Below are 57,328 nucleotides of genomic sequence, written 5' to 3' on the forward strand. Positions count from 1 at the left end.
CGCATTATGAAATTGATTCAAGTATATGCCGTAAAGAAATAAATTATTCGTTAAAGAAGAAAGGAAATGACAGAAAGTCGTTTTTTTTATGATTCTTTTCAAAGTTTCTCTTTTGTTGTATATTGGTAAGAGAAAAGAGTGATGTTATGGGCAGTGCAGTATTTCCGGCAAAAAAGAAAAAACTAGAAGCGATGGCCAAAAAGTATGGCGAAGATATGACTTGGCATACTTTTAAAATTAATTTTAAAGAGGATTACCCAGAGGATTGGGAGCTGATCAATTCCGCTTTTGAAAGTTACCAACGGAATACCAAAAGAGGCAAAAATCATCCGATGCCCCATCCGGATAAATACCTTAAGAATATGTACACCAGCATTTCAATAAATAATTAACTGGAAGAGCGTTCAATGGGGCGCTCTTTTTCTTATGCAAAAGAAACTTATCCATGGCTTAAAACGACTAATTAAAAATGATGAAATTCCATGAAATATTTCAAAAAACCTTTAAGACAAGTTTGACTTGTTATTCGACTAGATTGCTGATTAGCGAAAGAGGAGGAATAATTATGTTCATGATCTTAAATGCAGCTGTAATTTCACTTTGGATCACGTCACTTGCCGCATTTGGAAGTAGTTATATTCGTTATCTCAAGGAGGAACGCGCTTACGAAAAAAGCCGAAGAGCCGACTCTAATTAGGTGGATTACATGAAGAGGCGCCTGAATTGGGTTGCCTATACCGGAATTGTGGGAAGAAGTATGAGTGGAAAACATCATAGCCTACTGCAACTTGCCCCAATCTGCAATTTTATGAGTCTAAAAAAACATGGACTTCTTAAGATTGCGAGATAGGGGCTTTTGAAATATGTAAGCTTATTTGAGTCTAGTTATACCAAACAGACTTAAATACTGTTGTACAATCGAATAATCGATCGTGGTATGAATGATAAAACATTCCAAATTACAGAGAATATAACTTCAAAAACGACTTGCAGACTAATATCTTTAAACATATCAGCAAAACAATTTTCTTTTTTCTTTTTCTTCTTCATAATTTATCTCCTATTCACCCTGGGCCCCTCGAAGTTTGTCGTAAGGACTCTTGCAGCAGTATTTTATCTTGTCTATTATAAATTATTATATAGAAGAACCTTACATAATTTTCTTTTTTGCAAATATTTTTATTGGCCAGCAAAAATACACATATAAATCGGTACACTATGAAATTCCACACCATCTGGGTTACACTGAAATAGATAAAAACATATATGCTAAACAAAATAAACTAAATGAAAAGAGGCAGAAGCATGAACGCATATGATGAGTACATGAAAGGCATTGTTGTGCCGATGCGCCAAGAGTTAACCGGTGCAGGATTTAAGGAATTATTGACGGCTGAAGAAGTCAATGAACATATGAGCAGCTCTGCAGGTACGAGTCTGGTTGTCATCAACTCGGTTTGCGGCTGTGCAGCAGGCTTGGCACGTCCAGCAGTTATTGAAGCACTTCAGGCAGTGGAGGCGAAACCAGAGCATTTGGTGACGGTATTTGCGGGCCAGGACAAAGAGGCAACTGCACAGATGCGCAATTATTTCGAAGAAGTTCCTCCTTCATCGCCATCGATTGCGGTATTAAAAGATGGCCAATTGGCTTATTTTATTCCGCGTGAACAAATTGAGGGATACCCGATGGAACAAATACGCGATCACTTGTCACAGGTTCTTGAACAGGTGGCAGCTCAGTGAAAACAGTAGTCACGACAGCGTACCGGCCCACTTCGTCCACATTGGAGTGGGCCGCTCGTGTTTCAGCAGATCTATCGCTTTTGCAGGTCCCGCGCAATAAACGTTCCATCGACAGAATGCATGGGGATGAAGGGGCGGATCTTCTGGTCTGTTTGAAGGAACGGCTCGAGTTTTACCCCGTGGGTAAAAAAGAGCCGTTCTTTTTTCATCCGAATTCTGCAGCATTCCGAACGAAAAGACCACTCGAGCAGGATCCAGTAATTGAAGTTTCAGGACTCCAATCCGGCGATTCTTTTTTGGATTGCACATTGGGATTGGCTTCAGACTCACTAGTGGCTTCCCAGCATGTTGGTGAAAAGGGACAGGTTCTGGGCTGCGAAAGCCATCCAGTCCTTGCTTACGTTGTTGGACAGGGGTTGCGAACGTATAAGGAGATGCCTCATTTGATAGAGGCGATGAAGCGTATCAGAGTGGTGTCATCGGATGCGGTTTCGTTTCTGAAGACGCTCGAGTCCGATTCCATCGACGTTATTTATATGGATCCGATGTTTACTGAGGAAATTACAGAGGCATCCAATTTCACGCCCCTAAGAGGACCTGCTGACCATGGACAATTGACGGAGCGGTGGGTAGCGGAGGCGAAAAGGGTGGCGCGCAAATCCATTGTCCTGAAAGCACATTTCCGTTCGCAGGATTTTGAGCGTTTCGGATTTAACCGGCGCGTGCGGCCAAATACAAAATTCCATTACGGCGTAATTTTGGTTACGCCATAAAACGAGCAAGTAAAAAACCTTCTGGCTATCCAGAAGGTTTTTTACTTGCTCGTTAGTCTGTAAAAGAAAGTGAAGTCAAGTATCCGAGCAAAAACAGGAGACCCAGTCCGATCAATAATGATGCATCCATGAAAATTCCTCCTTTTCAAAAAAAAACAAGGCGTTCTTAATGACTTTATTGTACAATGAATTTCAAGAAGATGAAACCTTTACCAATAAAATTCGTATAAATAAGCAAACGGGTTACTAAAATGTTCATAAATGAAAAGGTGATGTTGATGAAAAATTGGTGGCAAAAGTCGCTGATGATTGCAGTTGCCGCTTTGACATTGGGCGCAATCTCCCCAAACCATTTAATCTGGGAGTCGCTTCTGGACGAAAAAAGCCAACCGAAATCTCACGCTGCTGAAAGCGATAACAAACAGTATATCTATGACTGGATCGATCCAAGCGAATTTTATGATACCAGCGAATCCATTCTCGACAAGGTCCATCAGTCGGCCGAAGAGCAGTCTTATTTGAAGTTCGGCTCGCGGATCGGTCCGGTTATTCAGGATGAATTCCAGACCATGATCCTACCGAACATCCAACGGGCGATTGATGTTCACCTGGCGACTCTCGATACCGGCAAATTGAGCAAATTGGCCATCTCTGAAAAACCGTCAGGCGATTACTCAGAAAAGATCTTCCATGTCTATGACACCGAAACTAACAAAGATGAAATTCGTTTCCACGTAAGAACGGAAAAAAAGCCGCAAGTGGGCTACTCTTTTAATTTCCATTACCATTTGGCCGAGGATGATTTCCAAAAGCACATAACCGTGGGCGATATTTACTGGTCCAAAAATACACCGCCGAAATGGCTTTCCTAAACCGCCCACATTGTGGCGGTTTTTTTGTATAAATCTGCTATAAGAGTTGAACTTAAGAATCATCATTTTAGAAACCGCTTCGGCCGCTTTGGGCATGGCTCCCACAAGAAGCCGGGAAAAGCATCCGTCTTCTTGTTTCGCCTAGCCCCTGAACGCGCCTGCGCTGAACTAGCAACTTGCCGAGATAGGAGCTGATGTTTTCCACTCACTTAATTTAGTAGATATGGAGCAAAACAGCGGAGGCGCCCGCGGCAAGCGTAGCTGTTTTGCGGAATATCTGTTGTGAAAGATTAGTAATTCAACTTATAATCTATATTAATTAAGGATGAAAGTGTTGTTAATAGAGAGTTTTTGTTATGATTAAACATGACAACGGAGGCGACTTACATGAAGCAATATTTAGATTTATGCGAACACATATTACATAACGGAGCGACAAAAGAAGATCGGACCGGCACGGGAACTCTAAGTGTCTTCGGCCATCAGATGCGATTCGATTTGAGCAAAGGGTTCCCGCTGATGACTACTAAAAAAACAGCGTTCCGCCTGATTGTCTCGGAACTTCTCTGGTTTATCAAAGGTGACACTAATGTCAGGGCATTGCTCCAGGACAATAATCATATTTGGGATGAATGGGCATTTGCGCAATGGGTGGCAAGTGAAGAATATGCAGGGCCTGATATGACCGACTTTGGCCGGCGTGCACAGAAAGATCCGGATTTTGCGGAACTGTACAAGCTGGAGATGCAAAGCTTTCAACGCAAGGTCATTGAAAATCCGGAGTTTGCCGAAAAATACGGGGATCTTGGACCGGTTTACGGCAAGCAATGGCGTTCGTGGGCGACAACACAAGGCGGGACCATCGATCAACTGAAGAATGTCATCGAATCCATTAAGAAAAACCCGGATTCCCGCCGCCATCTGGTGACAGCATGGAATCCAGAATTTATTGACGACATGGCTTTGCCGCCATGCCATATCATGTTCCAGTTTTACGTAGCGGATGGCAAACTTTCCTGCCAGCTTTACCAGCGCAGCGCAGATGTCTTTTTGGGAGTGCCCTTTAATATCGCATCCTATGCGCTATTGACGCATCTCATCGCACGGGAATGCAACTTGGAAGTCGGCGATTTCGTTCTTACGACAGGCGACACGCACCTGTATTCAAATCACCTGTCACAGGTTGAAGAACAGCTGTCGAGAGAGCCGAAACCTCTGCCAACCTTAAAAATCAATGAAGACATCGACTCGATTTTTGACTTGAAATTGGAAGACATCACAATCGAAGGCTACGATCCGCACCCGCGGATTAAAGCACCAGTCGCAGTTTAACGTCTAATATTTATTGGGATTTCGATTAACCAACAATTTTTTTATGACTGCAAAAACGTAGGGGAATTCGTGGAAGTCGGCGACTGCAGCGATTTCTTTAACAACAAAAAAGCCTAATCAATTAGAGTTCAACCCCCGCCAAAAGCGGGATAGGAGGAAGATTTATGATTTCATTGATGGTAGCGCATGATCCGAACCGGGTCATCGGAATAGATAACGAATTGCCTTGGCATATTCCAGCTGATTTGGCGTATTTCAAAAAACAGACAATTGGAAAAGGCATCGTCATGGGACGCAACACGTTCGAATCCATCGGCCGCCCGCTTCCAAAGCGCCGCAACATCGTTGTGACGCGCAACGACGATTATCAGGCAGAAGGTGTGGATGTGGTCCATAATTTGCAGGATGCCGTAAAATTGGCAAAAGAATTTCATGAAGAAGTGATGATCATCGGCGGCGAGCAGATTTTCAATTCGATTTTGGATGAGGCTGACCGTCTGTACATCACCCTCGTCCATCAGGCTTTTGATGGGGACACGTACTTCCCAGAATATGGCCGTGAGTGGAAGCTTGTTTCCGAGTCAGAGCAGCAAATTTCTAATGAAGTGCCTTTTTCGTACCTGGTGTACGAGCGTCGGAAAAAGAAAAAAGATCGTGCTTAATTCAGTTCGGACATTCTCTTTTTTATTCGGTTATTTGCCAATCAGTGCCGTGAACTTGAAGAAGTTCATCAAACAGAAGCCGCAGCTAAGTGTCGAGCAATATGATCAGTTGATTCACACGGAGCCTCAAAAATGGGCGTCCGGCATCATGAAACGGACGCAAAGCAGCGTTTCCATAACGGGTTTGGAAAAGCTGCCTGATGGGCCGGTCCTGTTTGTCAGCAACCATGAAGGGAACTTTGATATTCCGGTCTTGCTGTCGGCCATTCCGAAACCCTTTGGCTTTATTTCCAAAAAAGAAGTGCAGAAAATGCCGATCATTCCGATGTATATGGAAGAGATGAATTGTGTTTTTCTGGATCGGACCGATCGCCGAAGCGCTTTAAAGTCGATCACCGATACGGTTGAGAAACTGAAGGAAGGCCATTCCATCCTGATTTTCCCTGAAGGGACGAGAAGCAAAGGCCAAGCGATGGGCGAATTCAAATCCGGATTCATGCGTATCGCGAAAGATTCAGGCGTACCGATCCTGCCGATTGCGATTTATGGAACTTCTGATATTATGGAAAAAAACAACAACAAAGTCATGCCGGCAGATGTATCAGTTCAATTGCTTGATCCCATACCGGCTGAAATAATTCAGGAATATACTACAAAAGAGGCGATAGAACTGGTTCGTTCACGAATCGAAGAAGCTGTTCTTTCACTGTCTCAAAAAACTGCCAATAGATGACTGAAGTTTTCAGTTTGCGCAGACGAGGGACGACCCTATCGGTTGTTTACTGTAATGCAATTACTTAAACTAAAGTAAAGAAGGAAGTGATTTCATGTCCAAGATTCATATTGTCACGGATTCGACCGCTGATTTGAAACCAGAGGTCATTGAAAAATACGATTTGCATGTAGTTCCCTTAACGATTCAAATCGGCGGGGAAACCTATTTGGATCGCGTTGACTTGGAGCCCGAGTCTTTTCTTGAGCTGATGAAAAACTCCAAGGAAATGCCGAAAAGTTCACAGCCGGCTCCTGGTGTATTCAAGGAGCTCTATGATGAATTAGGTAAAACCGGAGATCAAATCCTATCGATTCATATGACAGGCGGCATGAGTGGTACTGTCGAGTCGGCAAAAGCTGCAGCTCAGCTGACAGAATCCGATGTCACCGTCATAGATTCACGCTATATATCGCACGCCTTGACGTTTCAAGTGTTTGAGGCGGCAGATATGGCGAAAACCGGAAAATCGATGGATGAAATCGTTGCACGGGTGGAGCAGATTCGCCTCAACACCAAGCTTTTTGTAGTAGTGGATACGCTTGATAATTTGGTCAAGGGTGGTCGGATTGGCAAAGGCCGTGCTTTATTGGGCTCACTGATGAAGATCAAGCCGATTGCCTCTTTGGACGACGGCGAATATACACCGGTTGCCAAAGTCAGAAGCCATAAGCAAGTGGTTGAATACTTAATGAAGGATTTCATGGACCGGACAGCTGGAAAAATCGTCAAAGGTGTTGGTATTGCACATGCCAATGGGCTTGCCATGGCTGAACCATTACGTGAAAAAATCAAGGAAACGGGCTTTACGGATATTAAATTCGATTTTACAACACCAGTCATCTCTACCCACACGGGAATCGGAGCGATTGGTTTCATGTATTATACGGATTGATTGGTGCGGAAAGGCCCATCTGAAAAGGAGAGATAAACTTGAAGCGCATCCTGTTTATCATCATTTTGTCCATGGGTATAGTAGCGGGGTGCAGTCCAACTTTTAACTTTGGCAATAAAGAAGCAGAACCAAGAACCGAGCCGGCCATCACTTCATACACCGTTCCGCCGAATTTTATTCCTCAAGCAGTGATCATTACAGCGCTTGGGGATTCTTTGTCTCAAGGCATAGGAGATCAAGAGAATTTAGGGGGCTATACAGGCAGAGTGGCGGCTGAAATACGGACTTGGCAAGGGATAGAAGGGGTGGCTATCGAAAACACCGCCAAACGCGGACGCCGCAGCGACCAACTCCTGGCCATGATTCAGCAGGGCGAATTGACTGGCTCTGTTGCAGAAGCGGATTACCTGTCGCTGACGATTGGCGGAAACGATGTCATGCGGATTATCAAACGCGATTTGTTTTCACTGAACCTGGAAGCATTTGCGGATGAGCTGATCCTTTATGAAAATAGATTCGATACGATCTATACAGCCATCCGTGATATCAATCCGAATGCACCCATGATCATCATGGGCATTTATAATCCCTTCTCGCTCATCACAGATGAGGTGGAAGAGTTTGATCAGATTATTGCTTCTTATAATGAAGTGATGAAAGAACGAGCTGAGTCAGATCCTCAGGCGTGCTTCGTACCTGTCAGCGATTTGTTTGTGGGTAATAAGAATTTGGTGTATCATTCTGATTTTTTCCATCCGAACAGTAAAGGCTATGACCTGATGGCCGAGCGCATTCTGGAACGGATGGAAGAATGCGGATTAAGTTACAAAGAATAGGGGTGGTGACAAATGAAAAAATGGCGTTTAGCTTTCTTTGTCTTGTTGGCGTTCAACGCAGCGGCATTGGTGGGAATTGTGCTTTATGTAACCACTCCATCGCAGGACCATACCTCTTATCAAGCGATGAAAAATGCGCCGGCCTCTGGCAATACGGTCGTCGTCAACACCACAAAAGCTGATTTTGAGGGAATTGCCAACACCTATATACAGGATGCCATGAAAGATCAACCGATTCCTCTGGCCTTGTCGGTTAATGACGACGTCAGCATATCGACCGAGCTGACTATTTTTTCAGTGACCTTGCCGATTTTGATGAAATTTGAACCGCTTGTTCAAGAAGATGGCAATTTATTGCTGGAGCAGAAGTCGGTGGAAGTCGGTATGCTGGATATTCCGCCTGAATCTGCGTTAAAGTTGCTTAGAGACTCAGTTGAACTTCCAAAATTTATGGAAGTGATGCCTGCTGACGAAGAAGTGCTGCTGAAACTGACGGAAATTCCTTTGGATGACGGCATTTCCGTACGGGCAACATCGTTCAACTTGCAAGAAGACGATATCCAATTATTGGTGACAGTTGAACCATAAAGAACGGAGTGAGCATATGAAGACAGAAAAAGCGACATTTGCAGGAGGCTGTTTTTGGTGTATGGTCAAGCCCTTCGATTCATTGGACGGCATTGAAGAAGTGGTGAGCGGTTATACGGGCGGCGAGATGCCGAACCCGACCTATGAACAGGTCTGCTCGAACGCAACAGGTCATGTTGAAGCCGTTCAAATTACGTTCCAGCCAGAGATCTTTCCTTACGAAAAATTGCTCGATGTTTTCTGGACGCAAATAGACCCAACCGATGCCGGAGGCCAATTTTTTGACCGCGGAGAATCTTATCAGACGGCCATCTTCTATCATTCTGAAGAGCAGCGCCTCGCTGCAGAAAAGTCCAAGCAGGAACTGGACAATTCGGGCAGATTCAAAAACCCGGTAGCAACTCCTATTATCGAAGCTAAACCGTTTTACTTGGCTGAATCCTACCATCAGGATTATTATAAGAAAAACCCTGCCCATTACAACCGGTATTCAGTCGGTTCCGGGCGGACAGCGTTTATTGAAAAGAACTGGGGTGGACAATCATGAAAGACGAATTGAAAGCTAAGTTAACACCAATGCAATATCATGTAACCCAGGAAAGCGGCACTGAGCCGCCTTTCCAGGGAGAATACGACCAGCATTTTGAAGACGGCATCTATGTGGATATTGTTTCTGGCAAACCATTGTTCAGTTCCAAAGACAAATTTGATGCGCATTGCGGTTGGCCAAGCTTTGCGAAGCCGATCGAAGGATCCGAAGTGAAGGAAAACCTGGATACAAGCCATGGCATGAGAAGAACGGAAGTCCGCTCCGAGACAGCCGATTCCCATCTTGGGCATTTGTTCCCGGACGGACCATCATCTCTTGGCGGCTTGCGCTATTGCATCAATTCTGCGGCACTCCGATTCGTTCCTAAAGAGCAATTGGACACAGAAGGACTATCCGAATACAAGAAACTGTTTGAATAATAGGTTGCCCGGACAACTGTCCGGGTTTTTTTTGCCTGAAATCTGGAAGGAGCCCTTCATGGACCGATCATTTTATCAATTTGCATTAAAATACCGAGGAAAATTGCATGCCGATGATTTCTCCCACTTTGCGGACTCGATGTTTCTGGACCATTCATTTCCCAAATCGTCAGCAGACTTCGATCAGCTTTCCAAATATGTCGAAGAAAAAGCGCACCCGGTCATGAAAGCCTCTGTCTTTGATGAAATGTGGCAAGAGTACACAGGCGAATAAGGCTTGTCATTGCACTATAGGAAAAAAACCAGTATGATTAAATCGACTATATTAAAGTGAGGTTTTTTAAATGAGTGTTCATATTAATGCGAAAAAAGGCGATATTGCCGAAACGATTTTACTGCCGGGAGATCCGCTCCGTGCAAAATACATAGCGGAGACTTTTTTGGAAGATGTAACCTTGTATAACGAAGTCCGCAATATGTTCGGCTATACTGGAACATATAAAGGAAAACGCATCTCCGTCCAAGGCACAGGAATGGGAGTACCGTCAATTTCAATCTATGTCACTGAATTGATGCAGGAATATGATGTGAAAAAATTGATCCGTGTGGGTACGTGTGGTTCAATCCACAAGGATGTTAAAGTGCGCGACGTCATTTTGGCACAAAGTGCGTCAACCGACTCGAAAATGAATGAAATCATTTTCAAAGGCATCAACTATGCACCAACAGCAGATTTCGATCTATTGTTGAAAGCTTACAACGCGGGCATTGAAAAAGGGTTAAACCTGCGCGTCGGAAATGTCTTTACTGAAGACGTTTTCTACAACGAATTTGCAGAACACGAAAAATGGGCGCAGTATGGTGTGCTTGCACTTGAAATGGAATCTTCAGCTCTTTACACATTGGCTGCAAAATTCGGTTGCCAGGCGCTATCAATCCTGACTGTCAGCGATCACTTATTGACAGGCGAAGTGACAACTGCCGAAGAACGCCAAACGACGTTCAACGACATGATTGTCGTAGCTTTGGACGCAGCGATTCAAGAGTAGAAAGAAAAGCGCAAGCGCCCGTTGAATCTGGGCGCTAGAGTCTAGACAAGAAAGAAAAGCGTAAGCGCCCGTATAGATTCGACGGGCATAAGACAGACCGGCAGTGTGGCGTTTTTTGCCACATAGCTGGGTTGGCTTATGACCCTAGAATCTGGGCGCTGGAGTCTGGACAAGAAAGAAAAGTGCAGGCTGACAAAAGACTGTTTCGACAGTCTTTTCATTTCATATCCTCTGGTTCTGAAGCAATTATGAAAGTGGTGAAATAGATGGATGAGAAACGTCCGGGGGAAGAGCAGGAACAGATTCCACCAGTAGAACAATCGCCGTCGCACACTATTAAGATGAAAACATTCTCTTTTATTATGCTTGTATTCCTTTTAATAATAGCAACGGCAGGTTTGACCGTTTTCGCGTTGACTTTTGGCGAGGACAAAGCGGTAGAAGTCAATTCACCGGAACGTCGTGAATTCGAGAAGCTCTACACAGCATATGATCAAATCCAGGACCAATATTTTGAAGAAGTGGACAGAGATGTTCTGGTAAATGGTGCCATTAACGGCATGGTCGATTCGTTGGAAGATCCTTATTCCGATTACATGAATGAAGAAGAAGCGTCGCAATTTCTGGAAGGGATATCGTCCAGTTTCCAAGGAATTGGCGCAGAAGTACAGGAGCGCGGTGGGTTTGTGACGGTGGTTTCACCGATCAAGAACTCGCCAGCTGAAAAAGCGGGTGTCCTGCCGAACGATCAGATTTTAGCTGTTGATGGAGAAAGCATCCAAGGCTTCACGACAACTGAGGCAGTCATGCTGATTCGCGGTGAAAAAGGTACTGAAGTCACGTTGACCATTCAGCGCGGCGAAAATATAGATCCGATTGACATTACCATCGTCCGTGACGAAATACCGATTGAGACTGTTTACGCAGAAATGATCGGAGACAATGTTGCGCATATTCAAGTAACAAGCTTCTCTGAAAATACCTATCAGGAGCTGCTTGATGCTATTGAGGACATGGAAGCCGAAGGAATGGAATCGCTCGTCATGGACGTTCGCCAAAATCCGGGTGGCTTGCTCGATGTGGCTCTTGATATTTCCAATCTCTTTATTGAAGATGGCAAGCCATTATTCGAAGTTCAGGCAAAAGGTGTAGAACCGGAAATTTACATGTCTTCACCGGGCACGAAGATTGATGTGCCGGTTACCATGTTAATCGACGGTGGAAGTGCTTCGGCGTCCGAGATTCTGGCCGGAGCGATGAACGAATCCGCGGAGATTAAATTGGTCGGGGAGAAGACATTCGGCAAAGGAACAGTACAAACAGCCAATGACCTTCAGGACGGCTCTAATTTGAAATTCACGACGGCTAAATGGTTGACGCCAGACGGCAATTGGATTCACGAAAAAGGAATCGAGCCGGATGTGGCAGTGGCATATCCGGAATATGCTTCTCTTCCAATTTTAGATTCTTCCTTGGAACTTCAAGACGGTTCTATTTCCGAACAGGTCGAAACAGCTGAGCAAATGCTTGAAGCGCTTGGTTACGAAGTCGGGGAAGTGGATGGTGTATTCGAAGAGCAGATGACAGAAGCAGTCGAAACTTTCCAGCAAGAAAACGATTTGGAAGTGACAGGCGTTCTGACTGGAGACAGTACTCTTGCCGTGATGGATGCATTGCGCCAGAAAATTGAAGATGAAGACCCGCAATTGCAGAAAGCAAAAACACTTCTGATGGAAGAAGCTGGAACAACTTCTTCAGAAGCTGAAGAAGTTGAAGAAACTGAAGAGTGATTTTTAAGGTCCGCTTAGGCGGGCCTTTTCTTAAGCAAAAAAGAAAGGATGAGACGATGAAAGACGTATATTTGTTCAGTGGATTTTTGGGGAGCGGAAAAACGACTCTACTGAAGGGCATGATCAGCCAAATGAAGGGCCAAGGATTGAAACCGGCAGTCTTCATGAACGAACTTGGCAAAATGAACATGGATTCCGATTCAGTGGAAGACGGGGTGCCGCTGAAAGAAATTCTCGACGGCTGCATCTGCTGCTCTGGATCAGAGAAATCAGAAGCGCAGATCCAAACCTTGTTGGCCGAAGAAGATTTTGATGTGCTGCTGATTGAAACGACAGGTGCGGCGCATCCGGTGGAAGCTTTGGATGCTATCTTTTCACCTTTGTTTGCCGACCAATTGAACTTCAAAGGCATCGTCACCGTAGCCGACAGCAAGCGCTGGATGGACCGGAACAGCCTTTCGCCACAGATCCGTTCCTTGTTTTTGGAACAAATCCGCCATGCCGACTTGATTTTGGCCAATAAAATGGATTTGCTGACGGACGGCGAGCAAGGTACGGTCGTCTATGAGATCCAGTCGCTGAATCCGAAAGCACAGATCATCCAGACGGTCCATGCCAAAGTGCCATTCTCAGCATTGGGCAAACTGACGCCTTCAAAAGCCGAAGGCGTAACTAAAGCCCCTGTCTCCAAACTGAACTTGAATGCCAAAGTGCTGCAGTTTAAAGCGCCGGTACAACGTGAAAATTTTGAAGAATGGCTGCGTGCACTGCCGGATACGGTTTTCCGCATTAAGGGTTATGTGCCGCTTGAAGGCGATAAGTACCCGCACGCTTTTCAGTTTGCTTACGGGATGGCGCAATGGCTTCCGGAGTACATCAAGATGCAGAACCAGATTGTGGTCATCGGAGAAGGGTTGGAAGGAGTCGAACTGCCGTGATTGAATCGTACCGAAAACTCTGGGCGCAGCGTGCGTCAGCAGAGAAGATTGCCACGCAGCAAGATCTCGAAAAAAACATCCTGATCGAATTGAACGATGAATTGACCCATCCCCGTGTCCGCAAATCCAAAGAGCAAAAATTGGAGCTGGCATTGGCACGGATCGCAGAATCGGATTTGTCGGACTCAGAAAAAAGCGGCTTAAGTGCTTTGTATAAAAAGCTTTCCGCTCAATAAAACTGTGGCTACGGTAGGAAACAACAGATATAAATAAAAGCAGGAAGCGAAAAATCATCGATTTTTCGCTTCCTGCTTTTTTATCGTTTTTTATTTTGCGGAACGTACCCGAACTAATGAATGTGCAGAAATCCGTTTTTGGATTAGCAGCAATCGGATGGACAGGGTGATGGCACCGGCGGTTAAGCCGACAATCAGGCCGATCCAATAACCAAAGGCTCCGAAATCGGTGAAATTCGCCAGCAAGTATCCGCAGGGCAGGCCGATGACCCAATAGGAGATCAGCGCCATGATGAAGGTGATATTGACATCCTTATAGCCACGGAGCGCTCCTTGCACAGGTGCCTGAATGGCGTCCGATAGCTGGAACAAAGCAGCAAACAGCAGGAACTGGACAGCCAGCTCGACCACTACAGGGTCTGAAGAATACAAGGCTGCGATTTCGCTGCGCATGAAGAACAGGATACAGGCAGATAGGGAGCTTAATGTAACGGCAGTGCCCACACTCATCCAGCTGTATTGTTTGGCGTCCTGAAAGCGCTTGGCGCCGACTTCATAGCCAACCAGTATCGTAGCGCCCATGGAGATGCTGAGCGGCAGCATGTAAAGCAAGGAAGCAAAATTCAAGGCGATTTGATGTGCCGCAATGGTGACAGTACCGTAAACTGCCAGCATAAAAGTCACAGCAGAAAAAATGCTCGTTTCCACAAAGATTGAAATGCCGATTGGTACACCGATCCGGCTGATTTCGCCCCAGCTGCTAAGAGAAAATTTCGGCCAGTTGCGGAAGATGCGGTAGGAATTAAATGGGTTTCTCGTATGGATGATCCAAATCGCGATTGCCAGAATCAGCCAGTAGGTGATGGCCGAGGCAAGTCCGGCCCCAACGCCTCCAAGTTCCGGAAAACCGAACTTTCCAAAAATCAGCAAGTAGTTGAAGAAGATGTTGATGGGTGTAGATAAGAGTGAAATGACCATCGTGACACGGGTAGCGCCGAGTGCATCGATATAAGAGCGCAAAGCATTGTAAACGAATAACGGAACCAAACCGATCGACATCGCAAAGATATAGCGGTTTGCAACGTCAGCAACGACCGGTTCGAGATCCATGAACGCGATCAAGTAATCGATGCTGAAGTAGAAAAAAGCGAAGACGATGGCCGCCAGCAGGACGGCCAAATAAATCCCTTGCTGGACGGCTTGTTTTACCTGTTCTTTTTTCTTAGCCCCCATCAATTGTGCTACAATTGGGGTGATGGACATGAGAATTCCAGCAAGACCGATATAGACGGGGACCCAAAAGGATGACCCGATGGAAACGCCAGCAAGATCCTCTGTTCCGTAGCGGGCAGTCATGTAGATATCGAAAAATGTTACCATATACATCGCGACTTGCGTTACGAGAATCGGAAAAACAATTTTCACCAACAGCAGAAATTTTTCTTTCATGGTTCTTGTTTGTTGCATAATTCTTTCCTCCCGCAAATTATCTGAGTTGAAATTAAAATGTAGCTTTTTCACATCGCTTTGGCCACTTTGGGCATGGCTCCCGCAAGAAGCCGGGAAAAGCATCCGTCTTCTTGCTTCGTTCAGCCCGTGGACGCGCCGGCGCTGAGAAATTTACTTATCTAAATATGAACTTATGTTTTTCACTAACTTACTAGCAGGTATGGAGCAGCGAAGCGACATCAAGGATCCCCTGCAAGGCGCAGAGCGGCTGAGGGGGCATGGGCGCTAGCCAGTTGGCACTGCGGCGTCCTGCCGCGCCAACTGCATGACCCGCATCCTGTTTAAAGTGCAGCTGTTTTGCGGAGGACCGACAATGAAAGATGATTAGTTCAACTTATATAGTTTGCAAAAGCTGTTATATTAACTTCAGCTTACCCAACAACAATTTTACACATAAAATCCAGTATAGCATAGACAGGCTGTCTTCAAAGCGAATCTGGCTATGCCAAATTAATAGATGAGAGTAGGCCATGTAATGGACAACAAAACAATTTTATTGACCGGGGGCGGGACGGCAGGACACGTCTCCCTGAACCAGGCATTGATACCGGAATTGAAGAGTTTAGGCTTCCATGTGGAATACATCGGATCCAAAGAAGGAATTGAAAACGAACTGATCCGTGATTCGTTTCCCTCGGTGCCTTACCATCCCATTTCCAGCGGCAAATTGAGACGTTATTTTTCCACCAAGAATTTCTCGGATCCATTCCGTGTGGGCGCAGGGCTGACACAGGCGCTTAATATCATTCGCAAGACCAAACCCGTCGCGATCTTCTCAAAAGGCGGATTCGTATCTGTTCCAGTGGTTATGGCTGGCCGGATGATGTCAGTGCCGGTCATCATCCATGAATCGGATGTGACACCAGGGCTCGCAAATAAGTTGGCTTTGCCTTTTGCTGACCATATCTTTACCGTTTTCAAAGAAACTTTGGCGCATGTGCCGAACACCAAATCGACGTGTACGGGATCTGTGATCCGCAGTGAGCTGATGGAAGGCTCTGCCGAAAAAGGCCAGGAAATCTGTCCGTTCGATAACGAACTGCCGGTTTTGATGGTTATGGGCGGAAGCCAAGGATCAGCAATGATCAACTCGGCTGTCCGAAACAACCTGGAGCGGCTGTTGAAAGGTTTCAACGTCATCCACTTATGCGGCAAAGGCAATAGCATGCCTGAACTGAATGTCCACATAAATTACCGCCAGTTTGAATACGTTACGCATGAGCTTCCACATTTGCTGCATATGACGGACTTTGTGGTATCGCGGGCAGGCTCTAATTCGATTTTTGAATTTCTGGCCTTGAAAAAGCCGATGCTGCTGGTGCCGCTGTCTATGCAAAAAAGCCGGGGCGACCAAATATTGAATGCCAATTTATTTGAAAAACAGGGCTTTGCCCATGTGGTCGAAGAAGAAGAACTGTCTGCTGACCGCTTTCTGGAAGAGCTGGACCGGCTGCAGGCTGATAAAGAAAAGTTGATCCAAGCAATGTCACAAGCAGAAGCCCCGATTACTGCAGCAGAAATGGCTAAACTGGTGTCAGCACATACAAAATAACTCCCTACTATATTTAAAGAGGTGACCCGAATGGAAATGACAATGATAAAAGTCCATGGCTCTATGAATACCTTCTATATGTTTGAATCGGAAGAACGCGCTGATTTTGCGCAGCTGGCAATCCAGCTGTCCGCATTGGACAACGACCTTGATGGCATTTTAGTGATTTTGCCTTCAGCTGTCGCTCACGCCAAAATGCGTGTCTTCAATAATGACGGCTCGGAAGCATCCATGTGCGGAAACGGCCTGCGCTGTGTGGCACGTTATGTGTGCGAACGCGACGGGGTGCAGGAGGCGGTGATTGAAACCATGAAAGCTTGCCTGTGTGTGAAAAAAGAAGAGACCTTAAACGAGGGGATCGAAACCTATGCGGTGGAGATATCGCCGGTTTCATTTTCGCTCAGCAGTTTGCCGATGAACTATGAGGGACACGGTGAATGGATTCATAAGCCATTGCCATTCGTTTCGGAAGAAATACCGTTTTCAGCGGTCTCTGTTCCCAATCCGCATCTGATTGGCATCGTGCCTGCGGATTTGCAGAAAGATACAAGCCATCAGCAAAAATGGGCGCAGTATTTTAATGGCGAAAATGAATACTTTTCAGATGGGGTCAACGTCAGTTACGTGACCCCGGTAGAGGATGGCATTTTTGTCCGGACTTATGAACGCGGTGTCGGATTCACCAATGCCTGTGGAACCGCGATGACCGCATCGGCATTGATCAGCTGTATGGCCGGGCTGGTGCCTTACGGAGATGTGTCTGTCTATAACCCGGGAGGCATGGTGAAATGTTCAGTCTCCGGTCAGGGAGAAGACATCCATCTTCAGCTTACCGGCAATGCGACTTACCTGTCCGTTGCTCAATTCGACTGGGCCGCTGATGTGGCCGAAAGCAGAATCCTATCCTCTGAACCTTTGGAGGAACAGGTGCGTTACGAAAGATTTATTGAGCAAATTTCAACTTTCTCGAAACAATTTGTCTGATGGAAAGCGGTGAAATAGATGCCAATGCCTTTTACAATAGAGCAGCTGGATCTCCTTTACAGAAACTCAAAAGATCCGGTTTATTTTATGAAACAGAACGGCGATACGTTTGACTATGTATATGTCAATCTGATTTGCCAGGCGATTTTCCAAAAAGAACTGGCTGGAACCACTTTGGATGACAGCATGCCGCCGGACCTGTCAAGAGAGATAAAAAGGCAGTATCTCATTGCATTGAAAGCGAGAGATAGGCATACTTACCGCGACTATAGTCTGTTCAGTGACTTGGATACAGCAATGGAAACCGAATTGACGCCGATTGATTTTGAAGGACAGCGATTTGTGCTGGCGGTGACGAAAAACGTGACTGTACAGAAAAAAATAGAAGAGGATTATTTGTTCTACGAGTCTTTAGTTCAAAATTCAGTTGATCCCATGATCATGATTTCAGCGGAATACATGATCATTGATTTGAATCCTGCCTATGAAAAAACATTCGGAGTGAAAAAAGAGGATTGGATCAACCTTTACTATAAGGATTTGCCAGACAAGCAAAAAGAGCAGTTTAAGACAGGCAAGAATTTGCTGGATCAGTTTGTCCCGGGATCTAAGAGTTCGTCAATAATCATGAATCGCCGAAAACAGGATGGCACGATGGCGAAGTTTTCAGCTAGCTATTCCCCCGTCAATGAAAATGGCATCATTCGGGCATTTCATGTCGTTTTCCGGGAATTGACCAACGAACTGTTGTTGAAGAATGAGCTGAAGAAAACCGAGAATATTCTGGAGAGCTACAAGGATGCACTTAATTACGCAGCGCTTGTCGCAATCTGTAATCTATCTGGTACCATAGAATTCGTCAATGACAATTTAAAAAAGCTAACGGGTTATCTGCCCGAAGAGCTGATTGGATTGAATGTTTGTGAAATAGGGGAAGCGGCCATTTCCACTGAAGAATATGAAAAGATTCGCAACGTTATTTTGCGGGGAACCATTTGGCGTGGACAGCTAAAAAGCCTAAAGAAAAATGGTGAGCTTTTCTGGGTGGATGCCACCATTATTCCTTTGCTGGATATAGATGGAAAGATCTATCAAGTGCTGTCGATTTTATTCGACGTGACGGAAAGAAAACAATTGGAGGAACAACTTCGCTTTATGGCTTACCATGACAGTTTGACAAGTTTGCCCAATCGCCGTCTGATGGTTCAGCAATTTCAGCGTATGAAAGAACAAGCGGAAGAAAAAGGGGAACGTATCGCCCTGTTGTATATTGATGGCGATGACTTTAAATCAGTCAATGACCAGTTTGGCCATAATGTCGGCGATGAGTTTATCTATCATTTTGGGCAAGCAATCAAAAAGAGCATACGCAAAGGCGATTTGGCTGCAAGGGTAGGCGGCGATGAATTTCTGGTGGCGCTTTGCGGAATTGATCCCGAAGAAATCCAGCTGCATATCGAAAAGGTCATCGGCCGAATCAACCAGACGCTTGCCGAAGGCTGGAAAATCAACGGCTACCTTTTCACGCCGAGTTCATCAGCTGGCATCTCCATTTATCCTGTCCATGGCGATGATTTTGACGACCTTGTCAAAAAAGCGGATGCTGCACTTTATTTAGCGAAAAACAACGGGAAAGGGAAATTTTACCTGTATGCCTCTCCTTGATAAATCGACAAAAAATGGCGGTTCCAGAGCTTTAGAGTGGATGTAAGCGCTTTACATTATGTTATGTGAATATTTTCACGGAAAGGCTTTGTTTTTCAATCTGGAAGTAGTAAGATTGATAGGGAATTTTAATCTTTTCTTACTAAAACGCCTTCTGCTTTATGTCTAGTGGGATGCGTGATAAAATAGACGAGACATATACAAATAATGTGACTGCCGTCAAACAAATAGTTGGAGGTTTTTTTAATGTCTAGCAATTATTCAGATGCAAAATCCCCATGGAGTTCCATTACAGGCCCCAACCTGGGATACATAATGGAGATGTATGATCTGTATCAAGAATCACCGGAATTACTTGATCCAGAATACGTCGAACTTTTCAAGCAATATGGGCCCCCTGCTGAAGTTGAAGTTTCCACAAGCCAACAACCTTCAGCCTCAAAAGCCGTGGAACCTAATAATTTCGAAAAAGTTTTGGCTGCTGTCCATTTAGCTGAAGCGATTCGCGCACACGGCCACCTGGCATCGGACATTTATCCGCTCAAAGATCAGCCGAAAGATACCTCACGCGTGGAGTCTTCAACCTATGGCCTCAGCGATCAGGATTTGAAAGAAGTCCCAGTTTCGCTGCTTTTGAATAATGCACCAGGCAATATTACAAATGGTCTGGAAGCCATTGACTATTTGAAATCGCTTTATACGGATAAAGTCGCTTTTGAATTTTCTCACGTGGTCCAGCCGCAGGAACGCAGCTGGCTGCAGGACAAAATCGAAGCCGGCGACGTCAGACCGACATTGGATGCAGACAAGAAAAAGCAGGTTCTGGATCTGTTGACCCGCGTCGAAGGTTTTGAAAAATTCGTCCACCGCACGTTCGTTGGACAAAAACGCTTTTCAATTGAAGGCGTCGATTCACTAGTTGTCCTAATGGATGAACTTGTTCGTTTATCTGAATCGGCCGGCACAAAAGACATCATGATCGGGATGGCGCATCGCGGTCGTTTAAATGTGCTTACACATATTTTAAACAAACCATACGAAATGATGTTTGCCGGTTTTGCACATGTTGGAGATGACGCTTTCCTTCCGGAAGACGGCTCTCTTCAAATCACTAAAGGGTGGTTCGGCGATGTGAAATACCATATGGGTGCAGCTTACAAATCTGCAAACGGGACAAGCGTTAAACTCGCTTATAACCCTTCACATCTGGAAATTGTCAGCCCGATTGTTGCTGGACAAACGCGCGCAGCACAGGAAATCACCAATCAAAAAGGTCTAGCTGAGATGGATCCGAAAAAATCCTATGCGATTCTTGTGCACGGTGACGCAGCATTCCCTGGACAGGGCATCGTTACCGAAACTTTAAACTTCAGCCGTGTTAAAGGCTATCAGACAGGTGGATCAATCCACGTCATCGCCAATAACCTGATTGGCTTTACAACCGAACAATTTGATTCGAGATCCACACATTATTCTTCAGATCCCGCAAAAGGCTTTGAAGTGCCAGTTTTCCACGTTAATGCTGATGAGCCTGAAGCTGTAGTTGCAGTTGCCCGCTTGGCGTTTGAATACCGTGAGAAATTCGGCAAAGATATACTGATCGATCTGATCGGCTACCGCCGCTACGGACATAATGAAATGGATGAACCATTGGTGACGAATCCGACGATGTACCATGGCATCCATCAGCATGATACAGTTCGTGAACTATATGGAAAACAATTAGCAGCAGAAAAAGTGCTGTCAGAAGATGATGTTAAAAAGCTCGATGCAGATACTCAAAAAGAAATGCAGGAAGCCTATGACAAAGTCAAAGAAAACAAATCTGCGGATTTCCCGAAACTTGAAATTCCCGAGGCCGTACTGAACGGTTATCCTGAAGTGCCGACAGGCGTTGACAAGGATACCCTGACGAAGATGAATCAAGAATTATTGTCTTGGCCAAGTGATTTCTCAGCTTTCGGCAAGTTGGCGCGAATTCTGAAGCGCCGTGAAGATCCGTTCAATGATAAAGGCAAAATCGACTGGGCACATGCGGAAACGCTGGCATTCGGTTCAATCCTGCAAGACGGCAACCCGATTCGCCTGACTGGCCAGGATGCGCAGCGCGGCACATTCGCTCACCGCCATCTTGTTCTGCACGATGATAAGAACGGCAATGAACTTGTGCCGTTGCATCATATTTCAGATGCTAAGGCATCGTTTGTCGTTTATAACAGCCCACTGAGCGAAGCATCTGTACTGGGCTTCGAATACGGCTACAATGTTGAAAACGAAAAAGCACTTGTTATATGGGAAGCGCAATACGGCGATTTCGCCAATATGGCGCAAATGATATTCGACCAGTTCATTTCAGCTGGACGTGCGAAATGGGGCCAAAAATCAGGATTGGTCATGCTGTTGCCACATGGCTACGAAGGCCAGGGACCTGAGCATTCAAGTGCCCGCCTGGAGAGACATCTTCAGATGGCTGCTGAAAACAACTGGACGGTCGCAAACCTTTCAAGCGCAGCGAACTACTTCCACATTTTACGCCGCCAGGCCAAAATGCTTGGAGAAGAGTCAATCCGCCCATTAATCATCGTTTCACCGAAATCACTGTTGCGCCATCCATTGGTCGGTGCAGATGTAGATGATTTAGCTGAAGGCCAATTCGAAACTGTCATTGAACAGCCGAATATGGGCAAAGACGCCAAAAAAGTGAAACGTGTTCTTTTTGCAAGCGGCAAAATGGCAATCGATCTGGCAGAACGGGTGAAAGATGGAAAAGGCTACGAATGGGCGCATATTGTCCGCGTCGAACAGTTGTATCCATTCCCGGCTGAGAAGATCAAAGCAATCGTTGACCGGTATCCAAACGCCAAAGAGTTGGCTTGGGTACAGGAAGAACCAAAGAACATGGGTTCATGGACATTTGCAAATCCGTATCTGGATGAATTGGCAGACGGCAAAGAAGTGAAATATTTCGGACGCATCCAACGCCAAAGCCCTGCAGAAGGCGACGGAGAAGCACATAAAATAGAACAAGCACGCATCATTGATGAAGCATTAGCTAAATTGTAAGGATAATCTAAGGAGGAATTTTTTGTGGCAGAGATCAAAGTACCAGAATTAGCAGAATCAATTACAGAAGGAACAATCGCTCAGTGGCTTAAACAGCCGGGCGAAACAGTCCAAAAGGGCGAATTCATCGTTGAACTGGAAACAGATAAAGTTAACGTTGAAGTCATTTCCGAAGAAGCTGGCGTTGTTCAGGAACATTTAGCACAGGAAGGCGATACAGTTGAAGTCGGACAAGTTATCGCAATCGTTGGCGAAGGTTCTGGCGAAGCTGCGGCACCTAAAGCTGAAGAAGCCCCACAAAAATCCGAGGAGCCTGCTAAAACAGAAGCGCCTGCAACTCAAGAGCCTGTGGAAAAAGATCCGGCAGCTGAAGAGCAATCTTCTACTGATCGGACAATCGCAAGCCCTGCAGCACGCAAATTGGCACGCGAAAAAGGAATCGACCTGGCAGCTATTTCTCCAGTAGATCCAATGGGTCGTGTACGTGTTCAGGACGTTGAAGCTCACGGGTCGAAACCGGCTGCAAGTGCACCGGCAGCGAAAGCGGAAGCACCAAAAGCTGCAGCGCCTTCTTCTGATGAAGAAAGTGGCCGCATCGTCCGTGAAAAAATGTCAAGACGCCGTCAAACAATTGCAAAACGTCTTCTTGAAGTAAGACAGTCAACTGCAATGTTAACTACATTCAACGAAATCGATATGACGAACGTAATGGCTTTACGCAGCCGCAAAAAAGACCAATTCCTTAAAAATAACGATGTGAAACTTGGCTTTATGTCATTCTTCACAAAAGCAGTTACAGCAGCTTTGAAAAAATACCCATATGTCAACGCTGAATTGGACGGAACAGATGTCCTTCTAAAACAGTTCTATGATGTAGGTATTGCTGTATCAACTGAAGAAGGTCTTGTTGTACCGATCGTTCGCGACACGGACAAAAAGAACTTTGCTGAAATTGAAGCGTCTATCGGCGAACTTGCTAAAAAAGCACGCGATAAGAAGCTTTCAATTGCTGACATGACAGGTGGTTCATTCACAATCACGAATGGTGGGGTATTCGGTTCATTGATGTCTACACCAATCTTGAACGGTACGCAGGTTGGTATTCTTGGAATGCACACCATCCAAAAACGCCCTGTTGCAATCGGCGATGAAGTTCAAATCCGTCCGATGATGTACGTAGCACTTTCATACGATCACCGGGTAATTGACGGAAGCGATTCTGTTGGTTTCTTGAAAATGGTCAAAGATATGATCGAGAACCCAGAAGATCTATTGCTGGAATCTTAATAATTGTTCAACCCGATAGTCCTGCATTGCAGGACTATCTTTTTTTTGTCATCATAAAGGTAACAAGCCTAAAGGCGGTAGAAGTACATGGATATCTCGTTTTTGATTGAATTAGTGAAGGAATATGGTTATTTCAGTATGTTCATATTTAATTGGCTGCTGCTGTTTGGGTTGCCAATCCCCAATGAAGTGGCTGCAGCATTTTCAGGAGTGATGACAGAAATCAGCTATTTTAATCCGGTTTATGCTTTTTTGGCGGCTTATTTGGGGCTGATCTCCAGCAATACCTTCGCCTATTTTATTGGCCGCAGTTTGGGTCACAGGTTGTTGAACCGTTTGAACCGGACCCGGTTAAAGCAGCCAATCAGCCGTTTCAGCGGATTTCTGGAAAAACATGGGGAATGGGCGATTGCGTTCAGCTTTTTCCTGCCTGGAATCCGTTGGGCGATGCCTTATGTCGTCGGCGCCAACCGCTTTCCATTCCTGCGCTATATGATGTTCGCTTATACGGCAGGATTTGTCTGGATGTTTGTATACTTTAATGTCGGCAGGATGTTTCCTTATGCCTATGAGACCATCCTTGAGCACCTGCAGGTCTTTTTGATCCTATTGTCGGTTCTTGTCATTTGTATTGTGGTGTTCCGCTATCTTTACAGTACAAAGTATGCGAAGAAGTAAAGGGTTTTTCGAGAATATAGTAAAGTTAATCGACCTGCATGATCCACATCCAGTGGAGCTGATTTGCTCCATATCTTTTATGAATATAGTGGAGAAATAGAGGCTTGCTTTGAATTCACTCCATCTCTTAGCGCCGGCGCGTCCAGGGGCTAGGCTTCTTGCGGAGCCATGCCCAAAGCGTCCGAAGCGTTGGGTAAAAGCTAGTTTCTTCAGTTCAACTCATATAGCTTTTTAGTAAAAGATTTCGCAAATTATAACCTATGAGCACATCAAAGCAGAGCCGGTTTGAAATTAATCTGCTTTTTCCTTATACTGAAGGTATAGACAGATTGAAAAGGATGAGGACGATGATTCACAACGAATGGCTTGAAAGAGAAACGATTAAAACGGTAACTTGCAAGCACACAGAGGCAGCTAAGTTTTTAGTTTCAAATGTACTGACTGCAGGAAAAGAATACGAAGTGAAGAATGAGACCGAAGAATTTATTTTTGTTATAGACAATACCGGTAAAATCGGCGGGTTCTACAAAACATATTTTGAATAATGGATGGTGGGCTGTTGCAGTCCGCAAGAATATCAAAAAGCCGATGGATTAACATCGGCTTTTTCTGTGGAAAAGAGGAAACGGAATGTCGTTGATTGAACAAGATATCAGTAAAAGAAAAGAACGCACACATGAAAACTATGGAAAATTGATCGGAAAAGCAGGCTACATTGCACCGGACAACCATTTATGGCAAGATATTTTGTCAGCGATTGTTCTGCGTAAACCGGTGTTGCTGAAAGGGCCGACCGGGGCGGGCAAGACCAAGTTGGCGGAAAGCATCTCGGCTCTTTTCGGGCAGCCGATGCAAAGCATCAACTGTTCTGTTGACCTGGATGCGGAAGCGCTGTTGGGCTTTAAGACATTGGTGCAGCGGGATGGCCAAAGCGTCATTGAGTTTGTCGAAGGTCCAGTGGTGACTGCCATGAAAAAAGGCCATTTTCTTTATATCGATGAAATCAATATGGCAAAAGCTGAAACCTTGCCGATTCTCCACAGCGCATTGGACCATCGCCGCATGATGACGAATCCATTTACCGGGGAAGTGATAGAGGCTCATCCTGATTTCGGCGTGATTTCTGCGATCAATGAAGGCTATATCGGGACTGCTCCCATGAATGAAGCCTTGAAAAATCGCTTTATTGCCTATCCGATTCCTTATTTGACCGGAGGACAGCTGGCTGAGCTATGGGATCGCGAATTCCCGGAAGCAGATGGCAACCTAAAAGCATTTATGCTGAATCTGGCAGAAGACTTGATGAAACAGGTCGAAAATGGCTTGTTGTCTGAAGAAGCGGCTTCGATTCGAAGTCTTCTGGATGCTACGGCTTTAGCGGAGTATATGGATCCGTTGCGCGCAGTGCAATACGCTATTGCCGAAAAATTGGATGATGAAAGCGAACGCGATTTGTTCATGGATCTGGCTCATACTTGGAAAAAGTAGGTGGAAACGATGGCATCAGTTAACCGGTTTATCCAATTTAATAACGAAACCATCGATACAAAGATGCTTCATCAAATGGAGCTGCTCGCTGGCGCATTGGCGGATGCTCCTTATCTGAAAGTGACGACGCGCAAATTGGTGGAATTGCGGCCATCTGAAGCGGCCATGTCCATCAGCGTTTTTTGGCGGCATCGCACAAAGCGGATCGAGCGCAATGGCTACCTGTCGGATATCTATTTGATGGCGGCCGGCTATTGGCGTGATTTCAGTCTTGCGGCATGGCGGAAGTTCAAAAAGAGCGATACTTCTTTGCCGAGCCTGCGGGAACAACTGCTATTATGCGCAGAGGAATTCAGGCTATCCGAACAAATCAAAGCGGCTCGTCCCGGAACGGCTGCGGCTTTTGATACACGGGAAACCGTTTACACCGAATACCACAGGGATCAGTTTAAGCAAAACCGTAAAAAGGGCTTTAAAAGCGATTTGTTGCTAAATGCAGCTTATTTGCGCTTGCGTGGCGTTGAAGTAGATGCAGGTGAGCATTTTAATGCCCTGTTTTTCATTTGGACTGATTTGTTTGAAGCAAAGTCGACAATGGATTCAGTAAAAATAGTGGGCCGGCTCATGGATCGAGCTGAATTCATGCTCGATTCGGATGCGCTGCACACTTATTATACTTTTGGCGAAGCAGCTGGAAAAATACCGCCTTTCCACTACCACGAAGGGATTGAAGCCGAAGAGGCGGACGAGCCCGAAGAAATTGAGACCATTGAAGAATGGTTCCAGTCCTGGCATCAGGAAGCCGAAATGAGCGAGGCGCCGGCAATGGAATTTGAGCTCGAACGCGGCGACTCCCAGCTCGCGGAGGGCGGCAGGGAAGAAGAAGGAGCCGGAGATGTGCAGCAGACCGCTAAAGGTGATTCAAGCGGAGAGCATCTCGAAGACAGTGATGCCGAGGACCGACAGATGGCAAGCCGTCCGAAAGGGGCGGAGGGTAAATTCGGTTCTGCCAATGACCAGGTAGTGTATCACGAATCCAGACTAAGAGCCGACGGCGATCATCGCCTTGACATTGAAGCCTGGCGAAAAAAACAGGCTCCGTACGTGCGTGCTTTGCTGAAAGAGCTGAAAAAACGGATGACCCAAAGGCAGGAAGGGGTACGCAACAACTTGAACGCAGGAAGGCTGTCGAAAAAACTGGTGCCGTTGGCGATCGAAGAACGGCCCAAGCCGTTTTACCGAAAAACGGCGCCTTCCAAAGAACTGGATGCGGTTTTTTGCCTATTGATTGATGGTTCCGCATCGATGCTCGATAAACTGGATGAAACAAAGCAAGCCGTTCTGTTGTTCCACGATGTGCTGCGCGGGTTGAATGTTCCGCATGAAATCGTGCTGTTTTACGAAGACGCTTACGAAGCCAGTGATGCTGAGCAACCAAACTATTTTGAGTGGATGCACAAGTTTGAAGATCGCGGCAAAGACCACGCTCAGGAAATCGCGTCACTCGATGCACATGAAGACAACCGGGACGGCTTCGCCATTCGCTGGATGAACAGCCGCCTGAAACGCCGGACCGAAAAACACCGGTTTTTACTGGTCTTTTCTGACGGGGAGCCATCTGCCTATAATTACGCTGAAAACGGCGTGGTGGATACGGCAAACGCCGTTGCGGAGGCGAAAAAGCAGGGCATCGAAGTCCTGCATCTGTTTTTGAGCGGCGACTCGATTACTGAAGAGCAAGCTGCGTTTTACCGGATGATGTATGGCAATAAATCCGTTAGTGCCGATTCCTTAGAACAATTTGTCGAACAGACCCTGCGCCTCTTGAAAAGAAGCTTGCATCTGGTGATTCAGGCAGGATGATTTTTAACTTTTTATGGTTAAGATTTGCTTGTAACAATAGTTGTATCCCAGTATAAGGATTTATTTTCTGAAAAGTAAAGCTCGCAGAATACTTTCTAACTATATAAGTTGAACTAAAGAGACCAGCTTTTACCCAACGCTTCGGCCGCTTTGGGCATGGCTCCTGGACGCGCCGGCGCTAAGAGATTAATTGAATTCGTAGCGAGCTTCTGTTTTGCCACTGTATTCATAACGGGCGTTTAGACCGAGTCCGTTCGGCGTAAGCCCTTGGCAGCTGGCACCGCGACGTCCTGTCCGCACCAGCTGCATGACCCGCATCCTGCGGGCCCGAAAGCAGAGCTGGTTTGCGGAATACCAGCAAGCGAAGATCATTAGTTTAACTCATATAGGCTGGAACACTTTCCATGAAATAAAACACACAAAACCCCGGAAGCTAGTGAGCTTCCGGGGTTTAAACTTTAAATATTATTCTTTTCGCTATTGTCGTGGATGGCGAGAAGGCGTTGTTTCAAATCTTCTTCCATACGACCGATTTCAAGCTCTGCCGCTTTGCGGTTTCTGCGTCCTTCTGCTTGGATCTTCAGCGTTTCTTCAATAGTTTCGAGCAGGTTTTCCTGTGTTTTCTTCAAGGTGTCGATTTCGACGATGCCGCGCTCGTTTTCACGGGCGGTTTCGATCGAATTCATTTTCAGCATTTCCGAGTTTTTCAAGAGCAGGTCATTTGTGGTTGAGGTGACTTGCTTTTGGGCTTCCACGGCCTTGAGCTGTTTGTTCAATGTCAACGCAATGGCAATCTGGTTTTTCCATAATGGAATCGACGTCATGATGGAAGACTGGATCTTTTCCGCCAGGGTTTGGTTGGTCTGTTGGATCATGCGGATCTGCGGTGCGCTTTGAATGGTGATTTGGCGTGATAGCTGCAGATCGTACAGGCGTTTTTCCAGCCGGTCCACGTATTGGACCATATCGTTGACTTCCTGATAGACCATTTGATCCTGCGAAGTTTCCGCTTTTTTGCGGAGTGCAGGAATCGTTTCGTTCATGATTTCATCGCGCTTTAATTCAGCTGCAGCGATATAGACATTCAAAGCCTGGAAATAAGTTTTGTTCTGGTCGTAAAGCTGCTCCAGCATCTGAACATCATCCAGCAGACTGCGTTTGGAATGGTCGAGTTGGATGCTGATGCGGTCAACCTGGCTGCTGAGCTTTTGGTATTTGCTCATCATTTCCTGGACCGAGTATTTGGCTTTTGAAAACAGCTTGCGGATTCCTGTTTTTTTGCTTTGTGTCAACTCTTCAGGATTCAGTTCCTGCAGCTTTTTCATCAAGTCATGCAGCACGTCACCAACAGGGCCGATGTCTTTATGTTGAACATGGTCGAGCATCTTGTGTGAAAACTGGCTCAGCTGGTTTTGGGCATTAGCGCCGTAAGTCAGGATCGCTTCATTATTGCCGATCGGAATTTGCTTGGCAAGCTCGCGTGCTTTGGCCTGCTCTTCTTTCGTTAAGCGATCCATCAAAGCGACAGGGCGGCCTTCTGCCTGTTCGGCAACTGACTGCTCCTGCTTTTCCAATTGCATGCCAAAAGGCGATTCCAATAAATCATCCAATTCACTTCGTGTTGATGGTTTCTCTGTCATCTTCCACGTCTCCCTCGTGTTCAGGCTCTGGCTGAACGAGTAATTTCTGGTCATTGTGCTGATTGACAGCTAATTGGGCATAATCCAGTTCCATCCGCAATTTTTCAACATCGCTGGATAGCACACGCTTTAAATCCTGCTCCATCACTTTGTTAAGTGACAGCAGCATTTCCCGCGTGTCCTGCAATGCCACGCGCATTTCCCGGTCCTTGACCGGTTGCCCGACCAATAAGGTGTATTTCTCCGTCAATTCAATGGCTGAATCCAGGTGGGAATAAAAGAACGGTTCAGCCAAATAAAATTTCCGTGGGTTTTGTTGGACCACGATAATGATTTTATTCGCGATTTTTGTCATGTCCATCAATTGCTTGAAGGATGAAATGGAACGGACTTTATAATAATTGCCTTGCAGCTGCTTGATTTTTTCTTTGCCTTCTTTTATTTGGTTCCGCACATTTTTAAATTCACTTCGGGTCATCCCGAGATTTTTGGAATCAGAGGAAATCTGAACTTGTTTAATGGTGCTGTTGCTGGCGATATATGTTCCGGCAGCCACGGCTCCAGAAGCGATCAACCCGATTTCTGCGCCTAAATAAAGGACCGGGAACATCACTGTCATGAGAGGCAGGCTGACGGATTGCCTTTTGATGAAATTTTCAATTGGCTTTAGGGGCTTCATGCAAAGGACCTCCTTCACTGCTACTTAATCTATACGTCCTGGACACTGAAAAGTTTCATATCAATGCCTTCTCTACCTTGTATTTTACGTGAAAGAGGAAGTCAATACAAACTTTCGAATCCGTAGGGAAGATTAGGCGAAACACTTTACAAGCCCAAAAAATTTTGGCACAATGCTAAATAGAAAGAAACGAGGCGGATTGCTATGCACGAAATCGTCTATATCCGAGCTGATTATGAACCTTGGTGGATGTTTGATGGCTGGGAAGAGAAAGTCATCTCACGTCAGAAATTCGAGTCAGCCGAGAAGGCACAGCATTATCTGGAAGAACTTGAACGGGATTTTAGCCGTCGATTTTCTGGACGCGAAAAAAGGGATCCTGCCTTTACCGCATATTGGAATGAAGAAGAAATGGAATATTGCGATAAATGCGAAGAGGATTTACAGATATTTCACGGCTTGATTTGGCTTTCTAATGGCAAACCAAAGATAAGTTTTTAGATTTATTTGACTTTTGTAGTCAATTTGATATAATTACATTAACAATATGAATTCTTCACCAATTACAGCTATTCACATATTCCCAAAAGTGATCAGCACGTGATGGTACTTTAGGGAATATGTGAATTTTTTTATTTGAAAAGATTCCATATTGAAAATTTTTTTACCTTGGGAGGTAATTTATATGCAAGAAGGAACAGTAAAATGGTTTAACTCAGAAAAAGGCTTTGGTTTTATTGAAGTTGAAGGCGGAGACGATGTATTCGTACATTTCTCAGCAATCCAAGGTGAAGGCTTTAAAACGCTTGACGAAGGGCAACGTGTTGAGTTCGAAGTAGAAGAAGGCAACCGTGGACCACAAGCAACAAACGTATCTAAAGCTTAATGACCAAGAACCGCTCTCTCGGGAGCGGTTCTTTTTTACGGTCACTATAAATTATACGGCAATCCACTCCCAGAATTTTCTATACCGCTCTATCGTTGCACCTTACTGGCTTTAATCGAAGGGGCATATTTTTTTCAGTAATGCCAAACTGCCTGGACGGTTAGCCGCGATAAAGGTTTTTATTTATGGACGCAGGGTATAAATAGATGACTGGCGAAAGAGAATTATGGGAGGTTTTATGAATGGAAGGCAAAGTGAAATCATTTGATGAGAATAAAGGCATAGGCATGATCACAGGTGACAATGGGGAAGATTTCTTTTTCGAGGAAATCAATATCAATGTCGAGGGCTTCCGGAAACTGGTACCAGGCCAACCGGTAAAATTCACCGTGTATGAAGGCGTAGCCGATAAAGAACGTGTAGCGACAAATGTGACATTGATATTCTAAATAATGAGTGATACTCGTTAATTGCGTAATCGAAAGAATAAGGAGGATACAGGAATGGCCGATGAATATTTAAAAAAACCGATGCCAAGCAAAAAAAAGCAAGAAGATTTTTACTATAAGCTCCGCAAAAAAGTACAGAATTGGGTGGACTCCAAACCTAAAATATTCGGAACGGTCAGCGGCTATGTATTGTTCGCACCGGATTTGTTCCACCTGCTGACGAGATTGATGCTGGACAGCCGGATTGATTCGAAAAGCAAGGCTGCAGTCGGTGCGGGTATCATGTATTTCATCGCACCAATTGATTTCCTGCCAGAGCTTTTGATTGGTCCTGCAGGATTCCTGGATGATGTTGTGGTTGCGGTATTTGTCATCAACACGATACTGAACAAATTCCCGGCGGAAGTCATTACAGAGCATTGGACAGGGGACGAAGACTTATTGGCTTTTATCAAAAAAGTATCCAATTCAAGTAATAAATACGTTTCCAAATTGCCTGCTGGCCGTTTGGTGAAACGTTTCATGAAATAAAGCAGCATAGAGAAAGCCGCGGATCTGCGAAGATCCGCGGCTTTTCTTTGTCGTAAAAAAAACAGCAGACGCGCTCGTGTAAATGAGTGCGCCTGCTGTTGGAATGGCAGATATTCGATTTTAGTTTGTGATTCCCTGGGTATCTTTCCATTCCAGGTATTCATCGTAGCCCAATTGCTTGTCGAGGATCGAACCGTCTTCACGGATTTCAATCACGCGGTTTGCAACCGTCTGGATAAACTGATGGTCATGGGAAGTGAAGACCATGGCACCTTTAAAGGCGATCATGCCATTGTTCAAAGCCTGGATCGATTCAAGGTCCAAGTGGTTGGTCGGCTCATCCAATAACAGGACGTTGGCGTGTGACAGCATCATTTTCGACAGCATGCAGCGCACTTTTTCGCCACCGGATAAAACAGAAGGTTTCTTTTTCACTTCTTCGCCGGAGAACAGCATTCTGCCGAGGAAGCCGCGAAGGAACGTTTCGCTTTCGTCTTCTGGTGAGTACTGGCGGAGCCAATCCACCAATGACAATTCACTGCCTTCAAAGTAGAGGTTGTTGTCGATCGGCAAGTAAGCGCGTGAAGTGGTGACGCCCCAGCGAGCCGTACCGGATGCCGGCTGGTCTTCTTCAGCGAGGATGCGGAGAAGCGCCGATTTTGCAAGCGGATCACCGACCAGGACGATTTTATCGTCTTTGTTCAGATTAAAGCTGACGTTGTTCAACAATTGCTTGCCGTCAACTGTTTGGCTGACATCTTTCACCGTCAGCACATCGTTGCCGATTTCGCGTCCGATGGTGAAGTTGACGAACGGATATTTACGGGAAGAAGGGCGGATATCATCCAGTTCGATTTTATCAAGCATTTTCTTCCGTGATGTCGCCTGCTTCGATTTGGAAGCGTTGGCGGAGAAGCGGGTGATAAAGGCTTGAAGCTCTTTAATCTTTTCCTCTTTTTTCGAGTTCTGATCCGAGGCCAAACGGGTAGCCAATTGGCTTGATTCGTACCAGAAGTCGTAGTTTCCGACATAAAGCTGAATTTTACCAAAGTCAAGATCGGCGATATGCGTACATACTTTGTTCAGGAAGTGGCGGTCATGCGATACGACGATGACAGTGTTGTTAAAGTTGATCAGGAATTCTTCCAGCCATTGGATCGCTTTCAAGTCCAGATGGTTGGTCGGCTCATCCAGCAATAGAACATCGGGTTTGCCGAATAAAGCCTGCGCCAAAAGCACTTTCACTTTATCGGAACCGGATAGTTCAGCCAATTTCTTGTCGTGCAGATCCTCAGAAATGCCAAGGCCCTGCAGCAGGATCGCGGCTTCGGATTCAGCTTCCCAACCGTTCAATTCTGCAAACTCGCCTTCAAGCTCAGCAGCGCGCATGCCGTCTTCATCAGAGAAATCTTCCTTCATGTAGATGGCGTTTTTCTCGGACATGACCTCATATAATTTCTTATGGCCCATAATAACCGTCTCAAGAACAGCATACTCTTCGAACTCAAAGTGGTTTTGCTTTAATACAGCAAGGCGTTCGCCAGATCCCATATAGACATTTCCAGACTGTGCATCAAGTTCACCGGAAAGAATTTTAATGAACGTCGATTTGCCGGCACCATTGGCACCAATCAATCCGTAGCAATTGCCGGGGTTAAATTGAATATTTACATCTTCGAATAGTTTGCGGTCACCAAAGCGAAGACTTACATCATTTACAGCTATCATTTATACGTACCTCCTAAATTTCACAATAAGAAGAGTATACCACGAAATCCACGGAAATCGATAGCAATCGCCCGTGGTCTCGGATAAACTAAAAATATGAGCTTGGTTTATCTTGTTTTGCGTTTCACATATGCTTCCAGCATGCCGAGTTCCTTATTCAGCAAATACTCCATCTGTACATAGTCACGCCGGCCGGGGATGTGTTCCGGCGTCAGGCCTTTCATCGAATAGATAAAGTAGTAGCCGCCGATTTGGCGAAACAACACGACAACATGCGGGAATTCATCGAAAAGCGCTTTTATGTTGTAGCGTTTTGCGTAACTCCAGTTTACGAGCTTCATCGATTACCCGCCTTTCACACCTTTATTTTAAATGATGGAAGGTGGAGAACACAAGTTTGGCGTTGTGTACTGATCATTACAGCAGAATAGAATATAATGTCTTGAAATTCAGCAAATGCGCTATTTTGTTTTTTTGCTTCTTAATTAATGAAGAACTCACTCCAGGTGGACGCTTTTCTCCGCCTTCTGGTGTTTCTTCTGATTCGTCTGAGCACCAATAGAAGTTGAACTTAAGATCAGTCATTTCATGCTCTGCTTCGCCCAGCAAGTAGACGCGCCGGTGCCGTTTTTTTACTTGAAAAATATGGATCGACACACTTAATTTTGTTAACAGGAGGAAAAAACGTGATTGAAAAGCAAAAAAATCCAGCAATGGGCATGATGGTCTTGGCGATCTTGTTTGTCGCTTTGAACCTGCGTCCGGCCATTTCGTCCATCGGTCCGATGCTCGAGCCCATTCGCGCAGATTTGGATTTAAGCAATAGCGAGGTCAGCTTGCTTACGGCGGTTCCTGTTTTCTGTATGGGGTTATTTGCGCCATTAGCCGTCCTGTTCGGCCGGAAATTCGGCCTGAAACGGTCCATTGCCCTATTGCTGCTGGCCATTGGCTTGTTTACATTGGTTAGGGGCTTTATGCCGACCTATCCGGTTCTGCTTGCCAGTGCCTTTTTCATCGGGTTGGCGATTGCCATCATCAGCCCCTTGCTGTCGGCGATGATCAAGCGTGATTTCCCGATGCGGACTGCGGCACTGATCGGAGTTTATTCGTTCGGGATGGGATTGGGGGCGACGTTGTCAGCCGGACTGACAGGTGTCTTCTATACCGTTGCGGATTGGCCACTGGCAATTGCCAGCTGGAGTTTGTTATCAATCGTGGCAGTCATCATTTGGCTGCGTGTGGAACAGCCTGCTGAGGTGAAGGCAGAAGAAGCGGGGCTTGAAAAAAACGTCCAGGTATCGCCCTGGAGAAACAAGCGGGCTTGGTATATGCTGCTGTTTTTCGGCTGCCAATCGGCTTTGTTCTTTTCCTTGCTGACCTGGCTTGCGCCGATCGCAATTGAAAAAGGCTTGTCTGTATTGGCGGCGGGCGGCGTATTGACCTTGATGTCAGCGGTACAAATCGCCGGGAATATCAGCATTCCGCTGTTTTTTAATAAATTTCCGAATCGCTTAGGTTGGATATTGATCGTCTTGTCTTTTGGGACGCTGGGAATCCTGCTGTTGATGTTCGGCAATTTGGCCAGCATTTGGATAGCGGCAGCTTTTATCGGCATAGCACTGGGCGGATTGTTTCCGATTGCCTTGCTGATGCCGCTCGATGAGACAACTTCTGCTGATGAAGCCAATAGCTGGACGGCAATGACACAGTCAGGCGGCTACATCATTTCAGCTTTCATGCCCCTGACGATCGGGATTGTCTACGACCAAACAGGCAATCACACCATCACCTTGCTGATGTTTCTGGTTTTTATAGTTTTAATGGTCATTTTCGCGGTTTTGCTTAATAAAAAGAACGAATAAATTGGCCTTCAGAATCACTATTTCCGATGCCACTTTGGCTGTATTGCGGAATATCGGCAGTAAAAGATGAGTAGGGCAACTTATAGCCATTTATTCTTTCGGGTCTACCAGAAAAAAATCTTTAATGGCATAGGGCTGAAGCACAACTATCCAGGAAAGATAAAGGGAAATTAAAGGGAAAATGATACACCAGGACGAAATCATGGTGAACGACAGTTCTGAATTTGGAAAGAAAGAAGTAAAATACCAAAGATTATAGCTTAAAGTCAAAAACATCGTTGCAATCGGACCGATGTAGACTTTATTAGTGAGAATAGCGAGAAAAACGCCAATTCCGATGACAATCGCCGGAACAATCACCAATTGCATAATAATAGGGTCAATGGCTTCAATGATCTTCAATCGAGTTCCTCCCTAAACTGATAATGGAAATAAAATGAATTTGATGCCACTCTGGAAGATGGCGGATTATTCCGTCAATGGAAAAGGGGGAAAAAAAGTTGACGCATTAAGCGTCAACTTTTTGCCAGACGTCGGAAAGAAATTTGTCCCGTCCAGACTCTGCCCGGTCTTTCTCATAGTGTTCTGCGTTTTTCTTATAAAAATCCTGATGGTAATCTTCTGCAGCATAGAATGGAGACGCCTCCTGAATTTGGGTGACGACAGGTTTATCGAAACGTCCGCTGTGGTCGAGTTCCTGCTTCGATTTTTCCGCAATCGCACGCTGCCGTTCGTTGTGGACGAATATCGATGCCCGGTAGGAAGGACCGCGGTCCTGAAATTGGCCTTCGTCATCTGTAGGATCAATTTGCTGCCAAAAAATATCAAGTAATTGTTCGTATGGAAAAATGTCCGGCTGGAACGTGATCTCGACAACTTCCAAATGGCCGGTTGTTCCGGCTTTCACTTGTTCGTATGTAGGGTTTTCTATATGTCCGCCGCTGTATCCTGAAACGACCTGCTCGATGCCGTCAAACTGGTCAAATGGTTTGACCATGCACCAAAAGCAGCCGCCTGCAAACGTCGCTTTTTCTATCATGTTGTCGGCTCCTCTCGGGTAGGGAAACTAAGATGATGGAAAAGTTGGTTATCCATCTGAAAATTATTGTGGTAAGAAAAATCTTACCACTCAGCTGATTTGCGGACAATAAAAATGTACTGAAACAGCCGAACATGAACTTTATGTGCTGGAAAAGATGCTGTTTCGGGTTCATTTTGGCAACAATGCCCATCGTGATTGGAAAAAGGATGGTGGGTAGTCTGCTCGATTTAACAAGATATTCACTTTTACAGTCTATCAATAATCGCCTGAACCGGTATAAAAAGACTATTTCTATGGTCAAACTCAATAAATCAGAAGGATTGCCGAAACTTAATGCATAGAAGAGCGTCTTATTGACGTAAAAGTTTAGAAAGGAGTGCATTTATTATGGAAGAAGAACTACAACCCCTCAAAAGAAAAAGACGCAAAAGAAGAAAATTTCGGCTGCGCGGCATCGTCTTCCTGCTCCTAGTCGTTTTAATCGCTATTGGCACGTATGCATTCATACAATATAAAAGTGGTGTCAGTTTAGCAGACAATTCTGAGCAAGAACCCGTTACATTCAATGGAGATGCAGCAAATGAAGATTATGAAAATATTCTGGTGCTTGGTGTTGATTCGCGTGGAGAAGAGCAGTCCCGTACAGATACAATGATGCTTGCAACTCATGACAAAGTGAACGGTGAAATCAAACTGACCTCATTTATGCGGGACATCTATGCGGATATCCCCGGCTATCAATCCTATAAATTAAATACAGCCTATTATCTAGGTGGAGTGGATCTGCTTGCAGATACATTGAGACACATGTTCGGGGTTGAAATCCATCATTATGCGCTGATCGATTTTTCAAGTTTTGAAAGCCTGGTAGATGTAGCTGCACCAAGCGGTGTCGAAATCGATGTTGAAAAAGCGATGTCTGAAAATATCGGTGTTTCATTGACGCCAGGTGTTCAAAACCTGAACGGCAAAGAGCTATTGGGCTATGCCCGTTTCCGCGCTGATAATGAAGGTGATTTTGGACGGGTCCGCCGTCAGCAGCAAGTGATTGCAGCCATGAAAGATGAGTTGGTCAGCTTCACCGCTTTCCCGAAATATCCGAAATTGGCGGGAGCGTTGCAGGGCTATGTCCAAACCGATATGCCATTGACCGACCAATTCAAACTGTCGATGCAATTGGCAACCGGCGGGAGCGGGGAAGTACAGCGATTGACTTTGCCTGTTGAAAACAGCTTTACTTATGGAAGTTATTCGCATGCGGGATCGGTTCTCGACATAAATCTCGTGCAGAACAGGCAAGCATTAAGTGAATATTTGTCGCAACCCTTAGACTAAATCATCAGTGATTATGATATCATGAAGGTATAAAGTCTATTTAGAAAAGGGGAAGCTTATGCAGCCAGAGGACAAGATTGGCCAGTCAGAAGGTAAACCATCATTCTTTGCCACCGGGTATATCCAATTTTTAGGTGGGAGAAATACCCTATTCACGCTAATTTCGTTGTTATTGCTTGGATTGGTGGTCTTTATTTTCTGGGAAGTTTCATTTATTTTCCATCCTCTCAGCGTTTTTATGAAAACAGTCGTTTTGCCGATTGTCTTGGCGCTGATTTTCTTTTACCTGCTTCGGCCGATATTGCGCATGCTCGAGAAGTTTAAAATACCGCGCATCTGGGGAATCATCATCATCTTTTTAGGTTTGATCGGGTTGACTACCTTGTTGATCGTCTTGGTATTTCCGTTTTTGCGTTCCCAATTTCAAACCTTGATCGAAGAGTTTCCGGTTTATTTCATGCAATTGCTGACAGATGTGGATGCGTTTTTGAGAACTTCGTTTATCGGTAATTATTACAGCGAATCCAACTTTACAATCGATACATTGATGGCTACGCTGCCCGCGAATATTGCCGATACCTTGCAAAATACAGTAACCAGCATCATTACAGGAGTCACCGGTTTGATTTCGACCATAACCGGCGTTATTTTGTCGGTGGTCATCGTTCCTTTCATCTTGTTTTATCTTTTGAAAGATGGCGATAAGTTGCCGGAGTATTTCCTGAAGCTATTGCCGCCAAGATTCCGTGACGATACTCGTGAAGTGTTAACAGAAGCGGATCATCAATTGAGTGCCTATATACAGGGCCAGCTGATTGTTGCATTTTTCATTGGGGTCATGGTCTATATCGGGTTCCTGATCATTGGTATGGATTATGCCTTATTGCTGGGCGTTTTAGCCATGGTCACTAGCATTGTGCCATATATTGGGCCTGCGATCGCCATAGCCCCGGCAGCCATCATTGCTTTGGTCACCTCTCCGTTCATGCTCATTAAACTGGCAATTGTTTGGACGGTTGTGCAAGTGGTAGAAGGCAATTTGATTTCTCCGCAGGTCATGGGGAAAACCTTGTTCATCCATCCTGTAACCATCATTTTCGTTCTTTTGACTGCAGGATCCCTATTCGGCATCGTCGGAGTCATTCTTGGGATACCAATGTATGCATTGCTGCGGGTTTTGATTTCTCATTTTTATAAACTATTTAAACGGCGCTATAATAGACATGAGACTAACTTAGAGAACCAATACGATTATACTGAACTATAAGATTGTTTTGAAACAACGAAGTTGTGGTATATAATGATTAACAAAATTTGGGGGTTTCTACGCTATGAAGTTTAAGGATTTTTTATCATCTATCGGCATTGGCTCGTTGAAAGTGAACACGGTTGTTGAACGGCCGCATTTGGAAGAAGGCGAGACGTTGAACGGCACGATTTATCTGGATGGCGGTGATGGAGAGCAGACCATCGATTTTATCGAATTGAATGTCGTACGGCTCGTCGAAGATACACGTGACGACAGTGACTTTGATTTTTATGAAACCATTGTCGCTAAGCAAACGATGGAGTTTGCAGGCTCGGTCAAATCAAAGGATACGGTCATGCAGCAGTTTGAAATTGTTCCAGATGAACGTTGGATACTGGAACATCCAAAAGCTAAATTGATCTTGCGAACGATTGTCCATGTAAAAAATGGCTTTAATGCAAGAGATGAAGATGATATTACCTATGGAACACTAGAGAGCTGACATTCAGCTCTTTTTTTTATGGGCTGAAAGCGAGTGGAGGAAAGGTGTTGTGAGGAATTTAACTGTTTCACAGCGCTTCGCCCGCTTTGGGCTGGGATTATTGGTGTGGCAAAAAAGGAGGTGAAACAGCGTTCCGGCAGTTGATCATATAGTGTGTGAAAGCTGGAAAAGAAAAAAGCATCTTGCTATTTTCTTGGTGATATTGATAATCATTATCACTTGTGATAAGGTATATGAGAACAGCAATATAGAGAAAGTCGGGATAGGGAAATTAAGTGGAGGTGGAAAGCGAGGCTTGAGTTTGCTTGCTGGAATAGCATGGAACAGCTGATAGTTCCTCAGAAACAGGCCGTGACCCTGAATTTGTGGTACATCAAACTGGCGTGTTGGCCCGATGCCGCCTATTCGCTTTTGGATTCCGTGTGATCGATCAAGCACTAGCATGCCTTAAACTGATTTCTTGATGTGTAATTAAAGGAAATATGGACGCAATCGCTGTTCACAGATGCTCTGCTCAGCAACTGTGGAACAGCGATTGCCGGTAGAAAGGGATGTGCTGCTGCAAGAACAATGTGGTTTAAAGGTGAGTTTGAGCACTGCCGGAAAACCGAGCGAGGCGGAACACTTAAAATAGGAGCAGAGGCAGATGAAGAAAACGATGCTGATGCTGTGCCTGTTGTTAGCTGGTCAGGCTCAAGCTTATGGAACACATGAAAAACCGGCGTACAGCAATATGGCAGTCAGTGAAGCAGCATCCGCTGTTCTGCTGCAGGCTCAGTTTGAACGGCTGACTGCAGCCCGATTTCCAACAGAAACTGAATTATTGGATGGCGGAAAAACGCAACAGGGAACGGCGATTCACCATGCAGTGATCAAAACGCAGATTGCTGGAGCATCCACGGCTGAAACAAAAAAGGGATTGGCCAAAGCCGATTTGGACGAAGAAGCGGGGCGGGTCGATTGGGGAACCGCAATCATCATTTTATGTGTTGCTTTTTTGGTTTATTTGATCAATAGGAAAAAGCGGTAGGACATTGAATAGCGAACAACGGGTCTCTCCTCATCAAAAAAGTGCCGTCAGGAATATAGGAGATGACGGAAAAGAGTGGATCTCGCCGATAAAAGAAAAATGCTTCCCGAAAAATTTAGTACCAGTAAAATACCATTGCCACGGCTTNNAAGCCGTGGCAATGGTATTTTTTCTCAAGAATGGCATTGAACCAACTATTTTAAGGAGATGCTGTAAATCATTTTTGCACCCAATGCTTTTATTTCAATGTCGGGGGATGCCGTTTTCAGGAGAGCCAATTGCTCGGTGGCTGCTTTTTGGGCATCTTCAAAGTTCGAATGGTTTTCGACTGTTTTGATTGGGTGAAGTTCAAAGGGAGTAGAAGGAGAATGTTTGATAAATAATAATATTATGTAACCTGAAAGGATGGAAGATCCTTGGAATGCATCTGGTTCAATCAATAATTCATTGTCAGGAAAGTAACTGATTTTTTCTTCGCAGATGACGGCAATTCTTTTTAAGATCCATAGATGCCTATCGCCTGAGGGAGGGCTGGATTCGATTCTTTCCAGCACTGTTTCCAAATGCTGTTCGAACCACGGAAACGAATGCGGGTAAAGGGGTGTAAAAACAAAATAGATCCGGTTGTCGTGTTCGTCGAGCAGTTGAAATCCATTCACAGAAATTCCTCCCTCTCAAATCGAATCGTGTAACTGCTTTCATTATAATTGATAGAAAGTCTGGGAACAAACGGTGTGTTTGGTTGCACATGTAAAAAACTACATAAGGTTATATGTTGGAAATTCAAAACAGGTAACAAGAGCTAAAGTAAAAAGCAGTAAACAATTCAATTGTTAATTCTAATTTAAAGGAAGAGAAAGTTTATTTTTTTCGTAGCAACATATAAATGGAAGTTAATTGTAAAAAAGGGAACCTGTTTAAGGTTTCTTTCGTATTACTATTATCAACACGTTTGATGGAAGAAATATTAGAGATTTTTTAAAAAATTATGAGGAGGTAATTTTATGTATTGTACGAAAAATAGCGAACACGTAATTATGAAAAAAGCTATCGGTATTCTGTTTTTGATTTTCACTAGTTTATTGATTGTGGGTTGTTCAGCTGATAGTGCAACAGAGGACAACCAAGCAGAAGCGGAAAAGACGGCCGATAAAAGTGAACAAGCGATTCGGGCTGTTATCGAAAAGGAATTCAATGGGCCAGACGAAAAGTACAAGGCATTATGGGGAGCTATGGCGGAAGCTCAAACTTCAGACAAATATATTGATGATTATGAAGCCTTTCTGGAATCACCTGAATACCAAGAACTTATGAGCTATACGGAAGAAACCTATGCATCTTATTTTACAGAGAACGGTTATGATAATTTCATAAATCAAGCTCCTGCATTTATGTATTCTAGTTTTGATGGCGATTATAACTTAAACACTTCTACTATTGAAATAGCTCAAAGCGAAAACGAAACAACACTATACGACTTCACTTTCCAAGTAGAATATACAGATGAAAACGGTGATTCAAGTCAATTCAATTTCGAGGGTAATGCAATTGCCCCTGAAAAAGGAAAAATTGGGGAGATTGAATATTCGGATGGGGATGAACTGCTTCAAGAGCTAAGAAACAATGAATGAAAATAGTGTAAATGAACGCTGCCTTTAGGTGGCGTTTTATTCATTTTAGACGATTTATATGAAGTCACTACATAAGAAAAAATAGCGCCCCGATTCGCAGATTTCAGGTTTGGGAAATCTTGCGAATCGGATTGCTGTTAGGTGTTTTAATAAGGTCGTTATTTTTAGATGGCTGTCGGATCCTAAGTAATAACTGTCGATAAGTATGGCAGCCCCTGTGCTTGCAGTTTGAAAAAACCGACGCCGCCGTACTTATATACAGTGCCGATGATTCCAGAGTGTCAGCTCATCCAGCTGCCGCCAATGCAGCTGGCAAGCAGGATAGCAAGAAAGACGCCCGACATCAGCCAATCGGTCCGGCCGATTCGCACTGGCCGGTAATAGGCGCTTCTCGGCTCACCGGTAAAGCCGCGTGCTTCCATGGCAAATGCTGAACGTTCCGCTTTCCGGACAGCCCCTGCAAGCATGGGAATCAACACGCGGCGCATGGCCAATAGCCGCTGCCAGCTGCGCTTTTCTGTTTCTGCACCGCGCAACCGCTGCGCCTGCTGGATCTGGATGAATTCATCTTTCATAACCGGTAGGAACTGGTAGCCGACCATGACTCCATATGCCAGCTTTGGCGACAGCTTTAGCTGCTGCATAAGGCTCATGATGAATTTCACCGGATCGGTGGTAAAGGCGAACAGCAGGGACAGGGTGGAGAACGCCATGACACGGAACGCCAGTGACAAAGCGCGTGCCCATTGTTCATCGGTCACGTCGATGCCGGCAAATGAAAGGATGACGGTTCCGCCAGTGTCTGCGCCAAAAACGACCGTGGTCCATAAATAACCGAAAGCGCCGATTGAAAACAGCAGCATGAACAGGAGCCATAGCTTCCAATTAATGCGGCTCATCGTCAGCTGCAGCAGGATGATGCCGAGCCAAAAAAGCAGCGGCGTCCACGGGTTGAAGAAAAACGCAATGGTCAGCATCGAAACGGTGACCAGGACGAACTTGACAGATGGGTTCATGCTATGCAAAAGATTCCGCAAGGTGGGCCACTCCTTTCGGTGCCAGCAAATGATGCGACGCCAATAGTTTTTCGTTGCTCCAGACATTTTTTGCTTTGAATTTGCCAGTCAATTGGCCCCCTTTGATCAGCAGCACCGAATCGGCCAGGCTTGCGGCAAACTCCATATCATGCGTCACAATCAGCAAAGTTGTGCCCCCTTTGGCACGCTGGTCAATCAAGGCGAACAGCTCCAGAAGGGCAGCTGTATCCTGCCCGGACGTCGGCTCATCCATTACCAGCACCGGCCGTTTATCGGCGAGCATGGCCGCAATCGCCACGCGCCGCTTTTGACCGTGGCTGATTGCGAAAGGATGCGCGTCACGGATTTCCTCAAGCCGCAGACTGGCCATCAAGCCATCAAGCTCAGGTTGGCTGGAGGCCCCTGAAAACGCCACTTCCTGGTGAACGCTTTGCGTCAAAAACAGGTATTCCGGAGACTGAGGCACGTAGCCGATTCCGTCCGATTCGATTGTTCCTGTGTTCCGTTTGTAAATGCCGCATAGCGATTTGACGAGCGTCGACTTGCCGCTGCCATTCGGGCCGGCAATGACCACCACTTCGCCTCGGTTGACCGTAAACGCCAGCGGGGCGAGCAATTGTTTGTCTTTGATGGTGACAGACAGCCCTTCGGCACGCAAAGCCATCGCCGGTTGAGCGACACACTGCCGGTTTGGAAATGAAACCGGGTGCCTGGGCATGAATTTTTGATCTGCCACGATGCGTCCGTCGCAGCCCAGCTCGAGTTCGCGTCCGAAAAAAGATTCCCAGCTGTCCAGACGGTGCTCGACCGCAATGATGGTCAGATTGGATTGTTGCTGCAGCTCTTCCAGCCAGTGGACAAATTGCCTGGCGGTATAGGGATCCAAATGAGACAAGGGCTCATCGAGCAATAAAACCTCCGGATCCATGATCAGCGCACAAGCGGTCGCCACGCGCTGTTTCATTCCTCCGGACAGGGATTGAATGACGGTGTTCCGCAGATGCGCAAGTCCAGTCTTTTCCAAAACCGCCGTGATGCGCGGCTCCATTTCTGCAAAGGGCGTATGCAGGTTTTCCAGCGTGAACGCCAGCTCTTCTTCAACGGTCGGCATGCAAAACTGCGAATCGGGATCCTGAAAAACGGTGGCCACACGGTGATTGATTTCACCTGGAGCGTAGCCGTTGGCCGATTTTCCGAACAGCTTGATTTCCCCATCCACTAGGCCATCACAGTTTTCCGGATAGAGGCGATTCAGCAAATACAGCAGCGTGCTTTTGCCGCAGCCGCTCGGACCGGAGATGACGAGCCGTTCGCCCCGGTGGACTGAAAAAGAAATGGCGTTTAAGGTCTTTGCTTCGTCTTCGGGAAAGCGGAACGACAGACCGCTTAAGGAGAAAATCTCTTCAGGCATTCACATCACCTTTTTTCGCACGTGCAATCGCATAGCCGCGGAGCGAACCAGTCGCAAGCAAGGCATCGCCGATATACTTGCCGCCGATGCCGGCAATAATGGCTCCGCTCAGAACGCGTATCGTGAACATCAAAGCGACAAATGACGGATCTAGCGCGGCATAGCCCGAAACGAAATAGCCATAGACAAAGCTGAAAACCGCCGACCCGATGCCGGCAAGCATCAGCACCAGAATGTTGAAGTGCTTGTAGCCGGTCAATGCGAACGCGGCTTCAGCGCCGAGGCCCTGAATGACGCCGGAAAGGATCAGCCGGGGTCCCATGGCATTGCCAATCAGCACTTCAATCGCGGCTGCCATGGTTTCGGACAAGAAGGCAGCACCTGGCTTGCGGATAATGTACATGCAGATGATCGACACGATAAACCAGATGCCGAACATCCATTCATAGGCGAGCGGGCCAATGACCGCTGCCCAAATATTTGCAGCGTGGACAAACAGCAAATAAACGATGCCGAAGACGACCGCGAACAGTGACATCAAGACCACTTCTTTTAGTTTCCATGATTTCAACACGTCACGCACCTCCGTGAGACGGGCTGTTGATACTCATTGATACGGTCATCACCAAATGGCGATGTTCCTCGGAGCGGGCAGTTGTAAATGCTTGTTCGTAAAAGGCGAAAACCTCATGGATATCGCCGTGGATGCCGCTGGCGTAATGCATCGAGTCGTTGAAAACGCCTTGTCGTTTGGCACGCTCTACTTCCTTGTAAATCAGTGCCATGTAATCCGGATTGTTCATCGGATACAGCGCAAACTGGGAAGAAACATATTGCTTGGTGTTGTCGGTGTTCAGCAGTACATCGTCTTTTTCCAGATAGACATCGCCTGACGAATCACCGGGGCAGCCGATTGAAAAGGTACCGGAGAGTGCAACATGTTGCCCGGTTTTTGCGGCATGCAAAGCCAGTGCTTTCGCGACATTAAAGACATGATTCTGTTTTCCACGGATCACAGTCGAGACGTCATCTGTATGCATCCAGACGTTTGAAGTGTCCGTCCCGTTCAAGGCCCCTTTGATTACTTTGATGAAATCACCGGTCATCGGATAGAGCGAAAAGCGAAATCCGACAATCGGGCTGGTGCCGCATTGCAATGGTTCCATATCAACATTCCTCCTAAAAATTTGCACAAAAAAGACCGCATCCGCGAAGATGCAGCCATAGTCTACAAATAATCAAAAGGAATTATTTCAGAAATGCGCCGCACTTCCTCACGCAGGTATTATCCTGATCGAGTTATAAGGGATCGAAGCTTGCGCTTGCATCTCAGCCATAATGGGCACCCCTAGTGCAGTAAACGGTATGCGGTTTTTGTGTTCGGGTTGTTCCCGATGGGTTTAGTGTAGAGGAAGAGGTGAGGGATGTAAAGAGGAGTTTGGAAAAATATGAGGGGTGTGGAAGTTTGGGGGGTTCTGGAAACGCTTCGGCCGCTTTGGGCATGGCTCCCGCACTGAACCAGGAAGAGCACCTGTTTCATCGCTCTGCCTAGCCCGTGGACGCGCCGGCGCTGGGTGGGTTAGTGGGAGAAAATATACACAAATAGCGCCCTATGAAATGGGTTTGTGACTTTCACTGTTATTTTGCACATAATATCTTCGTCACTCATTTTCATAAGTTTAAAACGGATTGCAAAGATTTAGAAGTATTTTCAAAACTTTTCTTCTATTACGAAATGTTAGCTGTTTCTTCTTCAAGTGCTTTTACTAGTTTATAAAAACTGGTTTTTTAGTCCAGCTTCTTGCATTGCTTGGACTGCTGTTAATTTTTTAGCTTTCCATTTTTTATAAACTTCTCTAAATTCTTCTGAAACAAAAACGGTAGGTCTGACAAACTGAACGCCAGATCAATTCCTTCCCGCTCCTGCAGAATCTCTTCTTTATTCCGGCCAAACCGATCAAGCGAATGGCTATATAAGATGTCACCTTTTCGGATGATTCGTTTGAGTAGCTGGTAGTTCGCTCGAAGTTCTTGCCACTTTGCTTGTCCAGATAGATATCCCGTTCATTGATCCCCATTTTTCTCATGGCTTCTTTTTGACGGCCTTCATTTTGATCTTTGCTGCTTACACGTATGTAACCAAATTTGCGATGTTCCATAGTTCACCTTTAAAATACTCATTTCTCTTTATTATGCCTGAAAAACGTTCGTAAAGTGTTTTAACACATTTACGAACGGTTACATTTGCGTCCTTGTCAGTTGGTTTACTTTTCCTTCTACTGAATATGATTATGTTACAAACGTGAAAAGGGACAGAGTGGAAGGAGCTATTTCTGTTATTCCAGTTCTATAGTTTCTTCCTGTTGTTGTATGTTTTTCTTAGAATGTTATGATATTTCTCAAGTTAATTTATTTATATAGTGTTAGAAAGGGGAAAACATATGAACAATCAAGTAGTCATCATCGGGGCAGGTTTAAGTGGCCTGCGCGCTGCATCATTACTAACTGAACAAGGCATTGACTGTCGTATTTTAGAAGCAAGGGATAGAATTGGTGGAAGGACTTTGAGTGCTTCTGTTCCGAACAGGCCGGATCTTGGCAGATTTGACCTTGGCCCGACTTGGTTTTGGCCACAGTATGAGAAGTCGATTGCTGAACTTGTCAGCCGCCTGAATCTGGATACGTTTGAACAATACACCGAAGGCGCCATGGTGTCAGAGCGAAGCCTTAATGGACCGCCTCAACGTTTAATCCTGGCAGAAGGCGCCATGGAAAAATCCATGCGATTCCGTGGCGGCGTCCAATCCCTTATTGGCGCTATTGAAAAGACTCTTCCATCAAATACAGTCGAACTAGGAAAACGTGTAACAGCAATTCGATTAGATCAAACTGGCGCTATCACAATTGACACAAAGCTTGCTAATGGAAAAAAAGAAGAAGTTTCTGCAAGTGCAATCATTTTAGCTTTGCCCCCTCGGATTGTAGCTCAGCACATTGAATTCTCACCTTCGCTACCTCCAGATGTAATGACGGATTTACTCAATAAGCCTACATGGATGGCCGGACAGGCGAAAGTAGTTGCAGTTTATGATCGTCCTTTTTGGAGGGATGCTGGGCTGTCGGGGTTTGCGACAAGCTGGGTTGGTCCTTTGCAGGAAATTCACGATGCTTCACCTAGTCAAGGGCCCGGGGCGCTATTCGGTTTCTTTGGCATGCAGGCATCAATGCGCCAAGAGCTAGGAGAGGATGGACTAAAAGAAATAATCATTGCTCAATTGGTTCGTCTTTTTGGACCCGATGCCAAAAATGTACGTTCGATCTTGTATAAGGACTGGTCCAGAGATGTGGAGACGACGGTAGAGGACGACTTAGTTCCTCTAAGAGATTTTCCTGTATACGGGAAGCCGCCAAAAGCAGGAATATGGGAAGGCAAAATTCTATTTGCAGGCACTGAAACGAGTCCACAGTTCGGCGGACATCTCGAAGGTGCAATTCGCTCAGCTGAACAAGCAGTCTTAAGTATCACTAAGTAAAAAATTAATAGCTTTGGAACAAGCAAAACAGCAATTCCATTAAAATTTCACAATTCATTTTTCTTCTTTATACTATAAAAGTTTAATATGAATTTACAGGATACAATTCTACAAATTGGATATAGTGCTAACGATTTTATCTACATAAGTTTCTATCAAAGATAGGTTGATGTTAGTAAAGTATTGTTTCGAAAAAAGAGCCATTAACTATCTTTGCAAACTATCTATTTAACGAGACTTGAAGAAATGTAAAATCAGCGGTTTGTGATATAACTGCTGATTTTTTGTTTGTAAAAGTGTACTTTAACGAACGCTTATTTTCTGATAAATTTTCTTTGAGTATAATTTTAATATGGTGTTATTGGTGAAAAATGAAAATCATAAAGTTGCACTGCTGATGAACCGTACTAAAAGAGGCGGATTACCTTGTGGAGTGGAATTGGAATAAAACTAGCATTAATCTTCCGCATTCATATGAAAATCTTAAGACTCTTTTAGATGAAGTCTGCAAGAAAGAAAACCAATTTTCTCAAGTTGATTTTTGCATGTGGTGCGATAATTTAACAATGGCTTGGGAAGAAGATTTAGATGACTAAGATCAATTAGCTTTTGGTATTGCTAGGGACATTGAAGCTCAGTGGAATTTGTATTGGTATGAGTTTTATTCTCACGAAAAACTGGTGAAGATGGACCTCTCCAAATTAGAATTGCCACATGAATGGTTCGAAGAATGGACAGCTGAACTAAACGAAAAATAATCACAGTATGGCTGAAACTGAATGTAACTTAAGTGCAGTTAAGTTACATTCAGCAAGTTATTCAGGTCAAACAAGAAGGGGGGATTTATATGAAAAACAGAATCTTGTTCGCGGTTATCTTATTTTTTGTCTTAGGATCAGCTGCGATTAGTAGTACTGATTCAATTAGTCAAACGGCTAAATCAATATTCCATGGCATCGGAATGCTTACTCTAGGCGTGATTGGAATTGTTAGTCTGTATAACTTTTTCAAAAAAGAGAGAAAAAAAGAAAGTATGTAATTCATATTAAATTTTAAGTTCTTATTAATTTTTGTTCTGAATCTGAATGTAACTTATTGGTAATTAAGTTACATTCCCCCTTTTTCCAATGAACTCCGAAGAGAATGAAAAGAAAGTAGATTTGCTGGAAAAAAGGATACATTCGCTTTGTCAGCGCACATTCAGAGGGCAGGTGCAGTACTTGCGGGAATTCCCCGTAGTTTCCATCACGATTGAAGACGCGGAAACCGGATTAATTTTATTCATCGGAGCTGTTGATGAACCGATGAGCGGCAAATGAGTTAGAAAGTTCTGTAGAAATTGTTTAAGTGGCTGGCACACAAACAATTTTTGCAGAGCTTTTTGCGTTTTATTAACTTTATGTAAGGTTTGCTAAATACCATTGACTCAGAGGAACGCGTTCGGTAAGGTTTAATATATAAATAGAAAAAATTGTAAATATAATAATTTAATATTAATAATTTGTAAAATTTGGTAGAAGAAAGTAAGAAAACAAGCAGTACAAACAGAAACACTTTTACAGAAAAAAAGGGGGATGACATTACGATGGACAAAAGATTATGGAACAAATCAGTTAAAGCTCTATTATCAGTGGGGATGGCTGCGAGCTTGTGGGTGCCTAGTTCACAAATGACGGTTCAAGCAGCTGCACCAGCAAGCGATCTTTTTATTTCGGAATACGTTGAAGGCAGCAGCTTAAACAAAGCACTCGAAATTTACAACGGGACAAGTGCTTCCATCGAGTTGAGCCCTTATTCAGTAGCGTTGTATGCAAATGGCAGCACATCAGCACAAAGTGAAATAGCCCTTTCCGGTACTGTTGCAAGCGGTGATACGGTAGTTCTTTATAATAGTGGCGCAGATTCGGCGATTCAGTACGAAGGAGATTTGCAAAACAATAGTGTGATCAATTTTAACGGGGATGACGCATTGGTCTTGGAAAAAGACGGGACGCCAATTGACTCGATTGGCCAAGTGGGCACGCGTATTGAAAATGCGAAAGATGTCACGCTGGTCCGCAATCCGGATATCCGAGATGGCGACAACGTTGTGGATGACGCATTCGATCCTTCGGCTGAGTGGATTGTGTATCCCGCTGATACATTTGAGCACTTAGGGAACCACACGATGGATGGGTATGGGGAAACGCCAGTTCCTGCTCCTGCCCCATCTGCTTATTATGAAACAGCAGATGGTTTGCAGGGAACGGCGTTGAAAGCGGAACTCCATGAAATCATCGATGACCACCGCCAACTCAGTTATTCACAAGTATGGGACGCATTGAAAATAACGGACGAAGACCCGAACGATTTGAATAACGTGCTCTTATTGTATAGTGGGGAGTCGCGTTCAAAATCGTTGAACGGCGGCAATGTCGGCGATTGGAACCGCGAGCACACATGGGCGAAGTCTCATGGCAGTTTTGGCACAGCGATGGGAGCGGGAACGGATATCCACCATTTGCGCCCGACCGATGTACAAGTAAACGGGCTGCGCGGCAACCTGGACTTTGATTACGGCGGCGCTGCAGTGCGCGGCTGCGATGGCTGCTTGCGCACTGCGACTTCCTGGGAGCCACCGGATGAGGTAAAAGGCGACGTCGCCCGCATGCTGTTTTACATGGCAGTCCGCTATGAGTCAGACGATGCGGTGGACTTGGAATTGAACGACCAGGTGAATAATGGGTCAACGCCTTACCACGGCAAGATTTCCACTTTGCTGGAGTAGCATGAGCAAGATCCTGTCAGCACTTGGGAACAACAGCGCAATGAAAAAATCGAAGATATCCAAGGCAACCGCAACCCGTTCATCGACTATCCAGAATGGGCCGCATCAATTTGGTAAGTAGTTGTTTGCACTTTGTTGGCATGCTAAATTAATAGAACACAAAAATTCCCTGTTTTGCAATTTAAAACTATTCATTTACTAGTTTACGTGTGAGAGATTATCGGAAGTTTTGATATACGACTTAAAGAATTAAAAAAACCAGTGACCTTTTTTTAAGGTTACTGGTTTTTCTTGAATTCTGTGCAAAATAAAGCTTTAAATTAATGCGAGTTATCTTTTAAAGTGACATGGATTCATTTCGTAGGGCGCCATTTGTGTATCTTAATAATGTTCCGCTGGCTGCCAGTCTGTTTCGCTTTATGCTCTTTTACCGGACGTGTGATGGAAAATACCGCACAGCAAAGAGCAAGTAACACGATAGCAGAACCAACCCACGCTGTGCTTGAGACCGATCCGGTTTGGGTCAAAGTGATGCCGCCGATGGCAGAGCCTAAAGCAATGCCGATCTGCAAGGCAGAATTGTTGAAGCTTTGCTGGATATCTGATGTCGCCGGGTCTGTTTCAATCAGGTAGCTTTGCTGAGGCGGAGCGAGGCTCCAGCTCAGTGCTGCCCAGATGACCATTACTGGCAAGAAGACGATCAGTGAAAACGTCGTCAGCGGAAGCAGGAACAATACGGCTGCAAAAGCGGAAATGACGATGACAATGCTCCTTTTCGAACCGATCGAATCAGACATCGTGCCGCCGATTGCACCTCCGCTGACAGCCGCAATTCCGAACAGCAGGTAACAGACGCTGACCCAGAACGAGCTCAACTGCAAATTGGTTTCCAAAAACGGTGTGAAATAGGCATAGACGGTGTAATGGCCTGCGAGCATGAACATCGTCGCGAGATGGGCGGTCCCGATTTTGGCACTCGCCACGGCTTTTAACTGCTGCTTGAGCGGAACCGCTGCGCCTCCGGGGATCGGCTGGATGTAGAGCGCAATGAGTGCCATCGAGCCGAGGGACAATGCGGCAATCCCGAGGAAGATGACGCGCCATCCGAATGCCTCTGAAATAAGAATGCCGAGCGGAACGCCGAGAACAAGCGATGAACTGATCCCCATAAAAATAAGGCCAATCGCTTTCGCGCGGTATGGCGGCTCGACGATTTTCGCGGCGATGGTCAAAGACAAGACAACGATAAGCGCCGTGCTCGCTGCCGTGATGACGCGCGCAATCATCATCCACGTAAAGTCAGGACTGAAAAAAGTCATGATATTGCCGAGGAAAAAGACAGCCAAGGAAATCAAGTAGACCTTTTTCCGCTCGTATTTACTGGTTGCCACCAGCAACACAGGCCCTGCAATAGCATAAATCAATGCAAATAAGGTGATCAGCTGACCGGCTGAACTTAACGAGACGCCGAACTCCTCGGCGATTGTCGGCAGGATGCCGCCGACGATGAGTTCCACGAGTCCGACTGCGACTGTGGCCAATGCTAAAATGTAAACTTTCAAATTCATGGGTTCGTACGCTTCCTTCCAAAATAGAGTAATATAAAAATGGCTTAAAGATCCCTGTCAGAAAATACAAAAAAATCCTGATTACAAAAAACGAACGGATCGTTTTCTGTAATCAGGATTTTACGGTTCCTGGTAGAGACCCTTAAGCCATATTCTTAAGGTTATACAGACGCTTATAGATGGATATTTACTTTTAAAATCTTACTATAGACTAAGAATTTCTGCAAGGTCATTTGTAGTTTAGTTGGTAGGGCCTATTCTGCACGTCAAGCTTGTGTTTGCACACTAATAATTAACTAACCCAAGTCATTTTTGCTTCTTTAGCTTTCCATTTATCATCTTGGTAATGTATTGTACCTTCTACTCCAAACGCCCCTGAACCTGAACGATACTTGGAACCCTCAAAAAAAATGTTGTTGTTGAATTTAAAATCAATGCTTTCTATGCTAAGCAGAACACCGTCCAAAGACATCGTATCAGGATTATATAATCCTTTTTCTTCCAATTGTGCGAAAGTAGCATCTATTACATCGACATTATATTTTTCCTTGAAGTAACGTAAAATTTCTTCTTTCCCACTATCGTCGAATTTTTCGAAGTTGCTCATATCAATAGCTATATACTCCATATCGCTGCTTAATGCTTCATCTTGTTCCATTATAGAGTCCAAGGCGACACTATATATTTCTTCTAAATGTTCCTTAGGCTCAACTCCAATAGTACAAGCAGAAAGTAATAACGACAGGATAAACAGGATACTTAAGTATTTAAACTTCAAATTTATCACTTCCTTTACTATATAGACGATATCATTGCCAATTCCGTTACAGAAAAGCAGAACAGATAACGAAAAACGAATCATCCTTAGAGGTGTTGATTTCTCCGGCAGGTTTATGCTTTTTTATGTAGGCATGAGTTTTTTTGCTTTATTCGATTTGAATTGACTTTCATATATGAAAAAACAATTGTTCGTTTAAATAAATTCTCAACACTCTCTTTAAAGCCATAGGAACTGTTGGTCAGATCAGTTTCAAATAACAAGGATGTCTAAGCTGCTAATAAAATATCATCAAATTACATGACAAAAAATTAATGATAAATCGCGAAAAGGCATTTTTAGAATAGGCGCTATATGCTATTATATGTAAGATATTCCAAATTGAGAAGGAGTAAATGATGAACAACAACACTATTCAATCAAATAGTGAAACCGTTTATTTTGTGATCAGCCTGTTTTTCAGCATTCTTATTTATGCAGCGGCAGTTGTATCGATCTTCGGCATCGCTATCGCCCTAACCATCTTTGTGATTCTGCTGTTTGCAAATGCCATCATGCTCGGTTCGATCCGCGGCAATGGAATCCGGATCCACGAACGGCAGTTTCCGGATGTCTATGAACGCGTACAGACCTTAGCAAAACAAATGGAACTCAAGAAAGTGCCGGATGTTTTTGTCATCCAATCCGAAGGGGCGCTGAATGCTTTTGCTACCCGTTTTTTCGGCCGCGACATGGTCGTTTTGTATTCCGAGGTGTTTGAACTGGCGCGCGAGCAGGGACAGGAAGAGTTGGACTTTATCATTGCCCACGAACTGGCTCATGTGAAACGCCGCCACATTTGGAAAAATCTCTTGATCTTGCCGGCTGGGTTTATTCCTTTCCTCAGCGAAGCATACAGCCGGTCATGTGAATATACATGCGACCGTCACGCCGCTTTCACCATCCGAAATGCGGCAGCGGCGAAACGGGCATTGACACTTCTTGGAATCGGCAAGAAGACATATTTGGAAGTGAACGAGGATGCATACCGTGAACAGATTGCGACAGAATCGAATGCTGTTGTCTGGTTGAGCGAAGTGTTGTCCACACATCCACGTCTGCCAAAACGGATACAAGCCATTGATCAATTCGACAACAGCGAGACGAAGTTCTATGAGCCGGACCATGGCAAAATTGTTTTGGGTGCCACGTTGATGGTGGGTGTGTTGGGTGCTGCTTATTTCCTGACAATTGCGCTGTTTGCCGGAGGCGCATTTGCTTTTTCGCAGATTGTTCCGGAGTTAGATGCTGCAATCGATGCTAGTTTTGAGATTGAAGGGGAGACCTCGTTGATGGCAGCTGCTTCTATGGGCGAACTGTCAGCAGTTGAAGAGTCTATCGCAAACGGAGAAGATATCCATGCCAAGGATTCTGAAGGTGCAGACGCCTTGATGTACGCCGCTTATTACGGCGAACTGGCTGTCATGTCATCTCTGCTGGATGCTGGTGCTGACGTTAATACCGCAGATAACTATTCGACCGTTTTAGCATCAGCCATAATGTATGGAGAGTATGAAAGTGCCTTGCTGCTGGTGGAAAACGGAGCGGATCCTGCTTTGGAGGGACCGGACGGTTTGAGTGCCATGGATCACATGGGCGCTGAGAGCAGAGCAGATTTTTTAGAGCTGCTGGAAGATGAATTATAGCAGCCATTTATAATTACTAAAAAAGCGTCGATCTCTCTTGAGGTCGACGCTCTTTTTATCTCAAAAAGATCTATGAACGCATCCAAATCAATTCCTAAAGAGCTTTGTGCAGCTCCAAGCGAATCCGGGAAATGTGCTTGTACATCAGCTGCTTTGCCAAATCACTGTTGCCGTTTGCAATAGCGAGGTAAATCTCCTCGTGTTCCTTAAGGGTATCCTGGTGGCGGTCCTTATCGGTAAAGCGTTGTCTGCGGGTCGCCCGGATATTTTCTTCCATCCGTTTGGCGAGCGTTTCCATCAAATCGATCAACAATTGGTTTTTCGTAGCATAGGCTACCTGCAGGTGGAAATCCAAGTCTGCCTGTACGCCCATTTCCGGATCATCTATCGCTTTGGCCATTTGCGACAGCACGTGTTTTATGGCTTCCAGATTTTCAGCAGTGGCCCGCTGTGCTGCGAGAGAAGCGGCTTCGACTTCGAACGCTCTGCGCAGTTCGAGCATTTCGTCGATCAATTGGGTTTGTGTTTCGTCTATGTGAGTGCGGAGCTCATTGCCGAGCGCATCCCGTTTGGACGCAGCCAGATAGCTTCCGCCGCCTTGCCGTATTTCTAAAACCCCTTTGCTTTCCAAGCCTTTCAGTGCTTCTCTAACCGAATTCCGGCTGACACCGAACAAGCTGGCCAGATCACGTTCAGAAGGGAGCCGGTCACCCGGTTGCAGATCTTTTTCCAGGCAGAGCATGTTAATCTGTTCCACAATCAATTCATAGGTCCGTTTTTTCGGATTCAACAACATAGATCTCTCTCCCTGCCCGCTTGGTTTTTGACGCTTTTCTTTATCATACCGAAAAAAATGGGAAATGTCTGAAAATACACGTTGTGCTTTTCAGATTATTATGTATAATTGGGTTAATTGGTAGGACCAATTTTCAGAAAAGATGATTATGTTTTATTAGGATAATGAAAAACAGAAGAGGAGCGATCAAATCATGGCAAACAAGAGTCTAGAAACCATTCTTCAAAGCTTGTATGAACATTTGAAAGAAGACCAGATCAGTGTCAACGAAACAATCAAGGAATTGCATGGCCAAGATGAATCGTATCATAAGATGGAATTGCCTGATATCGTAGTTTTTCCGGAAACGACCGAGCAGGTGTCAGCCGTTATGAAAATCTCCACGCAATACCAGGTTCCCGTCATTCCGTTCGGGCTCGGCTCTAGTTTAGAGGGCCATGTCATTCCGCAAAGCGGTGGCATCACAATCGATTTTTCATTGATGAACAAGGTGTTGAAGGTTTATGAAGAAGATTTTCTGGTGACAGTACAGCCGGGTGTGACACGTACCCAGTTGAATAAGGAACTGAAAAAGCACGGCTTGTTTTTCACCGTAGATCCGGGAGCGGATGCGACACTTGGTGGAATGGCTGCGACCAACGCCAGCGGCACCACTTCCGTGAAATACGGCGTTATGCGCGACCAAGTGCGTGATTTGGAAGTGGTCACGGCTGATGGAACCGTGATCCACACCGGAAACAAGGCCGCCAAATCCTCATCGGGCCTTCATTTGAATGGCTTGTTTGTCGGTTCAGAAGGAACGCTCGGCTGCTTTACCGAAATGACGCTGCGTGTTTATGGCATCCCTGAATTTATCACAGCCGCCCGCGCGTCGTTTGCGACGGTCAAAGACGCCGTAGAAGCGGTCGTCTCCATTTTGCAGGCAGGCATTCCGATTGCCCGCGTTGAACTGGTCGACGAGCAATCGATGAAGCAAGTCAATAAATACAATGATACTGCTTACGCAGAAAAGCCAACGCTGTTTTTGGAGTTTCACGGTAATGAAGCCGGCTTGCAGCAGGATGTGGAATTCATGCAGGAAATTGTCCAAGGGCATGCATGCGAGGAAGTAGCATTTGAAACGGACACTGCAGCACGCAACCGGCTATGGGAAGCACGCCATACCTTGGCATATGCTTATATCCACGGCTATCCCGGCAAAAAAATGATGGTGACGGATGTTTGCCTGCCGATTTCTGAACTGGCAGGAGCTGTCGGCCATGCACGGGAAAACCTGGAGGCACTCGACTTGCCGGGCGGCATTGTCGGACACGTCGGAGACGGCAACTTCCATGCACTCATCATGATGGACATGAACAACCCGGAAGAAGTTTCACGAGCACAGGAATTCAATGAACGCATCGTGCTGTATGCACTCGAACGGGGCGGCACATCTACAGGCGAACACGGTGTCGGCATCGGCAAGCAGAAATACCAGCAACAAGAACACGGTGCCGCACTGGCAGTCATGGAAAAAATCAAAGCGGCGCTGGACCCTGATAATTTATTGAATCCCGGCAAAAACATCAAAGTGGAAAAGAAAGAGGAGAACCAATGAAAACACTGCAGGCATTAAGTGCGTTCGCTGGAAAATACTTTGCGGTTT

58 protein-coding genes, 3 pseudogenes and 2 riboswitches (1 of these 63 cut by a window edge) are annotated in these 57,328 nt (G+C 45.3%); of the genes and pseudogenes, 44 read left to right on the plus strand and 17 right to left on the minus strand.

Annotated features, from left to right (window positions below):
- Positions 1–146: 146 nt before the first annotated feature.
- The 17 genes from J7I83_RS12540 (at position 147) to J7I83_RS12620 (ending at position 13,455) form a co-directional block, all read left to right on the plus strand.
- A complete protein-coding gene (locus tag J7I83_RS12540) occupies positions 147–392 on the plus strand; it encodes a hypothetical protein (RefSeq protein WP_215101233.1) in 246 nt (81 codons plus the stop codon).
- Positions 393–1,305: 913 nt separating this feature from the next.
- Entirely contained in the window at positions 1,306–1,743 is a 438-nt protein-coding gene (locus J7I83_RS12545; RefSeq protein WP_215101234.1) for a BrxA/BrxB family bacilliredoxin, read from the plus strand.
- Complete coding sequence (locus J7I83_RS12550) at positions 1,740–2,516, plus strand: class I SAM-dependent methyltransferase (protein ID WP_215101235.1); 777 nt, start codon at positions 1,740–1,742, stop codon at positions 2,514–2,516. The genes J7I83_RS12545 and J7I83_RS12550 overlap by 4 nt, the downstream gene beginning before the upstream one ends.
- A gap of 278 nt (positions 2,517–2,794) precedes the next feature.
- The gene (locus J7I83_RS12555) at positions 2,795–3,388 is read left to right on the plus strand and encodes a YpjP family protein (RefSeq protein WP_215101236.1); all 594 of its coding nucleotides are present in this window, start codon (positions 2,795–2,797) and stop codon (positions 3,386–3,388) included.
- A gap of 387 nt (positions 3,389–3,775) precedes the next feature.
- A complete protein-coding gene (locus J7I83_RS12560) occupies positions 3,776–4,720 on the plus strand; it encodes a thymidylate synthase (protein ID WP_215101238.1) in 945 nt (314 codons plus the stop codon).
- Between the two features lie 164 nt (positions 4,721–4,884).
- A complete protein-coding gene (locus J7I83_RS12565) occupies positions 4,885–5,382 on the plus strand; it encodes a dihydrofolate reductase (RefSeq protein ID WP_215101240.1) in 498 nt (165 codons plus the stop codon).
- Entirely contained in the window at positions 5,375–6,115 is a 741-nt protein-coding gene (locus tag J7I83_RS12570) for a lysophospholipid acyltransferase family protein (protein ID WP_215101243.1), read from the plus strand. The genes J7I83_RS12565 and J7I83_RS12570 overlap by 8 nt, the downstream gene beginning before the upstream one ends.
- Positions 6,116–6,209: 94 nt before the next feature.
- Positions 6,210–7,049, plus strand: a complete 840-nt coding sequence (locus tag J7I83_RS12575) for a DegV family protein (protein ID WP_215101245.1) — start codon at positions 6,210–6,212, stop codon at positions 7,047–7,049.
- A 38-nt stretch (positions 7,050–7,087) separates the two neighbouring features.
- Positions 7,088–7,885 carry a GDSL-type esterase/lipase family protein gene (locus tag J7I83_RS12580; protein ID WP_215101247.1) on the plus strand — a complete coding sequence of 266 codons (798 nt, stop codon included), beginning with the start codon at positions 7,088–7,090 and terminating at the stop codon, positions 7,883–7,885.
- A gap of 12 nt (positions 7,886–7,897) precedes the next feature.
- The gene (locus J7I83_RS12585) at positions 7,898–8,473 is read left to right on the plus strand and encodes a YpmS family protein (RefSeq protein ID WP_215101249.1); all 576 of its coding nucleotides are present in this window, start codon (positions 7,898–7,900) and stop codon (positions 8,471–8,473) included.
- Between the two features lie 16 nt (positions 8,474–8,489).
- Positions 8,490–9,020 (plus strand): peptide-methionine (S)-S-oxide reductase MsrA, encoded by a 531-nt coding sequence (gene msrA, locus J7I83_RS12590; protein ID WP_215101251.1) that lies wholly within the window; start codon positions 8,490–8,492, stop codon positions 9,018–9,020.
- Complete coding sequence (msrB, locus tag J7I83_RS12595; RefSeq protein WP_215101253.1) at positions 9,017–9,442, plus strand: peptide-methionine (R)-S-oxide reductase MsrB; 426 nt, start codon at positions 9,017–9,019, stop codon at positions 9,440–9,442. Before msrA (J7I83_RS12590) ends, msrB begins: the two co-directional genes overlap by 4 nt.
- A 58-nt stretch (positions 9,443–9,500) precedes the next feature.
- Positions 9,501–9,716: a YozE family protein gene (locus J7I83_RS12600; RefSeq protein ID WP_215101255.1), complete on the plus strand. Its 216-nt coding sequence runs from the start codon at positions 9,501–9,503 to the stop codon at positions 9,714–9,716.
- A 70-nt stretch (positions 9,717–9,786) separates the two neighbouring features.
- Positions 9,787–10,491: a purine-nucleoside phosphorylase gene (gene deoD, locus J7I83_RS12605; RefSeq protein ID WP_215101256.1), complete on the plus strand. Its 705-nt coding sequence runs from the start codon at positions 9,787–9,789 to the stop codon at positions 10,489–10,491.
- 266 nt (positions 10,492–10,757) lie between these two features.
- A complete protein-coding gene (locus J7I83_RS12610) occupies positions 10,758–12,281 on the plus strand; it encodes a lmo1851 family serine protease (RefSeq protein ID WP_215101258.1) in 1,524 nt (507 codons plus the stop codon).
- 56 nt (positions 12,282–12,337) lie between these two features.
- Positions 12,338–13,219 carry a CobW family GTP-binding protein gene (locus J7I83_RS12615; protein ID WP_215101260.1) on the plus strand — a complete coding sequence of 294 codons (882 nt, stop codon included), beginning with the start codon at positions 12,338–12,340 and terminating at the stop codon, positions 13,217–13,219.
- Positions 13,216–13,455, plus strand: coding sequence for a hypothetical protein (locus tag J7I83_RS12620; protein WP_215101262.1), 240 nt, complete (start codon positions 13,216–13,218; stop codon positions 13,453–13,455). The genes J7I83_RS12615 and J7I83_RS12620 overlap by 4 nt, the downstream gene beginning before the upstream one ends.
- A gap of 90 nt (positions 13,456–13,545) precedes the next feature.
- On the opposite strand, the gene J7I83_RS12625 is transcribed toward J7I83_RS12620, so the two are convergent.
- On the minus strand, positions 13,546–14,922 hold the full coding sequence (locus J7I83_RS12625) for an MATE family efflux transporter (RefSeq protein WP_215101264.1): 1,377 nt from the start codon (positions 14,920–14,922) through the stop codon (positions 13,546–13,548).
- 517 nt (positions 14,923–15,439) lie between these two features.
- Here J7I83_RS12625 and J7I83_RS12630 point away from each other — a divergent pair.
- From J7I83_RS12630 to J7I83_RS12670, 9 genes are all read left to right on the plus strand, one after another.
- Positions 15,440–16,516 (plus strand): undecaprenyldiphospho-muramoylpentapeptide beta-N-acetylglucosaminyltransferase, encoded by a 1,077-nt coding sequence (locus J7I83_RS12630; protein ID WP_215101265.1) that lies wholly within the window; start codon positions 15,440–15,442, stop codon positions 16,514–16,516.
- A 30-nt stretch (positions 16,517–16,546) separates the two neighbouring features.
- Positions 16,547–17,500 carry a diaminopimelate epimerase gene (dapF, locus tag J7I83_RS12635; protein ID WP_215101267.1) on the plus strand — a complete coding sequence of 318 codons (954 nt, stop codon included), beginning with the start codon at positions 16,547–16,549 and terminating at the stop codon, positions 17,498–17,500.
- 18 nt (positions 17,501–17,518) lie between these two features.
- On the plus strand, positions 17,519–19,165 hold the full coding sequence (locus J7I83_RS12640; protein WP_215101269.1) for a sensor domain-containing diguanylate cyclase: 1,647 nt from the start codon (positions 17,519–17,521) through the stop codon (positions 19,163–19,165).
- 246 nt (positions 19,166–19,411) lie between these two features.
- Complete coding sequence (locus J7I83_RS12645) at positions 19,412–22,228, plus strand: 2-oxoglutarate dehydrogenase E1 component (protein ID WP_215101271.1); 2,817 nt, start codon at positions 19,412–19,414, stop codon at positions 22,226–22,228.
- Positions 22,229–22,252: 24 nt separating this feature from the next.
- Entirely contained in the window at positions 22,253–23,515 is a 1,263-nt protein-coding gene (gene odhB, locus J7I83_RS12650) for a 2-oxoglutarate dehydrogenase complex dihydrolipoyllysine-residue succinyltransferase (protein ID WP_215101273.1), read from the plus strand.
- A gap of 87 nt (positions 23,516–23,602) precedes the next feature.
- Positions 23,603–24,193 carry a DedA family protein gene (locus J7I83_RS12655; RefSeq protein ID WP_215101275.1) on the plus strand — a complete coding sequence of 197 codons (591 nt, stop codon included), beginning with the start codon at positions 23,603–23,605 and terminating at the stop codon, positions 24,191–24,193.
- 347 nt (positions 24,194–24,540) lie between these two features.
- Positions 24,541–24,738: a DUF6501 family protein gene (locus tag J7I83_RS12660; protein ID WP_215101277.1), complete on the plus strand. Its 198-nt coding sequence runs from the start codon at positions 24,541–24,543 to the stop codon at positions 24,736–24,738.
- An 85-nt stretch (positions 24,739–24,823) separates the two neighbouring features.
- Positions 24,824–25,681: an AAA family ATPase gene (locus J7I83_RS12665; RefSeq protein ID WP_215101279.1), complete on the plus strand. Its 858-nt coding sequence runs from the start codon at positions 24,824–24,826 to the stop codon at positions 25,679–25,681.
- A gap of 9 nt (positions 25,682–25,690) precedes the next feature.
- A complete protein-coding gene (locus tag J7I83_RS12670) occupies positions 25,691–27,544 on the plus strand; it encodes a vWA domain-containing protein (protein ID WP_215101281.1) in 1,854 nt (617 codons plus the stop codon).
- A 186-nt stretch (positions 27,545–27,730) separates the two neighbouring features.
- On the opposite strand, the gene J7I83_RS18005 is transcribed toward J7I83_RS12670, so the two are convergent.
- From J7I83_RS18005 to J7I83_RS12680, 3 genes are all read right to left on the minus strand, one after another.
- Positions 27,731–27,853 carry a hypothetical protein gene (locus J7I83_RS18005; protein WP_285228699.1) on the minus strand — a complete coding sequence of 41 codons (123 nt, stop codon included), beginning with the start codon at positions 27,851–27,853 and terminating at the stop codon, positions 27,731–27,733.
- 149 nt (positions 27,854–28,002) lie between these two features.
- The gene (locus J7I83_RS12675; RefSeq protein ID WP_215101283.1) at positions 28,003–29,184 is read right to left on the minus strand and encodes a toxic anion resistance protein; all 1,182 of its coding nucleotides are present in this window, start codon (positions 29,182–29,184) and stop codon (positions 28,003–28,005) included.
- Positions 29,156–29,863, minus strand: a complete 708-nt coding sequence (locus J7I83_RS12680) for a 5-bromo-4-chloroindolyl phosphate hydrolysis family protein (RefSeq protein ID WP_215101285.1) — start codon at positions 29,861–29,863, stop codon at positions 29,156–29,158. Before J7I83_RS12680 ends, J7I83_RS12675 begins: the two co-directional genes overlap by 29 nt.
- A gap of 204 nt (positions 29,864–30,067) precedes the next feature.
- Here J7I83_RS12680 and J7I83_RS12685 point away from each other — a divergent pair, with 204 nt between their 5' ends.
- From J7I83_RS12685 to J7I83_RS12700, 4 genes are all read left to right on the plus strand, one after another.
- On the plus strand, positions 30,068–30,364 hold the full coding sequence (locus tag J7I83_RS12685) for a DUF1033 family protein (RefSeq protein WP_215101288.1): 297 nt from the start codon (positions 30,068–30,070) through the stop codon (positions 30,362–30,364).
- A gap of 184 nt (positions 30,365–30,548) precedes the next feature.
- Positions 30,549–30,749 carry a cold-shock protein gene (locus J7I83_RS12690; RefSeq protein WP_215101290.1) on the plus strand — a complete coding sequence of 67 codons (201 nt, stop codon included), beginning with the start codon at positions 30,549–30,551 and terminating at the stop codon, positions 30,747–30,749.
- Between the two features lie 242 nt (positions 30,750–30,991).
- Positions 30,992–31,198 carry a cold-shock protein gene (locus J7I83_RS12695; RefSeq protein WP_215101292.1) on the plus strand — a complete coding sequence of 69 codons (207 nt, stop codon included), beginning with the start codon at positions 30,992–30,994 and terminating at the stop codon, positions 31,196–31,198.
- A gap of 54 nt (positions 31,199–31,252) precedes the next feature.
- A complete protein-coding gene (locus tag J7I83_RS12700; protein WP_215101294.1) occupies positions 31,253–31,729 on the plus strand; it encodes a YkvA family protein in 477 nt (158 codons plus the stop codon).
- Positions 31,730–31,849: 120 nt separating this feature from the next.
- Here J7I83_RS12700 and J7I83_RS12705 read toward each other — a convergent pair whose 3' ends face one another.
- Positions 31,850–33,457, minus strand: coding sequence for an ABC-F family ATP-binding cassette domain-containing protein (locus J7I83_RS12705; protein ID WP_215101295.1), 1,608 nt, complete (start codon positions 33,455–33,457; stop codon positions 31,850–31,852).
- 107 nt (positions 33,458–33,564) lie between these two features.
- Positions 33,565–33,798, minus strand: a complete 234-nt coding sequence (locus J7I83_RS12710; RefSeq protein WP_215101297.1) for a hypothetical protein — start codon at positions 33,796–33,798, stop codon at positions 33,565–33,567.
- A gap of 345 nt (positions 33,799–34,143) precedes the next feature.
- Between J7I83_RS12710 and J7I83_RS12715 the strand changes: the two genes are divergently transcribed.
- Positions 34,144–35,319 (plus strand): MFS transporter, encoded by a 1,176-nt coding sequence (locus J7I83_RS12715; protein WP_215101299.1) that lies wholly within the window; start codon positions 34,144–34,146, stop codon positions 35,317–35,319.
- Positions 35,320–35,409: 90 nt separating this feature from the next.
- On the opposite strand, the gene J7I83_RS12720 is transcribed toward J7I83_RS12715, so the two are convergent.
- Together J7I83_RS12720 and msrA (J7I83_RS12725) are read right to left on the minus strand one after the other, a co-directional pair.
- A complete protein-coding gene (locus tag J7I83_RS12720) occupies positions 35,410–35,721 on the minus strand; it encodes a hypothetical protein (protein WP_215101301.1) in 312 nt (103 codons plus the stop codon).
- A gap of 106 nt (positions 35,722–35,827) precedes the next feature.
- Positions 35,828–36,358: a peptide-methionine (S)-S-oxide reductase MsrA gene (msrA, locus tag J7I83_RS12725; RefSeq protein ID WP_215101303.1), complete on the minus strand. Its 531-nt coding sequence runs from the start codon at positions 36,356–36,358 to the stop codon at positions 35,828–35,830.
- A gap of 390 nt (positions 36,359–36,748) precedes the next feature.
- Between msrA (J7I83_RS12725) and J7I83_RS12730 the strand changes: the two genes are divergently transcribed.
- The 4 genes from J7I83_RS12730 to J7I83_RS12745 all read left to right on the plus strand — a co-directional run bounded on the left by J7I83_RS12730 (position 36,749) and on the right by J7I83_RS12745 (position 40,477).
- Entirely contained in the window at positions 36,749–37,696 is a 948-nt protein-coding gene (locus J7I83_RS12730) for an LCP family protein (protein ID WP_215101305.1), read from the plus strand.
- A gap of 58 nt (positions 37,697–37,754) precedes the next feature.
- Positions 37,755–38,963, plus strand: coding sequence for an AI-2E family transporter (locus J7I83_RS12735; protein WP_215101307.1), 1,209 nt, complete (start codon positions 37,755–37,757; stop codon positions 38,961–38,963).
- Positions 38,964–39,027: 64 nt separating this feature from the next.
- Positions 39,028–39,447: a sporulation protein gene (locus J7I83_RS12740; RefSeq protein ID WP_215101309.1), complete on the plus strand. Its 420-nt coding sequence runs from the start codon at positions 39,028–39,030 to the stop codon at positions 39,445–39,447.
- 646 nt (positions 39,448–40,093) lie between these two features.
- Positions 40,094–40,477, plus strand: coding sequence for a hypothetical protein (locus tag J7I83_RS12745; RefSeq protein WP_215101311.1), 384 nt, complete (start codon positions 40,094–40,096; stop codon positions 40,475–40,477).
- Positions 40,478–40,671: 194 nt separating this feature from the next.
- On the opposite strand, the gene J7I83_RS12750 is transcribed toward J7I83_RS12745, so the two are convergent.
- Positions 40,672–41,136, minus strand: coding sequence for a hypothetical protein (locus J7I83_RS12750; protein ID WP_215101313.1), 465 nt, complete (start codon positions 41,134–41,136; stop codon positions 40,672–40,674).
- Positions 41,137–41,481: 345 nt separating this feature from the next.
- Here J7I83_RS12750 and J7I83_RS12755 point away from each other — a divergent pair, with 345 nt between their 5' ends.
- Positions 41,482–42,108 carry a hypothetical protein gene (locus J7I83_RS12755; RefSeq protein WP_251047636.1) on the plus strand — a complete coding sequence of 209 codons (627 nt, stop codon included), beginning with the start codon at positions 41,482–41,484 and terminating at the stop codon, positions 42,106–42,108.
- 281 nt (positions 42,109–42,389) lie between these two features.
- On the opposite strand, the gene J7I83_RS12760 is transcribed toward J7I83_RS12755, so the two are convergent.
- From J7I83_RS12760 to J7I83_RS18210, 5 genes and pseudogenes are all read right to left on the minus strand, one after another.
- Positions 42,390–43,145, minus strand: a complete 756-nt coding sequence (locus J7I83_RS12760; RefSeq protein WP_215101315.1) for an energy-coupling factor transporter transmembrane component T family protein — start codon at positions 43,143–43,145, stop codon at positions 42,390–42,392.
- Entirely contained in the window at positions 43,126–44,556 is a 1,431-nt protein-coding gene (locus J7I83_RS12765) for an ABC transporter ATP-binding protein (protein WP_215101317.1), read from the minus strand. Before J7I83_RS12765 ends, J7I83_RS12760 begins: the two co-directional genes overlap by 20 nt.
- Positions 44,549–45,130, minus strand: coding sequence for an ECF transporter S component (locus tag J7I83_RS12770; protein ID WP_215101319.1), 582 nt, complete (start codon positions 45,128–45,130; stop codon positions 44,549–44,551). The genes J7I83_RS12765 and J7I83_RS12770 overlap by 8 nt, the downstream gene beginning before the upstream one ends.
- A gap of 1 nt (position 45,131) precedes the next feature.
- A complete protein-coding gene (locus J7I83_RS12775; RefSeq protein WP_215101320.1) occupies positions 45,132–45,722 on the minus strand; it encodes a Ykof family thiamine-binding protein in 591 nt (196 codons plus the stop codon).
- Positions 45,723–45,810: 88 nt separating this feature from the next.
- Positions 45,811–45,916, minus strand: a riboswitch (TPP riboswitch).
- Between the two features lie 368 nt (positions 45,917–46,284).
- Positions 46,285–46,715, minus strand: a pseudogene (locus tag J7I83_RS18210) (recombinase family protein).
- A gap of 282 nt (positions 46,716–46,997) precedes the next feature.
- Between J7I83_RS18210 and J7I83_RS12785 the strand changes: the two are divergent.
- From J7I83_RS12785 to J7I83_RS18135, 5 genes and pseudogenes are all read left to right on the plus strand, one after another.
- A complete protein-coding gene (locus J7I83_RS12785) occupies positions 46,998–48,089 on the plus strand; it encodes a flavin monoamine oxidase family protein (RefSeq protein WP_215101321.1) in 1,092 nt (363 codons plus the stop codon).
- Between the two features lie 428 nt (positions 48,090–48,517).
- Entirely contained in the window at positions 48,518–48,685 is a 168-nt protein-coding gene (locus J7I83_RS12790) for a hypothetical protein (protein WP_215101322.1), read from the plus strand.
- A 251-nt stretch (positions 48,686–48,936) separates the two neighbouring features.
- Positions 48,937–49,128, plus strand: a complete 192-nt coding sequence (locus J7I83_RS12795; protein WP_215101323.1) for a DUF2964 family protein — start codon at positions 48,937–48,939, stop codon at positions 49,126–49,128.
- 630 nt (positions 49,129–49,758) lie between these two features.
- Positions 49,759–50,094 (plus strand): annotated as a pseudogene (locus J7I83_RS18130) (lamin tail domain-containing protein); the annotation flags it as partial.
- A gap of 84 nt (positions 50,095–50,178) precedes the next feature.
- Positions 50,179–50,973: pseudogene (locus tag J7I83_RS18135) on the plus strand (endonuclease I family protein).
- Between the two features lie 236 nt (positions 50,974–51,209).
- On the opposite strand, the gene J7I83_RS12805 reads toward J7I83_RS18135, so the two are convergent.
- Both J7I83_RS12805 and J7I83_RS12810 read right to left on the minus strand, forming a co-directional pair.
- Entirely contained in the window at positions 51,210–52,424 is a 1,215-nt protein-coding gene (locus J7I83_RS12805; RefSeq protein ID WP_215101324.1) for an MFS transporter, read from the minus strand.
- An 89-nt stretch (positions 52,425–52,513) separates the two neighbouring features.
- A riboswitch (purine riboswitch) is annotated at positions 52,514–52,613 on the minus strand.
- Positions 52,614–52,716: 103 nt separating this feature from the next.
- On the minus strand, positions 52,717–53,202 hold the full coding sequence (locus J7I83_RS12810; protein WP_215101326.1) for a peptide ABC transporter substrate-binding protein: 486 nt from the start codon (positions 53,200–53,202) through the stop codon (positions 52,717–52,719).
- Positions 53,203–53,600: 398 nt separating this feature from the next.
- Here J7I83_RS12810 and J7I83_RS12815 point away from each other — a divergent pair, with 398 nt between their 5' ends.
- Positions 53,601–54,887: a M48 family metallopeptidase gene (locus J7I83_RS12815; protein WP_215101328.1), complete on the plus strand. Its 1,287-nt coding sequence runs from the start codon at positions 53,601–53,603 to the stop codon at positions 54,885–54,887.
- 94 nt (positions 54,888–54,981) lie between these two features.
- Here the strand turns inward: J7I83_RS12815 and J7I83_RS12820 are convergent, their stop codons facing one another.
- Positions 54,982–55,683, minus strand: coding sequence for a FadR/GntR family transcriptional regulator (locus tag J7I83_RS12820; RefSeq protein WP_215101330.1), 702 nt, complete (start codon positions 55,681–55,683; stop codon positions 54,982–54,984).
- Positions 55,684–55,876: 193 nt separating this feature from the next.
- On the opposite strand from J7I83_RS12820, the gene J7I83_RS12825 reads away from it, so the two are divergent.
- Together J7I83_RS12825 and J7I83_RS12830 are read left to right on the plus strand one after the other, a co-directional pair.
- Complete coding sequence (locus J7I83_RS12825) at positions 55,877–57,280, plus strand: FAD-binding oxidoreductase (RefSeq protein ID WP_215101332.1); 1,404 nt, start codon at positions 55,877–55,879, stop codon at positions 57,278–57,280.
- Positions 57,277–57,328 carry the start of a bile acid:sodium symporter family protein gene (locus J7I83_RS12830; RefSeq protein ID WP_215101334.1) on the plus strand. 932 nt of this gene lie beyond the right edge of the window, so the window shows 52 of its 984 coding nt (coding positions 1–52); the start codon lies at positions 57,277–57,279; its stop codon lies beyond the right edge, outside the window. Before J7I83_RS12825 ends, J7I83_RS12830 begins: the two co-directional genes overlap by 4 nt.

It is taken from the genome of Planococcus sp. ISL-110 (genome assembly GCF_018613575.1).
In the GTDB taxonomy this organism is placed as follows: domain Bacteria; phylum Bacillota; class Bacilli; order Bacillales_A; family Planococcaceae; genus Planococcus.

Excerpts from the sequence above, each read along its gene's own strand:
- J7I83_RS12540 (WP_215101233.1), top strand. The coding sequence starts at position 147 with ATGGGCAGTGCAGTATTTCCGGCAAAAAAGAAAAAACTAGAAGCGATG.
- J7I83_RS12545 (WP_215101234.1), top strand. The coding sequence starts at position 1,306 with ATGAACGCATATGATGAGTACATGAAAGGCATTGTTGTGCCGATGCGC.
- J7I83_RS12555 (WP_215101236.1), top strand. The coding sequence starts at position 2,795 with ATGAAAAATTGGTGGCAAAAGTCGCTGATGATTGCAGTTGCCGCTTTG.
- J7I83_RS12560 (WP_215101238.1), top strand. The coding sequence starts at position 3,776 with ATGAAGCAATATTTAGATTTATGCGAACACATATTACATAACGGAGCG.
- J7I83_RS12565 (WP_215101240.1), top strand. The coding sequence starts at position 4,885 with ATGATTTCATTGATGGTAGCGCATGATCCGAACCGGGTCATCGGAATA.
- J7I83_RS12575 (WP_215101245.1), top strand. The coding sequence starts at position 6,210 with ATGTCCAAGATTCATATTGTCACGGATTCGACCGCTGATTTGAAACCA.
- J7I83_RS12585 (WP_215101249.1), top strand. The coding sequence starts at position 7,898 with ATGAAAAAATGGCGTTTAGCTTTCTTTGTCTTGTTGGCGTTCAACGCA.
- msrA (WP_215101251.1), top strand. The coding sequence starts at position 8,490 with ATGAAGACAGAAAAAGCGACATTTGCAGGAGGCTGTTTTTGGTGTATG.
- msrB (WP_215101253.1), top strand. The coding sequence starts at position 9,017 with ATGAAAGACGAATTGAAAGCTAAGTTAACACCAATGCAATATCATGTA.
- J7I83_RS12600 (WP_215101255.1), top strand. The coding sequence starts at position 9,501 with ATGGACCGATCATTTTATCAATTTGCATTAAAATACCGAGGAAAATTG.
- deoD (WP_215101256.1), top strand. The coding sequence starts at position 9,787 with ATGAGTGTTCATATTAATGCGAAAAAAGGCGATATTGCCGAAACGATT.
- J7I83_RS12610 (WP_215101258.1), top strand. The coding sequence starts at position 10,758 with ATGGATGAGAAACGTCCGGGGGAAGAGCAGGAACAGATTCCACCAGTA.
- J7I83_RS12615 (WP_215101260.1), top strand. The coding sequence starts at position 12,338 with ATGAAAGACGTATATTTGTTCAGTGGATTTTTGGGGAGCGGAAAAACG.
- J7I83_RS12625 (WP_215101264.1), bottom strand. The coding sequence starts at position 14,922 with ATGCAACAAACAAGAACCATGAAAGAAAAATTTCTGCTGTTGGTGAAA.
- J7I83_RS12630 (WP_215101265.1), top strand. The coding sequence starts at position 15,440 with ATGGACAACAAAACAATTTTATTGACCGGGGGCGGGACGGCAGGACAC.
- dapF (WP_215101267.1), top strand. The coding sequence starts at position 16,547 with ATGGAAATGACAATGATAAAAGTCCATGGCTCTATGAATACCTTCTAT.
- J7I83_RS12640 (WP_215101269.1), top strand. The coding sequence starts at position 17,519 with ATGCCAATGCCTTTTACAATAGAGCAGCTGGATCTCCTTTACAGAAAC.
- J7I83_RS12645 (WP_215101271.1), top strand. The coding sequence starts at position 19,412 with ATGTCTAGCAATTATTCAGATGCAAAATCCCCATGGAGTTCCATTACA.
- J7I83_RS12655 (WP_215101275.1), top strand. The coding sequence starts at position 23,603 with ATGGATATCTCGTTTTTGATTGAATTAGTGAAGGAATATGGTTATTTC.
- J7I83_RS12660 (WP_215101277.1), top strand. The coding sequence starts at position 24,541 with ATGATTCACAACGAATGGCTTGAAAGAGAAACGATTAAAACGGTAACT.
- J7I83_RS12665 (WP_215101279.1), top strand. The coding sequence starts at position 24,824 with ATGTCGTTGATTGAACAAGATATCAGTAAAAGAAAAGAACGCACACAT.
- J7I83_RS12670 (WP_215101281.1), top strand. The coding sequence starts at position 25,691 with ATGGCATCAGTTAACCGGTTTATCCAATTTAATAACGAAACCATCGAT.
- J7I83_RS18005 (WP_285228699.1), bottom strand. The coding sequence starts at position 27,853 with ATGCAGCTGGTGCGGACAGGACGTCGCGGTGCCAGCTGCCAAGGGCTT.
- J7I83_RS12675 (WP_215101283.1), bottom strand. The coding sequence starts at position 29,184 with ATGACAGAGAAACCATCAACACGAAGTGAATTGGATGATTTATTGGAA.
- J7I83_RS12680 (WP_215101285.1), bottom strand. The coding sequence starts at position 29,863 with ATGAAGCCCCTAAAGCCAATTGAAAATTTCATCAAAAGGCAATCCGTC.
- J7I83_RS12685 (WP_215101288.1), top strand. The coding sequence starts at position 30,068 with ATGCACGAAATCGTCTATATCCGAGCTGATTATGAACCTTGGTGGATG.
- J7I83_RS12690 (WP_215101290.1), top strand. The coding sequence starts at position 30,549 with ATGCAAGAAGGAACAGTAAAATGGTTTAACTCAGAAAAAGGCTTTGGT.
- J7I83_RS12695 (WP_215101292.1), top strand. The coding sequence starts at position 30,992 with ATGGAAGGCAAAGTGAAATCATTTGATGAGAATAAAGGCATAGGCATG.
- J7I83_RS12700 (WP_215101294.1), top strand. The coding sequence starts at position 31,253 with ATGGCCGATGAATATTTAAAAAAACCGATGCCAAGCAAAAAAAAGCAA.
- J7I83_RS12705 (WP_215101295.1), bottom strand. The coding sequence starts at position 33,457 with ATGATAGCTGTAAATGATGTAAGTCTTCGCTTTGGTGACCGCAAACTA.
- J7I83_RS12710 (WP_215101297.1), bottom strand. The coding sequence starts at position 33,798 with ATGAAGCTCGTAAACTGGAGTTACGCAAAACGCTACAACATAAAAGCG.
- msrA (WP_215101303.1), bottom strand. The coding sequence starts at position 36,358 with ATGATAGAAAAAGCGACGTTTGCAGGCGGCTGCTTTTGGTGCATGGTC.
- J7I83_RS12730 (WP_215101305.1), top strand. The coding sequence starts at position 36,749 with ATGGAAGAAGAACTACAACCCCTCAAAAGAAAAAGACGCAAAAGAAGA.
- J7I83_RS12735 (WP_215101307.1), top strand. The coding sequence starts at position 37,755 with ATGCAGCCAGAGGACAAGATTGGCCAGTCAGAAGGTAAACCATCATTC.
- J7I83_RS12740 (WP_215101309.1), top strand. The coding sequence starts at position 39,028 with ATGAAGTTTAAGGATTTTTTATCATCTATCGGCATTGGCTCGTTGAAA.
- J7I83_RS12745 (WP_215101311.1), top strand. The coding sequence starts at position 40,094 with ATGAAGAAAACGATGCTGATGCTGTGCCTGTTGTTAGCTGGTCAGGCT.
- J7I83_RS12755 (WP_251047636.1), top strand. The coding sequence starts at position 41,482 with ATGTATTGTACGAAAAATAGCGAACACGTAATTATGAAAAAAGCTATC.
- J7I83_RS12765 (WP_215101317.1), bottom strand. The coding sequence starts at position 44,556 with ATGCCTGAAGAGATTTTCTCCTTAAGCGGTCTGTCGTTCCGCTTTCCC.
- J7I83_RS12775 (WP_215101320.1), bottom strand. The coding sequence starts at position 45,722 with ATGGAACCATTGCAATGCGGCACCAGCCCGATTGTCGGATTTCGCTTT.
- J7I83_RS12785 (WP_215101321.1), top strand. The coding sequence starts at position 46,998 with ATGAACAATCAAGTAGTCATCATCGGGGCAGGTTTAAGTGGCCTGCGC.
- J7I83_RS12795 (WP_215101323.1), top strand. The coding sequence starts at position 48,937 with ATGAAAAACAGAATCTTGTTCGCGGTTATCTTATTTTTTGTCTTAGGA.
- J7I83_RS12805 (WP_215101324.1), bottom strand. The coding sequence starts at position 52,424 with ATGAATTTGAAAGTTTACATTTTAGCATTGGCCACAGTCGCAGTCGGA.
- J7I83_RS12815 (WP_215101328.1), top strand. The coding sequence starts at position 53,601 with ATGAACAACAACACTATTCAATCAAATAGTGAAACCGTTTATTTTGTG.
- J7I83_RS12820 (WP_215101330.1), bottom strand. The coding sequence starts at position 55,683 with ATGTTGTTGAATCCGAAAAAACGGACCTATGAATTGATTGTGGAACAG.
- J7I83_RS12825 (WP_215101332.1), top strand. The coding sequence starts at position 55,877 with ATGGCAAACAAGAGTCTAGAAACCATTCTTCAAAGCTTGTATGAACAT.